Annotated in this window: 57 protein-coding genes (1 of these 57 cut by a window edge); 15 read left to right on the top strand and 42 right to left on the bottom strand. The window is 61.3% G+C overall.

Features of this window, described 5'->3' with window-relative positions; genetic code table 11:
• The 11 genes from ybgC to QWB57_RS05520 form a co-directional block, all read right to left on the bottom strand.
• A protein-coding gene (gene ybgC / locus QWB57_RS05570) for a tol-pal system-associated acyl-CoA thioesterase (protein WP_223626245.1) crosses the window boundary here: on the bottom strand, positions 1-360 show its 5' portion. It extends 57 nt beyond the left edge of the window; 360 of the gene's 417 nt are visible here — the first part of the coding sequence; it begins with the start codon at positions 358-360; its stop codon lies beyond the left edge, outside the window.
• Positions 353-1,378, bottom strand: coding sequence for a Holliday junction branch migration DNA helicase RuvB (gene ruvB / locus QWB57_RS05565; RefSeq protein WP_288968673.1), 1,026 nt, complete (start codon positions 1,376-1,378; stop codon positions 353-355). Before ruvB ends, ybgC begins: the two co-directional genes overlap by 8 nt.
• 13 nt (positions 1,379-1,391) lie before the next feature.
• A complete protein-coding gene (locus QWB57_RS05560) occupies positions 1,392-3,305 on the bottom strand; it encodes a potassium transporter Kup (protein ID WP_288968672.1) in 1,914 nt (637 codons plus the stop codon).
• A 21-nt stretch (positions 3,306-3,326) separates the two neighbouring features.
• Complete coding sequence (gene ruvA, locus QWB57_RS05555) at positions 3,327-3,911, bottom strand: Holliday junction branch migration protein RuvA (protein WP_288968670.1); 585 nt, start codon at positions 3,909-3,911, stop codon at positions 3,327-3,329.
• Complete coding sequence (gene ruvC / locus QWB57_RS05550) at positions 3,908-4,444, bottom strand: crossover junction endodeoxyribonuclease RuvC (RefSeq protein WP_223626237.1); 537 nt, start codon at positions 4,442-4,444, stop codon at positions 3,908-3,910. The genes ruvA and ruvC overlap by 4 nt, the downstream gene beginning before the upstream one ends.
• 24 nt (positions 4,445-4,468) lie before the next feature.
• Positions 4,469-5,194, bottom strand: a complete 726-nt coding sequence (locus QWB57_RS05545; RefSeq protein ID WP_223626235.1) for a YebC/PmpR family DNA-binding transcriptional regulator — start codon at positions 5,192-5,194, stop codon at positions 4,469-4,471.
• Between the two features lie 34 nt (positions 5,195-5,228).
• Positions 5,229-5,876, bottom strand: coding sequence for an alpha/beta fold hydrolase (locus tag QWB57_RS05540; RefSeq protein WP_223626233.1), 648 nt, complete (start codon positions 5,874-5,876; stop codon positions 5,229-5,231).
• 2 nt (positions 5,877-5,878) lie between these two features.
• Positions 5,879-6,400 (bottom strand): GNAT family N-acetyltransferase, encoded by a 522-nt coding sequence (locus QWB57_RS05535; protein WP_223626231.1) that lies wholly within the window; start codon positions 6,398-6,400, stop codon positions 5,879-5,881.
• Between the two features lie 121 nt (positions 6,401-6,521).
• A complete protein-coding gene (gene aspS / locus QWB57_RS05530; RefSeq protein ID WP_288968667.1) occupies positions 6,522-8,288 on the bottom strand; it encodes an aspartate--tRNA ligase in 1,767 nt (588 codons plus the stop codon).
• A 58-nt stretch (positions 8,289-8,346) separates the two neighbouring features.
• Entirely contained in the window at positions 8,347-8,670 is a 324-nt protein-coding gene (locus QWB57_RS05525) for a zinc ribbon domain-containing protein (protein WP_223626227.1), read from the bottom strand.
• 65 nt (positions 8,671-8,735) lie between these two features.
• Positions 8,736-10,592: an ATP-binding cassette domain-containing protein gene (locus QWB57_RS05520; RefSeq protein ID WP_223626225.1), complete on the bottom strand. Its 1,857-nt coding sequence runs from the start codon at positions 10,590-10,592 to the stop codon at positions 8,736-8,738.
• 150 nt (positions 10,593-10,742) lie between these two features.
• On the opposite strand from QWB57_RS05520, the gene QWB57_RS05515 reads away from it, so the two are divergent.
• On the top strand, positions 10,743-13,136 hold the full coding sequence (locus QWB57_RS05515; RefSeq protein ID WP_288968664.1) for a TonB-dependent receptor: 2,394 nt from the start codon (positions 10,743-10,745) through the stop codon (positions 13,134-13,136).
• 111 nt (positions 13,137-13,247) lie between these two features.
• Entirely contained in the window at positions 13,248-14,927 is a 1,680-nt protein-coding gene (gene ybaL, locus QWB57_RS05510) for a YbaL family putative K(+) efflux transporter (RefSeq protein WP_223626221.1), read from the top strand.
• Here the strand turns inward: ybaL and QWB57_RS05505 are convergent.
• Together QWB57_RS05505 and QWB57_RS05500 are read right to left on the bottom strand one after the other, a co-directional pair.
• Positions 14,924-16,042 carry a glycosyltransferase family 4 protein gene (locus QWB57_RS05505; RefSeq protein WP_288968663.1) on the bottom strand — a complete coding sequence of 373 codons (1,119 nt, stop codon included), beginning with the start codon at positions 16,040-16,042 and terminating at the stop codon, positions 14,924-14,926. The two genes, ybaL and QWB57_RS05505, sit on opposite strands and share 4 nt — an antisense overlap.
• Positions 16,039-16,788 carry a polysaccharide deacetylase family protein gene (locus QWB57_RS05500; protein ID WP_288968662.1) on the bottom strand — a complete coding sequence of 250 codons (750 nt, stop codon included), beginning with the start codon at positions 16,786-16,788 and terminating at the stop codon, positions 16,039-16,041. Before QWB57_RS05500 ends, QWB57_RS05505 begins: the two co-directional genes overlap by 4 nt.
• Positions 16,789-16,960: 172 nt before the next feature.
• Between QWB57_RS05500 and QWB57_RS05495 the strand changes: the two genes are divergently transcribed.
• A complete protein-coding gene (locus QWB57_RS05495) occupies positions 16,961-18,610 on the top strand; it encodes an alpha/beta hydrolase-fold protein (protein ID WP_288968661.1) in 1,650 nt (549 codons plus the stop codon).
• Here the strand turns inward: QWB57_RS05495 and QWB57_RS05490 are convergent, their stop codons facing one another.
• Entirely contained in the window at positions 18,611-19,480 is an 870-nt protein-coding gene (locus tag QWB57_RS05490) for a helical backbone metal receptor (protein ID WP_288968659.1), read from the bottom strand.
• Positions 19,481-19,608: 128 nt separating this feature from the next.
• Here QWB57_RS05490 and QWB57_RS05485 point away from each other — a divergent pair, with 128 nt between their 5' ends.
• Positions 19,609-20,205, top strand: a complete 597-nt coding sequence (locus tag QWB57_RS05485) for a hypothetical protein (RefSeq protein ID WP_223626211.1) — start codon at positions 19,609-19,611, stop codon at positions 20,203-20,205.
• 42 nt (positions 20,206-20,247) lie between these two features.
• Here the strand turns inward: QWB57_RS05485 and clpB are convergent, their stop codons facing one another.
• Entirely contained in the window at positions 20,248-22,830 is a 2,583-nt protein-coding gene (clpB, locus tag QWB57_RS05480) for an ATP-dependent chaperone ClpB (RefSeq protein ID WP_223626208.1), read from the bottom strand.
• A gap of 131 nt (positions 22,831-22,961) precedes the next feature.
• Between clpB and QWB57_RS05475 the strand changes: the two genes are divergently transcribed.
• Positions 22,962-24,272, top strand: coding sequence for a M20/M25/M40 family metallo-hydrolase (locus tag QWB57_RS05475; RefSeq protein ID WP_288968658.1), 1,311 nt, complete (start codon positions 22,962-22,964; stop codon positions 24,270-24,272).
• 6 nt (positions 24,273-24,278) lie between these two features.
• Here the strand turns inward: QWB57_RS05475 and pgeF are convergent, their stop codons facing one another.
• The gene (gene pgeF / locus QWB57_RS05470; protein WP_288968657.1) at positions 24,279-25,013 is read right to left on the bottom strand and encodes a peptidoglycan editing factor PgeF; all 735 of its coding nucleotides are present in this window, start codon (positions 25,011-25,013) and stop codon (positions 24,279-24,281) included.
• Positions 25,010-25,990, bottom strand: coding sequence for a 23S rRNA pseudouridine(1911/1915/1917) synthase RluD (rluD, locus tag QWB57_RS05465; RefSeq protein WP_223626201.1), 981 nt, complete (start codon positions 25,988-25,990; stop codon positions 25,010-25,012). Before rluD ends, pgeF begins: the two co-directional genes overlap by 4 nt.
• Positions 25,991-26,093: 103 nt before the next feature.
• Between rluD and QWB57_RS05460 the strand changes: the two genes are divergently transcribed.
• Complete coding sequence (locus tag QWB57_RS05460) at positions 26,094-26,936, top strand: outer membrane protein assembly factor BamD (protein ID WP_223626199.1); 843 nt, start codon at positions 26,094-26,096, stop codon at positions 26,934-26,936.
• Between the two features lie 61 nt (positions 26,937-26,997).
• Here QWB57_RS05460 and QWB57_RS05455 read toward each other — a convergent pair whose 3' ends face one another.
• The 3 genes from QWB57_RS05455 to QWB57_RS05445 are packed head-to-tail and all read right to left on the bottom strand — an operon-like array spanning position 26,998 to position 29,224.
• Positions 26,998-28,638, bottom strand: a complete 1,641-nt coding sequence (locus QWB57_RS05455) for an NAD+ synthase (RefSeq protein ID WP_288968653.1) — start codon at positions 28,636-28,638, stop codon at positions 26,998-27,000.
• Positions 28,635-28,949 carry a CcdB family protein gene (locus QWB57_RS05450; RefSeq protein WP_223626195.1) on the bottom strand — a complete coding sequence of 105 codons (315 nt, stop codon included), beginning with the start codon at positions 28,947-28,949 and terminating at the stop codon, positions 28,635-28,637. The genes QWB57_RS05455 and QWB57_RS05450 overlap by 4 nt, the downstream gene beginning before the upstream one ends.
• Complete coding sequence (locus QWB57_RS05445) at positions 28,946-29,224, bottom strand: type II toxin-antitoxin system CcdA family antitoxin (protein ID WP_223626193.1); 279 nt, start codon at positions 29,222-29,224, stop codon at positions 28,946-28,948. The genes QWB57_RS05450 and QWB57_RS05445 overlap by 4 nt, the downstream gene beginning before the upstream one ends.
• 172 nt (positions 29,225-29,396) lie before the next feature.
• On the opposite strand from QWB57_RS05445, the gene ppa reads away from it, so the two are divergent.
• Positions 29,397-29,945 (top strand): inorganic diphosphatase, encoded by a 549-nt coding sequence (ppa, locus tag QWB57_RS05440; RefSeq protein ID WP_223627700.1) that lies wholly within the window; start codon positions 29,397-29,399, stop codon positions 29,943-29,945.
• 75 nt (positions 29,946-30,020) lie between these two features.
• On the opposite strand, the gene QWB57_RS05435 is transcribed toward ppa, so the two are convergent.
• The 13 genes from QWB57_RS05435 to QWB57_RS05375 form a co-directional block, all read right to left on the bottom strand.
• Positions 30,021-30,566, bottom strand: coding sequence for a DUF4136 domain-containing protein (locus QWB57_RS05435; protein WP_288968652.1), 546 nt, complete (start codon positions 30,564-30,566; stop codon positions 30,021-30,023).
• Positions 30,567-30,745: 179 nt separating this feature from the next.
• Positions 30,746-31,171 (bottom strand): F0F1 ATP synthase subunit epsilon, encoded by a 426-nt coding sequence (locus QWB57_RS05430; protein ID WP_223626189.1) that lies wholly within the window; start codon positions 31,169-31,171, stop codon positions 30,746-30,748.
• A 9-nt stretch (positions 31,172-31,180) separates the two neighbouring features.
• Complete coding sequence (atpD, locus tag QWB57_RS05425; RefSeq protein ID WP_223626187.1) at positions 31,181-32,587, bottom strand: F0F1 ATP synthase subunit beta; 1,407 nt, start codon at positions 32,585-32,587, stop codon at positions 31,181-31,183.
• A gap of 92 nt (positions 32,588-32,679) precedes the next feature.
• Positions 32,680-33,543, bottom strand: a complete 864-nt coding sequence (atpG, locus tag QWB57_RS05420; protein ID WP_223626185.1) for a F0F1 ATP synthase subunit gamma — start codon at positions 33,541-33,543, stop codon at positions 32,680-32,682.
• A gap of 72 nt (positions 33,544-33,615) precedes the next feature.
• On the bottom strand, positions 33,616-35,166 hold the full coding sequence (gene atpA / locus QWB57_RS05415) for a F0F1 ATP synthase subunit alpha (RefSeq protein WP_223626183.1): 1,551 nt from the start codon (positions 35,164-35,166) through the stop codon (positions 33,616-33,618).
• Between the two features lie 64 nt (positions 35,167-35,230).
• On the bottom strand, positions 35,231-35,758 hold the full coding sequence (locus tag QWB57_RS05410) for a F0F1 ATP synthase subunit delta (protein ID WP_223626181.1): 528 nt from the start codon (positions 35,756-35,758) through the stop codon (positions 35,231-35,233).
• A 10-nt stretch (positions 35,759-35,768) separates the two neighbouring features.
• Complete coding sequence (locus QWB57_RS05405; protein WP_223626179.1) at positions 35,769-36,239, bottom strand: F0F1 ATP synthase subunit B; 471 nt, start codon at positions 36,237-36,239, stop codon at positions 35,769-35,771.
• 129 nt (positions 36,240-36,368) lie between these two features.
• Positions 36,369-36,647: a F0F1 ATP synthase subunit C gene (gene atpE / locus QWB57_RS05400; RefSeq protein WP_223626177.1), complete on the bottom strand. Its 279-nt coding sequence runs from the start codon at positions 36,645-36,647 to the stop codon at positions 36,369-36,371.
• A 98-nt stretch (positions 36,648-36,745) separates the two neighbouring features.
• The gene (atpB, locus tag QWB57_RS05395; protein ID WP_223627698.1) at positions 36,746-37,585 is read right to left on the bottom strand and encodes a F0F1 ATP synthase subunit A; all 840 of its coding nucleotides are present in this window, start codon (positions 37,583-37,585) and stop codon (positions 36,746-36,748) included.
• 11 nt (positions 37,586-37,596) lie between these two features.
• Positions 37,597-37,992 carry a hypothetical protein gene (locus tag QWB57_RS05390; RefSeq protein WP_223626175.1) on the bottom strand — a complete coding sequence of 132 codons (396 nt, stop codon included), beginning with the start codon at positions 37,990-37,992 and terminating at the stop codon, positions 37,597-37,599.
• Positions 37,993-38,239: 247 nt separating this feature from the next.
• The gene (gene lpdA, locus QWB57_RS05385) at positions 38,240-40,018 is read right to left on the bottom strand and encodes a dihydrolipoyl dehydrogenase (protein WP_223626172.1); all 1,779 of its coding nucleotides are present in this window, start codon (positions 40,016-40,018) and stop codon (positions 38,240-38,242) included.
• 11 nt (positions 40,019-40,029) lie between these two features.
• Positions 40,030-41,484 (bottom strand): dihydrolipoyllysine-residue acetyltransferase, encoded by a 1,455-nt coding sequence (gene aceF / locus QWB57_RS05380; RefSeq protein ID WP_223626170.1) that lies wholly within the window; start codon positions 41,482-41,484, stop codon positions 40,030-40,032.
• Positions 41,485-41,590: 106 nt separating this feature from the next.
• Entirely contained in the window at positions 41,591-42,484 is an 894-nt protein-coding gene (locus QWB57_RS05375; RefSeq protein WP_223626168.1) for a DMT family transporter, read from the bottom strand.
• Between the two features lie 49 nt (positions 42,485-42,533).
• On the opposite strand from QWB57_RS05375, the gene QWB57_RS05370 reads away from it, so the two are divergent.
• Positions 42,534-43,016 carry a YajQ family cyclic di-GMP-binding protein gene (locus QWB57_RS05370; protein WP_223626166.1) on the top strand — a complete coding sequence of 161 codons (483 nt, stop codon included), beginning with the start codon at positions 42,534-42,536 and terminating at the stop codon, positions 43,014-43,016.
• 2 nt (positions 43,017-43,018) lie between these two features.
• Positions 43,019-43,576 carry a DUF1415 domain-containing protein gene (locus QWB57_RS05365; protein ID WP_223626164.1) on the top strand — a complete coding sequence of 186 codons (558 nt, stop codon included), beginning with the start codon at positions 43,019-43,021 and terminating at the stop codon, positions 43,574-43,576.
• Here QWB57_RS05365 and QWB57_RS05360 read toward each other — a convergent pair.
• The 4 genes from QWB57_RS05360 to QWB57_RS05345 all read right to left on the bottom strand — a co-directional run bounded on the left by QWB57_RS05360 (position 43,565) and on the right by QWB57_RS05345 (position 46,398).
• Entirely contained in the window at positions 43,565-44,263 is a 699-nt protein-coding gene (locus tag QWB57_RS05360; protein WP_288968648.1) for a 16S rRNA pseudouridine(516) synthase, read from the bottom strand. The genes QWB57_RS05365 and QWB57_RS05360 overlap by 12 nt on opposite strands.
• Positions 44,260-45,312: a class I SAM-dependent methyltransferase gene (locus QWB57_RS05355; RefSeq protein WP_223626160.1), complete on the bottom strand. Its 1,053-nt coding sequence runs from the start codon at positions 45,310-45,312 to the stop codon at positions 44,260-44,262. Before QWB57_RS05355 ends, QWB57_RS05360 begins: the two co-directional genes overlap by 4 nt.
• Before the next feature lie 79 nt (positions 45,313-45,391).
• Positions 45,392-45,835 (bottom strand): hypothetical protein, encoded by a 444-nt coding sequence (locus QWB57_RS05350; RefSeq protein ID WP_288968645.1) that lies wholly within the window; start codon positions 45,833-45,835, stop codon positions 45,392-45,394.
• Positions 45,832-46,398: a sigma-70 family RNA polymerase sigma factor gene (locus QWB57_RS05345; protein ID WP_288968643.1), complete on the bottom strand. Its 567-nt coding sequence runs from the start codon at positions 46,396-46,398 to the stop codon at positions 45,832-45,834. Before QWB57_RS05345 ends, QWB57_RS05350 begins: the two co-directional genes overlap by 4 nt.
• Before the next feature lie 143 nt (positions 46,399-46,541).
• On the opposite strand from QWB57_RS05345, the gene QWB57_RS05340 reads away from it, so the two are divergent.
• The 3 genes from QWB57_RS05340 to QWB57_RS05330 all read left to right on the top strand — a co-directional run bounded on the left by QWB57_RS05340 (position 46,542) and on the right by QWB57_RS05330 (position 47,810).
• A complete protein-coding gene (locus tag QWB57_RS05340) occupies positions 46,542-46,868 on the top strand; it encodes a hypothetical protein (RefSeq protein ID WP_288968641.1) in 327 nt (108 codons plus the stop codon).
• 45 nt (positions 46,869-46,913) lie between these two features.
• Positions 46,914-47,186, top strand: coding sequence for a DUF3297 family protein (locus QWB57_RS05335; RefSeq protein WP_223626154.1), 273 nt, complete (start codon positions 46,914-46,916; stop codon positions 47,184-47,186).
• Between the two features lie 72 nt (positions 47,187-47,258).
• Positions 47,259-47,810, top strand: a complete 552-nt coding sequence (locus tag QWB57_RS05330; RefSeq protein WP_223626152.1) for a DUF3016 domain-containing protein — start codon at positions 47,259-47,261, stop codon at positions 47,808-47,810.
• A 58-nt stretch (positions 47,811-47,868) separates the two neighbouring features.
• Here the strand turns inward: QWB57_RS05330 and QWB57_RS05325 are convergent, their stop codons facing one another.
• Entirely contained in the window at positions 47,869-48,264 is a 396-nt protein-coding gene (locus QWB57_RS05325) for a VOC family protein (RefSeq protein WP_223626150.1), read from the bottom strand.
• Positions 48,265-48,470: 206 nt separating this feature from the next.
• Here QWB57_RS05325 and QWB57_RS05320 point away from each other — a divergent pair, with 206 nt between their 5' ends.
• Together QWB57_RS05320 and QWB57_RS05315 are read left to right on the top strand one after the other, a co-directional pair.
• Positions 48,471-49,718, top strand: a complete 1,248-nt coding sequence (locus tag QWB57_RS05320; protein ID WP_223626148.1) for a histidine kinase — start codon at positions 48,471-48,473, stop codon at positions 49,716-49,718.
• Complete coding sequence (locus QWB57_RS05315; protein WP_288968640.1) at positions 49,711-50,484, top strand: LytTR family DNA-binding domain-containing protein; 774 nt, start codon at positions 49,711-49,713, stop codon at positions 50,482-50,484. The genes QWB57_RS05320 and QWB57_RS05315 overlap by 8 nt, the downstream gene beginning before the upstream one ends.
• A 41-nt stretch (positions 50,485-50,525) precedes the next feature.
• Here QWB57_RS05315 and QWB57_RS05310 read toward each other — a convergent pair whose 3' ends face one another.
• Both QWB57_RS05310 and QWB57_RS05305 read right to left on the bottom strand, forming a co-directional pair.
• The gene (locus QWB57_RS05310; RefSeq protein ID WP_288968639.1) at positions 50,526-50,867 is read right to left on the bottom strand and encodes a PDZ domain-containing protein; all 342 of its coding nucleotides are present in this window, start codon (positions 50,865-50,867) and stop codon (positions 50,526-50,528) included.
• Between the two features lie 70 nt (positions 50,868-50,937).
• Entirely contained in the window at positions 50,938-51,129 is a 192-nt protein-coding gene (locus QWB57_RS05305) for a hypothetical protein (protein WP_223626142.1), read from the bottom strand.
• 149 nt (positions 51,130-51,278) lie between these two features.
• Here QWB57_RS05305 and QWB57_RS05300 point away from each other — a divergent pair, with 149 nt between their 5' ends.
• Positions 51,279-52,484, top strand: a complete 1,206-nt coding sequence (locus tag QWB57_RS05300) for a serine hydrolase domain-containing protein (RefSeq protein WP_288968637.1) — start codon at positions 51,279-51,281, stop codon at positions 52,482-52,484.
• Positions 52,485-52,528: 44 nt separating this feature from the next.
• Here QWB57_RS05300 and QWB57_RS05295 read toward each other — a convergent pair whose 3' ends face one another.
• Together QWB57_RS05295 and QWB57_RS05290 are read right to left on the bottom strand one after the other, a co-directional pair.
• Positions 52,529-54,316, bottom strand: a complete 1,788-nt coding sequence (locus QWB57_RS05295; protein ID WP_288968635.1) for a putative ABC exporter domain-containing protein — start codon at positions 54,314-54,316, stop codon at positions 52,529-52,531.
• The gene (locus tag QWB57_RS05290; RefSeq protein ID WP_223626136.1) at positions 54,313-55,173 is read right to left on the bottom strand and encodes an ABC transporter ATP-binding protein; all 861 of its coding nucleotides are present in this window, start codon (positions 55,171-55,173) and stop codon (positions 54,313-54,315) included. Before QWB57_RS05290 ends, QWB57_RS05295 begins: the two co-directional genes overlap by 4 nt.
• Between the last annotated feature and the right edge of the window lie 85 nt (positions 55,174-55,258).

Raw genomic sequence — 55,258 nt, 5'->3', positions numbered from 1 at the left:
GGGTCGAAAGGTGGATGCGCACAAACTTGCGATTTTCACGGTCGCTTCGACCAACAGCGCGCCATTGCGTTCAATCCGCTGCGCCAGCACAAAACTGGCACCGCGACATTCAAGCAGAGCCACGCTGACCGAAAGCTGATCGTCCAGCCGCGCCGGCGCACGAAAATCGGTTTGCAGCGCACGCACCACGAACACCAGATCGGCATCGCGCTTCAAGACGTCCTGATGCACGCCCACGCTGCGCAGCCATTCACTGCGGGCACGCTCCATGAACGCCAGATATTGCGCGTGATAGACCACCCCACCGGCATCGGTGTCTTCCCAATACACCCGTATTGGCCACACAAACGGCTCAGCCATCGAACAACTCCGCCGCATCGGCTTTCGGCTTGAAGCCCAAATGCCGGTACGCCTTCGGCGTGGCCATGCGCCCGCGCGCGGTGCGAATCAGGAAACCCTGCTGGATCAGGTAGGGCTCGATCACATCCTCCAGCGTGCCGCGTTCTTCCGACAGCGCCGCCGCCAGCGACTCCACCCCCACCGGGCCGCCATCGAAGGCGTCGATGATGATGCCCAGCATGCGCCGGTCGAGCTCATCAAAGCCTTCCGGATCGACTTTCAGCATGTCCATGGCAGCACGCGCACTGGCTGCATCAATCATGCCGTTGCCCTTCACCTGCGCGAAATCGCGCACCCGTCGCAGCAGACGGTTGGCAATCCGCGGGGTCCCGCGTGCGCGCCGCGCCACTTCGGCGGCACCGCCGGCATCGCAGGCAATGCCCAGAATCTGCGCCGAGCGCCGCACGATGCGGGTCAATTCTTCCGGCGAATAAAATTCCAGCCGCTGCACGATGCCAAACCGATCGCGCAGCGGTGCAGTGAGCAGACCCGCGCGGGTGGTGGCACCAATCAGGGTGAACGGCGGCAAGTCCAATTTGATCGAACGTGCCGCCGGGCCTTCGCCGATCATGATGTCGATCTGGTAGTCCTCCATCGCCGGGTAGAGGATCTCCTCGACCACCGGTGACAGCCGATGGATTTCGTCAATAAACAGCACGTCATGCGCCTGCAAATTGGTCAGCAGCGCCGCCAAGTCGCCGGCTTTTTCGATCACCGGCCCGGAGGTCACCCGCAAGTTCACACCCAGTTCGTTGGCGATGACATGGCTCAGCGTGGTCTTGCCGAGCCCCGGTGGCCCGAAGATCAGCACGTGATCCAGTGCCTCACCGCGCCCCTTGGTGGCTTCGATGTAGATCTGCATCTGCTCGCGCACCGGCTGCTGGCCAAGATATTCATCCAGCCGCCTGGGACGGATGGACGCCTCCAGCATTTCGTCTTCGCGGGTGGCGGCGGGGGTGATGATGCGGGAGTCGGTCATCCCGGGATTATCGCTAAATCTCTACTTGCGCGCCCAATTCCACCAGGCGATTGCCGGGGATTCGGAAAAAATTGGTAGCCGGTGCGGCATTGCGATGCAGGAAAGCAAACAGCTTGTCACGCCAGATCGGCATGCCGCGATGGCGGCCCGCCACGATACTTTCACGACTGACGAAATAGGTGGTATCCATCGGGTTGAAGGTCAGCTCGCATTGGTCGCAACTGCGCATCAAGGCTACGGGCACGTCCGGGGTTTCCATAAAGCCATAGCGAATGATGACGCGATAGAAATCATCACCGGAAATCGAGTCGATCTTCATCCGCCGATCTTTCGGTGCATACGGCACATTCAGTGTCTCCACTGTCAAGAATGCATTGTGCTCATGCAGGACTTTGTTGTGCTTGAGGTTATGCAACAAGGCATGTGGCACAACCCCGGAATCTGCGGTCAAAAACACCGCCGTCCCTGGCACGCGCACCGGCGGTGCCAGCATCAAGCCGGGCAGGAATACATCCAACTGGATACCGTCTTTGCGGACTTCCTCGCGCAGCAATTCACGCCCGCGCCGCCAAGTCCGCATCATGGTGAAGACCAGCAGCCCCAGTGCAATCGGGAACCATGCACCGTGGAAAAATTTGGCCCCATTGGCAATCAGGAAACCAATATCCACCAGAATTATGAAGAAGCAGCATGGCAGCACCCACCAACGTGCGCGAGCCCACTGCGCACGCGCCAACAACGCCAGCAGCAAGGTGTCGATCAGCATCGTGCCCGACACCGACACGCCATAGGCGGAGGCCAAGTTGGTGGAGCTTTGGAATGCCAGCACCAGCGCAATCACCGTCACCATCATCAACCAGTTGATGCCGGGCACATAGATTTGACCGATGGTGTCGCGCGAGGTGTGCTTGATCAACATGCGCGGGATATAGCCCAACTGCATCGCCTGCCGCGACATCGAAAACGCACCGGTAATCACCGATTGCGAGGCAATGATTGCCGCCATCGTGGCCAACAGGATCATTGGGTACAACGCCCACTCCGGCACCGCTTCAAAAAACGGGTTGGCCACCGATTCCGGGTGCTTCAACACATTCGCACCCTGCCCCATATAGTTCAGAACCAGGCAGGGCAATACAAAGAAATACCATGCGTTGCGAATGGGCGGTGCACCGAAGTGCCCCATGTCGGCATACAACGCCTCGCCACCGGTCACCGCCAGCACCACCGCGCCGAAAATGAAAATGCCATGCCAGTGATGCTCGGCAAAGAACTGCACCGCCCACCATGGATTCAAGGCTTTAAGAACTTCAGGTGCTGCCAACAGATTCCATACGCCAATCGCCGCAAGAGAGATGAACCACAACACCATCACTGGGCCGAATACCTTGCCGACACGTGCCGTGCCAAAGCGTTGCGCTGCGAACACCCCAACCAGCACCACCACGGTAATGGGCACGATGAAATTTTCCAGCCCAGGCGCGGCCACTTCCAAGCCTTCAACTGCCCCCAATACCGTGATGGCCGGGGTAATCACGCCATCACCGAAAAACAGGGACGCCCCGAAAATCCCGAGAATGCCCACCACATAAGCCGAGCGCGAGCCATTGCGCAACGTGCGCTGCGTCAAGGCCATCAGCGCCATGATGCCGCCTTCGCCATCATTGTCGGCACGCATGATGATCGTCACGTACTTGAGCGTCACCATGGTCATGATGGCCCAGAAAATCAACGAAAGCAGGCCAATCACGGTGTCGTGGTTGTTGACCAACCCATAGTGCGGAGTAAACGCTTCTTTCAACGTGTACAGCGGACTGGTACCGATATCGCCGAACACCACGCCGATGGCACCGACGATCAGCGCAAGCCCGGCGGAGTGCCCCTCTGTATGGCTGTGCTGTTCGGGACTGGATTGTGCGGAAGTCATAGTGATACCTACAGCCGTCTGTCAACGCAGCGCAGACTGCAATGCTTTACGGATGATGGCGGGGGCATCGTCGCCCGCGCCTGCAGATTTTTTCGCCATGCGCTCGGCATCGGCAGGTTTGTAGCCCAACGCCTGTAGCGCGATGATGGATTCGGCCACCGGGTCACCCGGCAATGCGGTGCTGCCTGAGCCAGCGCTGCCCAAGTCGGTGGCACGGTCGCGCAGTTCCACCAGCATGCGCTCTGCGGTTTTTTTGCCGATGCCGGGAATGCGGGTGAGTGCGGCGACATCGCCGTTTTGGATCAGCCGTACAAACTCATCCACCGATGCGCCCGACAGCACCGCCAGCGCAATTTTGGCGCCGATGCCGGAGACTTTCTGCACATCGCGAAACAAGCGGCGCTCGGTTTCGCGCAAAAACCCGTACAGCGACACGCTGTCTTCCTTTTGCGCGTAGTGGGTGAACAAAAACACCTCGCGCCCCAACTCCGGCAAGTCGTAGAACGTGCTCATCGGCGCCTCCAACTCATAGCCAACGCCGTGCACGTCCACCACCAGCCACGGCGGCGCCTTGTGGATCAGGATGCCTTTCAATCGTCCAATCATCGCCGACCCCTGCCCTTGCGTGCCCATGCCGTGCGTGCGACCACGCCCAAGCGCTGTGCACTGGCGCGCACATGCGCATGCGTAATCGCCACTGCCAGCGCGTCGGCCGCATCGGCCTGCAACTTGCCGGACAAGCCCAGCATCACCGCCACCATATGTTGCACCTGTTGCTTGTCGGCCGCGCCACTGCCCACCAGCCCCAGTTTGATCTCTTTTGCGGCGTATTCGCTCACTGGCAAATCACGCGCCACGCAAGCGGCCACCGCCGCACCGCGCGCCTGCCCCAGTTTGAGTGCACTCATGGCATTGTTGGACAGGAACACCTGCTCCACGGCCACTTCATCGGGCGTGTATTCCTCGATCAAGGCCCACAAGCCATCCAGTAATAATCGCAGGCGCAGCGGAAACGTTTCCGCATCCAGCAATACCAGCGGCTGATGATGCACATGGCTCACCTTGCCAGTGGCATCAACATCAATGATGCCCACGCCAGTGCGCTGCGAACCGGGGTCGATCCCAAGGATGCGAGTCACGACGCAGGTTGACCGATTGCCGTGTTACGCAGCGCCGCCGAAATCGGCGTTGGCATAGACGTTTTGCACGTCATCCATATCTTCCAGCCACCGCAGCAGCTTCTGCACTTGCTCGGCCACTTCGCCTTCCACCGGACTGTCGTTGTCGGCACGCATGGTGATTTCAGCGTAGCCCGGCGCAAGCCCGGCGGCCTCCATCGCCGCCTTGACCGATGCAAATGCATCGGGCGAGGTCAATACGTCGATGGCGCCATCTTCCGGGTACACCACGATATCGTCGGCACCGGCTTCAATCGCCGCCTCGGTGATAGCGTCCTCATTGGCACCGGCGTCATAGCTGAGCACGCCCAGCTTCTTGAACATGAAGGCTACCGAGCCTTCGTTGCCCATATTGCCGCCAAACTTGCCAAATGCATGTCGTACATCGGCCACCGTGCGCACACGATTGTCGGTCAGGCAGTCCACAATCACCGCCACCCCGCCCGCGCCATAGCCTTCGTAGCGGATTTCCTCGTAGGACACGCCTTCCAGCTCGCCGGTGGCTTTCTTGATGGCGCGCTCGATCACGTCCTTGGTCATGTTGACGTCAAGGCCCTTGTCGATCGCCGCACGCAAGCGCGGGTTGCCATGCGGGTCGCCCCCGCCGCTGCGCGCAGCGACTGAAATTTCACGGATGATCTTGGTGAAAATCTTGCCGCGCTTCGCATCCACTGCGTTCTTGCGGGCTTCGATGGAGGGGCCACGTCCCATAGATGTACTTCCGGCCGAAAGGCGAAGCCGCGAATTATACGTCTGCTGCTCGACTGGTGTGCTCGGAAGTGGGCGCAAACTGGCCGTGATGTAAAAAATGGCCGGTTTGCCTTGCCGCGCTGTGCGATAACACCAGCCCGGAATGGCTGCAAGGCAGCGCGACATGGTCAGCCAACCACGGGAGCCGGGTTTCCTCCAAAGCCACGGTGCCATCCGAACGCTCCTTGAAGTGCGCAAACAGGCAACCCATCCCACGCGGTGCGATGCCTGCCACCACACCTACCTCGGCAGTACCGCGCCACTCCGCCACACCCGTTTGCAACAGACCGGCACTTCGGCCCAGCAGCGGGCGCGCCCACGGCAACGCCGCCACGCATCGCGCCGTTTCGCTGCCACGCAGAGGCGATCCAAGGCACACCACACGCTGCACGCGGGGATGTTCTGCTTGCTGCAATGCAGTGAGTGCAATCAGCCCGCCCAGGCTATGCCCTACCAAGGCATCGGGTGGCTGCGCCAAGAGCCGCTTCCGCAAGCGTGGCAACGCAAACTCCGGCCCTTCCCATACGCTTGAATAGTCAAAAAGTTCGGTGGCAAACCCCTGCTTGCGCAAGCGCAAGGCCAGCGGCAGCAACCACCACGAAGCGTTGAGCAGGCCATGCACCAACAGCACACGGGGCTGCATGATCAGCGGGCCAAGCGCCGATACATGAACTCGCGGTCGCGCTGCTCACCCACGATAAAGTGGTATTCGCCGGCAAATTCGAATCCATAGCGGGCGTAGAAACGCTGCGCGCCGTAGTTTTCCGACCACACCGATAACCATAAGATCCGTGGGCCATCGGCCAGCAGCCACGCCAGCATCGCGTCCATCAGTGCGCGCCCGGCACCACTGTTTTGCGCATCGCCGCGCAGGTACAGGCGCTTGATTTCGCCATCCTCAGCGCGCACGTCGGCGTGCGGCAACCCGCAGGGGCCGGCCTGCGCGTAGCCAATGGCCTGACCGTCGCGTTCGGCCAGCCACAGCGCATACGGGGAATCGGCGGACAATAGCGCGGCGTAGGCGGCCTCGCTGTGGCTTGCGTCGAGAAACGCCTGCAAATCTTCCGGCGTGTACAGATGGCCGAAGGTTTCGATGAAGGTAAACGTGCCCAGCGCGGCCAAGGTGGCGGCGTCGGCGGGGGTGGCTCGGCGAATCAAAGCCTGCACGATGGCACTCCTGGCGCGGGCGACATGGCATCACTGCTCCCCGGCGCGGGCGAACATCCTGTTCGACGCGCCGCCGTGCGCCATCCATGGCGCACTTTACGCAGTGACGCCATATCACCCATCACACTGATTCGCGCGTCCGAACCGCCACATGCACCTCGGCCAACTGCGCATCGGCGATGGGTGACGGCGCATCGGTCATCAGACACTGGGCGCCGGTGGTTTTGGGGAAGGCGATCACGTCACGAATGGAGTCGCTGCCGGCCATCAGCGCGGCGATGCGGTCGATGCCAAACGCAATGCCGCCATGTGGCGGTGCGCCGTATTTCAGTGCATCCAGCAGGAAGCCGAACTTGCCGCGCTGTTCTTCTTCGCCAATGCCCAGCAATTCAAACACCGCGCTTTGCAGCTTTGAATTGTGGATGCGGATCGAGCCACCGCCAATCTCGTTGCCGTTCAGCACCATGTCGTAACCACGGCTCACCGCGGTCTTGGCGTGGGCACGCAGATCGTCGATGGAATCCACCGCCGGCGCGGTGAACGGGTGATGCAGGGCGACGTAGCGCTGCGCCTCGTCATCCCATTCGAACATCGGGAAGTCGGTCACCCACAGCGGTGCCCAGCCCTCGCTGATCAAGTTGAAGTCCTTGCCGGCTTTCAGGCGCACCGCGCCCATGAAATCGGACACTTTGCCGTAGGCGCCGGCACCGAAAAACACGATGTCGCCGTTGCCTGCGCCCACGTGCGCCAGCAGCGCCTCGAACACGCCTTCGGCAAAGAATTTGGCCACCGGCGAATTGACCCCGCCAGCCTCGTCGATCTTGGCGTAGGCCAAGCCCTTCGCGCCGAATTTGGTGGCGTGCGCGGCGTATTCGTCAATCTGCTTGCGTGACAATGCCGCGCCGCCGGGAATGCGCAACGCGGCCACGCGGCCATCGGCATCATTGGCGGCAGCGGTGAACACCGCAAACTCGCATTGCTTGACCAGATCGGCCACGTCGACCAATTCCAGATCGATGCGCAGATCGGGCTTGTCGGAACCGTAGCGGCGCATCGCCTCGGCGTACGTCATGCGCGGGAACTGCGCGGCCAATTCCACCCCGACCACGTCGCGGAACACATGCCGCACCATGTCTTCGGTCAGGTCTTGCACATCGCGCTCGGACACCCACGCAAATTCCATGTCGAGCTGGGTGAATTCCAACTGGCGGTCGGCGCGCAACGCTTCGTCGCGGAAGCAGCGGGCGATTTGGTAATAGCGATCGAAACCGGCCATCATCAAAATCTGCTTGAACAACTGCGGGCTTTGCGGCAGCGCGTAGAACTCGCCGGGGTGCATGCGCGCCGGCACCAAAAAATCACGCGCACCTTCCGGCGTGGCCTTGGTCAGGATGGGAGTTTCGATGTCCTGGAAACCACGCGCATCCAGGTAATGCCGCAGCGCCGACACCAGCTTGGTGCGTGTCCGCAGCTTGCGCTGCATCTCGGGGCTGCGCAGGTCGAGGTAGCGGTACTTCAGGCGGATGTCCTCGCCCGGGTTCTCGTGGTGGTGGAACGGCAGCGGCTCGGCCTTGTTCAACAGCTCGATCGTCTCGGCCACCACTTCCACCTGGCCGGTCCTGATCTTGTCGTTCACCGACTGCCGGCGACGCACCGTGCCGGTGATGCGCAGGCAGTCTTCGTAGCCCACTGCCACCGCTGCGGCCAACATGCCAGCGTTACCCTCGCTGTCTGCCGGTTCGGCGACGATTTGCACGATACCTTCATGGTCGCGCAGGTCGATAAACACGATCTGGCCCATATTGCGGGCGACATCGGCCCAGCCGCACAGGGTGACGGTTTGGCCGATCAACGTTTGGTCGATCAGGCCGCAGAAATGGGTACGCATGGAGACTCCGGGGAGGTTCGGGCCGGCGGGCACCGGCAAGCCAATCATTTTAACGGGTTCAGTCGGCCGACTTGGTGGCGGATTTGGCGGCTTCCGGCTTGGGGCTCTCTGACTTGGCACTGGCATTGGCTGCTGGCTCGGCTTTGGCTTCGGCAGGCTTGGCCGCATCGCCGGCCAGATTGCTTTTCTTTTCGCCGTCTTTCTTGAAATCGGTTTCGTACCAGCCACCACCGGCCAGCCGGAATTGTGGCGCGGTCAATTGCCGGTGGATGCCGCCGTCTTTGCCGCACTGCGGGCAGACACTGGGGTCGACGTCGGAGAGTTTCTGCAATTTATCGAAGTGATGCCCGCAGAATTCGCAGGCGAAGGCGTAGATGGGCATGGCGCTACCAAGAACAGGGTGAGTAAGAACACATGCGGCACGCAGCCGCGATTTCAAGGCGAAGCTTATTCGTACAACCCCAGCAACTCGGCCTCGGCCTGCTCCAGCTCGCTGCGCAGTTGCAACTGCGTGCGCCCCAAATCAGCCACTTTGCCAGCATCGACATACACCGCCGGGTCGGCCAGCTGGGCATCGCACTCGGCCAGTTTGCCTTCCAGGCGCGCCACGCGCTCTTCGGCTTTTTGCAGCTTGTGCGGGTTGATTCTGGCTTTCGGCGCGGCAGGTGCCGGTGCGGGTACGACCCGCTTGGGCTCTTGCTTGGGTACCGGTGTTTTGGGGTTGTCACTGCCCGGGCGAGTACGCAGCCACGCGGCGTATTCGTCCAGATCACCATCGAACGGCTCGACCTTGCCGCCAGCCACGCGCCAATAGCTGTCGCAGACCAGACCGATCAAATGGCGGTCATGGCTGACCATCACGATGGCGCCATCGAAATCACTCAGCGCTTCGGCCAGCGCTTCGCGCATGTCTAGGTCAAGGTGGTTGGTGGGCTCATCAAGCAGCAATACGTTGGGCCGGCGATAGGCGATCAGTGCCAGCGCCAATCGCGCTTTTTCGCCACCGCTGAAGGTGTCGATGACTTCAAACGCACGGTCGCCGGGGAAATTCCATTTGCCGAGGAAATCACGCAGTACCTGATTGGCCGAATCCGGATCGAGCTTGCGCAAGTGATCCAGCGGCGAGGTGCCGGCCACCAGTGACTCCACCGTGTGCTGGGCGAAGTAGCCGATGCGCAAATCCGGATGCGCCTTACGCTCGCCGGTCATCGGCGCCAGCTCGCCCACCAGGGTTTTCACCAAGGTCGATTTGCCCGCGCCATTGGGGCCCAGCAGGCCGATGCGGTCGCCGGCTTCCAGGCCGAAGCTGGCGTTATGCAGGATTTTGGCGTCGACGCCATAGCCACAATCGCAATCGTGCAGCGATAGCAGCGAGTTGGGCAGCCGCAGCGGTTCGGGGAAATCGATATGCAGCGCGCGCTCGGCGCGTACCGCTTCGGTGCCGGCCAGTTTGGCCAGCCGCTTCATCCGCGACTGCGCCTGCTTGGCCTTGCTGGCCTTGGCCTTGAAACGGTCGATGAAGGATTGCAGGTGGGCGCGCTCGGCCTGCTCCTTCAGATGGGTGATCTGCTGCAGCCGCAAATGTTCGGCGCGCTGGCGCTCGAAATCGGTGTAATTGCCCGAATACAGCTTCGCGGTGCCGTCGTGCAGATGCAAGATGTGGGTGGTGACGTTGTCGAGAAATTCGCGGTCGTGCGAAATCACCAGTAAGGTGCCGTCATAGCGCTTGAGCCATTCTTCCAGCCAGACCACCGCATCCAGATCCAAATGGTTGGTCGGTTCATCGAGCAACAGCAAATCGGATGGCGTCATCAGCGCACGCGCCACGTTCAGGCGCACGCGCCAGCCACCGGAGAAATCCGAGACCGCCTTTTCATGCACCTCGGCCGGAAACCCCAGCCCATGCAGCAGCCGGCCGGCACGCGCCGTGCCATCGTAGCCGTTCACTTCTTCCAGCAACTGATGCGCCACGGCCACCGCTTCCCAATCCTCATTGGCAAACGCATTGGCCTCCATCTGGATGGCCGCGTGCACGGCGCTATCGCCCGACAGCACGAAATCGATCGCCGGGTCCGGCAGATGCGGAGTTTCCTGCGCCACCGACGCAATCCGCGCCTTACCGGGCAGGTCCAGATCGCCCTTGTCGGGCTCGTGTTCGCCCATCAGGGCACCAAACAGCGACGACTTGCCAGCGCCATTGCGCCCGATCACACCCACCCGCCAGCCGGCGTGCAGGGTCAGGTCAACATTGGACAGCAGCAGGCGTTCGCCGCGACGCAGGGCGAAATTTCGGAAAGAAATCATGAGCTCGCCATTGTAACGCCTAAGCCAGCACCCGGCCTTCCCGACACACGCATTGCAACCGATGGCATAGCCCTATGCCATTGAAGCGTTTGCGATCGTGTTAATTCAGTGTTAAACAGACCCAAGTCTTACCCTCCATTGGAGTTGAACATGCCCCGCATGACCCCCCTTGCTCTGGCGCTGTCTTCATTACTGATCGCCGGCCCGGTATTGGCGCAGCAGGCCTCTGCGCCGGCCAGTAAAGATGCCCGTACCCTCGACACGCTGATCGTCACCGGCACCCATGTGGCTGACCGCACAGTGGCAGAATCGCAATCGCCCATCGACATCATCACCCCGGAAACACTGGAGGCCACCGGCACCACCGAGCTGGCCACCGCCTTGGCACGCGCACTGCCCTCACTGAATTTCCCGCGCCCCGGCATGGCCGACGGCACCAGCGGTGTGCGTCCGGCGCAACTGCGCGGATTGTCACCGGATCAGGCGCTGGTGCTCGTCAATGGCAAGCGCCGCCATATTTCGGCGCTGGTGAATGTGAATGGCACGATCGGTCGTGGCTCGTCTGCAGTTGATCTGAACGCGATCCCCGTCGCCGCTATCGAACGCGTGGAAGTCCTGCGTGATGGTGCATCTGCACAATATGGATCTGATGCCATCGGCGGCGTCATCAATATCGTGCTCAAGGGCGCCGGCACTGGAGGCAGTATTGCACTGGGAGGCGGCCAGTATTCCAAGGGCGATGGCCAGCAGTGGCAACTGTCTGGTGATGCAGGCCTGACCCTGGGCGGCGGCGGCGGCACCATCCATTTGGCGGCACAAACCGGCCACCAAGACATGACCAATCGCTCCGGTACCTATCAAGGCACAGCGCCCAACACCGGCAATTTCCCGGGCGTGGGCGAAACAGCATTCAAGCTGGGCGACCCGGATGTGGATCAGACAGCACTGGCATTGAATGCCAATCTGGCCATTGGCGATCACGCCAGCCTGTATGTCACCGCCATGGCCAGTAACCGCGACATCACATCGTTCGCGTTCTATCGCTCCAAAAACCACAGCGGGCAAGGCGCACTGCTGGCGCAGGTTTACCCGAACGGCTATGTACCTGAAATCAATCAAGATGCGCACGACCGTAGCGTGGTGCTGGGCGCCAAGGGCACTGCCGACAATGGCCTGAACTGGGACTTCAGCTACAACTTCGGCGACAGTCTGCTGGGCTTTCGCACCCAGAACACCATCAACTATGCCTTGGGTGTGAGCAGCCCACTCAGCTTCTATGACGGCTCGCTGCAATACACCCAGCAAGTGTTGAACGCCGACTTCTCCAAGCCCATCGGGATTGGATTGGCGTATCCAGCCACCCTCTCCTTCGGTGCGGAATATCGCACCGAAGACTGGGCGCAGCGTGCGGGTGAGGCCAATTCGTATTTCGGTTCCGGTGCACAGGGCTTTGGCGGATTCACACCACGCAACGCCGGCAGTTACAACCGGCACAACTATGCGCTGTACGCGGGCCTGGAAGCTGATGTGTCCGACAAATTCTCGGGCGGTATCGCCGGGCGGTACGAAGACTATTCCGACTTCGGCAGTCAATTCTCCGGCAAGTTGTCACTGCGCTACGCCTTTACCGACAAGGTGGCCTTGCGTGGCACCGCCGCCACCGGCTTTCGTGCGCCTTCGTTGGCACAGCAGCACTATCAGGCGGTGACCACCAACATCAATAATGGTGTGGCCTTTGAAACCGGAACCTTCCCGGCCTCCGGCGCAGCCGCACAAGCGCTTGGTGCAGAGCAGCTCAAGCCGGAGACCTCACGGTCTTACAGCTTGGGTCTGGTGTTGCAACCGTTGGAGCGCGTGTATCTGACGATCGATGCCTACCAGATCAACGTCGATGACCGCATCGTGCTCTCATCCAATCTGAATATCGCCAACAATGCGGCGGCACAGGCACTGTTGGCCAGTCTCGGCATCACCAATGTCACCAGTGCGCGTTATTTCAACAATGCGATTGATACCCGTACGCAGGGCATCGACGTGGTGGGCACTTGGAATGTGCCGCTGGCGGCCAGTAGCCTTAACCTGACCGGCAGCTACAACTACAACAAATCCAAAGTCACACGCATTGCCCCCAACCCTGCCGCGTTGACAGCATTGGGGGCCAATTTGGAACGGATGGGGCGCGATGAACGTGGCCGCATCGAAGAAGGCGCACCACGCGACAAGTTCGCAGTGAACGCAAACTGGGCCCTGCAACATTGGGAGATCAATGCCGGAGCCACTCGCTATGGCCAGTTCACCGCGCGGAACGCCAGCAACCCGCTACAAGACCAGACCTTCGGGGCCAAATGGACGCTTGATCTATCCGTCAACTTCCGTCCTGACCAACACTGGACGATTACAGCGGGTGCTGACAATGCGTTGAACCAATACCCCGAACAAAATACCTACGCCAACTCCACATTCGGCCTGATACCTTACAGCCTGTACTCGCCGTATGGCTTCAATGGTGCGTATTACTACGGCAAGGTCAGCTACAAGTGGTGAGCTGAACACCTTATTCATTTCCACCTTCGCGCCCCGGTCATCCGGGGCGTTTTTTGTTCGAAGTGTTACCCGCACATGCGATGATCGTGGCATCGACCTTGCGGAGTACACATGCCACATCACACCCCCCTGATCGCGATTTTGGTGTATGGCTTCGTGCTGGCCTTTATTCTGGGCGCACTCGCCAATCGGCTGCGGCTGTCACCGCTGGTTGGCTACCTGGTTGCGGGCATCATCGTTGGGCCGTTCACGCCGGGCTTCGTGGGTGATGCGGAGTTGGCACCCCAGCTGGCCGAGATTGGTGTGATCCTGCTGATGTTCGGCGTCGGCCTGCACTTCTCGCTACGCGATCTGATGTCGGTGAGAAACATCGCGATCCCCGGCGCGGTGGCGCAAATCTCCGTCGCCACCCTATTGGGCTTGGGTTTGGCCGAATTGATGGGCTGGTCGCATCTTGAAGGGTTGGTGTTCGGGTTTTCGCTGGCCACCGCCAGCACCGTGGTGCTGCTGCGGGCGATGGAAGAGCGTCGCTTGCTGGATACACGGCGCGGCAAAATCGCGGTGGGTTGGCTGATCGTAGAAGATCTGGCCTGCGTCATCGCACTGGTGTTGATTCCGGCACTGGCCGGCGCGCTGGGTGGCAGCGAAGCGGTAGGCATCGGCGGCATTCTCAAAGCGCTGGCCATCACCTTTGGCAAGGTCGCCGCCTTCGTCGCCTTCATGCTGATCGTCGGCCGCAAGGCAATCCCGTGGATACTCGAACGCATTGCAGGCACCGGCTCGCGTGAATTGTTCACATTGGCAGTGCTGTCCATCGCGATGGGCGTGGCGTTTGGCTCGGCAGCGATGTTCGGTGTGAGCTTCGCACTGGGCGCATTCTTCGCCGGCATGCTGCTCAACGAATCCGAGTTCAGCCATCAGGCCGCACAAGATTCACTGCCGATGCGCGATGCGTTCGCAGTGCTGTTTTTTGTGTCGGTGGGCATGCTGTTCAATCCCAATATTCTGGTCGAGCATCCGTGGCAAGTGCTGGCTACCACGCTCATCATCGTGTTTGGAAAATCGGCCGCCGCCTACCTGATCGTGCGGGCATTCGGGCATCCCAATTCCACGGCGCTGACCATTTCCACCAGTCTGGCCCAAATTGGCGAATTCGCTTTCATCATCGCCGGGCTTGGCTTGTCACTTAAAATCCTGCCGAAGGAAGGCCATGATCTGGTGCTGGCCGGCGCACTGATTTCGATCATGCTCAACCCGATCCTGTTCATGGGGCTGGATCGCTGGCAGGCACGAGAGGACGCACGCAACGCCGCCAATGCCGAACCAGAACCCGAGGTGGTACCGGTGGATATTTGCAACCACGCCATCGTGGTGGGTTACGGCCGCGTGGGCAGCCAGCTTGCCCATCTGCTGCGTGAACGTGGCGTGCCCTTGGTCATCATCGAAGATGATTCCGATTTGGTGGCACAAGCACGCGCCAATGGCCTACCCACCGTGCGCGGCAATGCTGCAAACCAACGCGTCTTGCAGGAAGCTGCACCGGTACGCGCAAAGCTTGCCGTATTCGCGATTCCGCAAGCCCTGGAAGCTGGCGAAACCATCCAGCGCTTGAAAGCGCTTAATCCCGCCATCAGCGTCCTGGCGCGTGCGCACAGCGAAACCCAGGTCAGGTATTTACTCGAACACGGTGCCGATGCGGCCGTTTTGGCAGAACGCGAATTGGCCTACTCGCTGGCGGATATGGTGATGGCCTCACCGCCATGGCGTGTCCCCAGCAAGGCGGCTGTTTAACGCACTCGCCCGGGGATCGGGCGCGCCCGGTCGGCAGTTGACGTAGTGAGCTGCGCGATGAATTTGTTGACCACAAGATCGGTACTGAACCGCGCAGCACTGGCGGGGGCCGCCGCCGCCATCGCCTGCCGGCGAGGGCTGTCATCGATCAGGCGACCAATCAAGTCAGCCAAATCATGGGGGGCATCGCCACGCCACAGCAAACCAGTCTCGCCGGCGATCATCGCTTCAGGCAGACCACCGCGATCACGCGCAATGACCGGCACACCGCAGGCTTGCGCCTCGGCCACCACCCGCCCAAAGGTTTCCTCTTCCTCGGAAGGGCACACCAGCAAATCCAGCGCCGGGTACACCGCCGCGGTGTCATCGCACCAGGGAATGAAGTGATGGCGCGCCGCCTGCCCGACCGCATCCACAACAGCGCGCGTGGCCGCAAGTTCGGCACCTTCGCCCAGCCACAACATCGCCGTACCAGCACGCTCTTGCATCACCTCGATCATCGCTTGTCGCAATGGGGCAACTCCTTTGCCGGTGGTATGCCTGCCAACAAACCCCGCCAGCACCACATCGTCCGCAATGCACAACTCGCGGCGCAATGTTGCGCGAGCTGCAGCCGATGGATGAAAGCGACACATATCAATCGGGTTATGCACGATGTGCAGACAGCGCGCAGGCACGCCATCGTTGATCAACCGTTGGCGCGCAAATTCGGACACTACGAAATAGCGTTTGGCCAAGCGTGGCATCCAATAACGGGTGACCCGGCTGCGGATATACGTCAGATGACGAAACGCAGCCAGCGGCGTCCCGGTGAACAGCGAAGCGAACAGCAACGGCCAATGATGCTTGCCATGTGCTGCCACCAACCAGTCGGCATGCAGCGTGCGTACCGCCTGCAGCACCTTGCGAAATGCACGCGGGTCTTCACCGCCGCGAAAGCGGGTTTCCCTCAGCTGGATGCCGGGCACTTGCCGCATCGCGACCGCCATTTCACTGTCCGCACGCACCACCGCAATCACCCCATGACCCGCACTGGCGCACCCACGCGCAAGCTCCAGAAAAGCCTGCTCGGTGCCCCACAACTTGCGGCTGGCATCCACGAACACGAAATTCATCTGCGCAACTCGGCATAGGGTGTGGCCGCATACAGCACGAACTTGGAAATCCCGCGCCCACCATTGATGGAGATGCGCGGCAACTGCAGTGGGTCGTCACTTGGCCGTGCAATACCTTTGCGGGTGGTGGTGGCAGTGACATAACCGGCCTGCCGCGCCGCCTCGACAACCGCTGCATTGTGGTCGCCATATGGGTAGCAAAAGTGCTCAACCGGTGCCCCTGTCAACGCTTGCAAGCGTTGCCGGCTCTCACTCAATTCTGCGGCCAGGGCGGCCGGATCCAACCGATCCAGATGCGGGTGGGTCCGGGTATGCGAGCCGATCTCCAAACCTTGCTGGTGCCATGTGCGTAACTCGCCCTCACTCATCATCGCTCGCGGCACACCTAACACGGCATCCCATGCATTGTTGCCACCGATGGTGTCGGTGACCACATAGCACGTCGCGCCAAAACCATGGCGTTTCAGAATCGGGGCAGCGTTTCGCACATTGTCCTGATAGCCATCATCCAGCGTGATGGCAACCAGCTTCCCGGCGTTGCCCGCGCGTAAAGCGCGATAACCCTCGCTCATGGACACGCCACGCATGCCCAATCGGGCCAACCAGCGACACTGGCGCTCAAACATATCCGGGCTGACATGCAGCTTGGGCAGTGGGGTCCCCGCCGGTGCGCGGTCGATGCTGTGATAGGTAAAGATGCGCAACCCGTTACCGTACATCGCCTTGGCCGCCATAAAGGTATTCAACGTCTGGGTATCACCAATTCACGCCATATTAACGTATGCAGCATGCAATGACCTGCATCGCACTGTCGTTGCCCGGTGCCTGGAACATCCATCTCAGGCAGGCTCGTCCAACTTTCAACTGACTGCAGGACAGCGCACACTGCGTCCTTCATCGCCGCCACTGGAGCGCCCCATGCGCCATGCGCTATTCCTGCATCGTTCATCCTTGGCTGCCCTGCTATTGGCCCTGTGTGCGTGCGCGCAGGCCGACACCTCCGCGCCACTGCGCGTGCAACTGCCCGCCGCCGCCGCGGCCAGTGCCGCTGGTCGCTTGCTGCTGTTTGCGGAACCTGCCGCGCAGGCACTGGCCAAGGCGAAGGATGGCAACGTGTTGGAGGTCAATGCCAGCCCGTTTGGCGGTGCCGACGACGCCAGCATGGCCGCGATGGATATTGCACGCTTGGCCCCCGGGCAATCGCTTGCGGTAGATACCGACACGCTCGCGTGGCCAACGTCGTTTTCGAAATTGGCCGATGGCGAGTATTACGTGCAAGCGGTGCTGGATGTGGCCGGCGATGACAATTACGGCGGACGCGGTGCCGATGACATCTTGAGCGCGCCAGTCAAAGTGACGCTGGGCAAGGCCGCCACACCCACCACCTTGGTACTGGATCAACGGCTGCCGGCAGCGGGGGACCCGTGGCAATTGCCTCCTCGCTTTTCCGAGGCCATTCGCAAGGCGGCACCCGCGGCAAAAGCGGCCACCCGTGAAATTGATTTCATCAGCCCCGCGCTCAGTGCATTCTGGGGGCGCCCCATCCATATGCACGGTTGGGTGGTCCTGCCCCCCGGCTACGACGGTGCCGCACCGGCGCGCTACCCGGTGCTGTATTTCACCCACGGCTTTGGCGGCAACCAACGCGGCTTGATTGGCACCGCCGTCAATGCCTATACCGGCATGCAGTCGGGTGAATTGCCACCGATGATCTGGGTCTTGCTGGACGAATCCAGCGCCACCGGTACCCACGAGTTTGCCGATTCGGTCAATAACGGCCCGTGGGGGCAAGCATTGACGGAAGAATTGATCCCCCATCTGGAAAGCACCTATCGGATGGATGGCAAAGCCTCCGGCCGCTTCCTCAACGGCCATTCCTCCGGTGGCTGGGCCACACTGTGGCTGCAAGTGCGCTATCCGAAACTGTTTGGCGGTACATGGTCCACCTCGCCCGACTCCAGCGTATTCGATGACTTCTGCGGTATCGACTTGTACGCCGCCAATGCCAATGTCTATCGCAAACCGGATGGCAGCCCGTACCCCATCATGCGTGACAAAGGCAAGGTACAAGCCAGCTTCGAACAATTCGCCCGGATGGAAGAAACGACCGGCCCGATAGGCGGGCAACTGGCGTCGTTTGAGTGGGTCTTCTCGCCACGCGGCACCGATGGTCGTCCAACCCCGATGTTCGATCGTGGCACCGGCAAGGTGGATCCGCAGGTCGTGGCGTACTGGGGCGCGCATTACGACATCGGCCGCATCCTGCGCACGCAATGGCCGCAACTCGAACCCGACCTCGACGGCAAACTGCACCTCTATGTAGGCACCGCCGATACGTTCTATCTGGACGGCGCTGCCTACAAGCTCAAGGCGGTACTGGACGGCTTGGGCGCCAAGTCGGATTTCCGTTTTGTGCCCGGCCGCACCCACTTTGACCTGTATGTGGAGGGCAGCGACCGCCAAGCACTGATGAAAGATATCGCGTGGCAGATGTATGCCATCGCTCGGCCCGGCGCCAAACGGCCCGCAAGGAAACCGACGGGCAAACTGACAGCCCATGCCGAGTAGTCAAATCGCAGAATGCGTGCCCTGTTCCTGCAACTCTGCAATGCAGGCACGCAACCGGCGATAGCCCTCCACCAGACGCGGCCCGGGGCGGCCCAGATAGGCTTCGGAAATGGCATGGATGCGTCCATGCCGCAGCGCAGGCAGGGCCGCCCAGCCGTCGCGCCGAATGACAATCTCGGCGCGATAGTTCTCCTCTTTCACCCCGCACCAGCTCATCACCACCACGTCGGGGGCGGCAGCCAGCACGCGCGGATGGTCCAGCGGCAAACTCTTCGCGTCTTCATCGGCCCATGGGTTGCAGCCACCGGCGCGCTCGATCAGATCCGTGACCCACGAGAACCTGGCGGGCGCAATCACCGGTTTTGGCCACCACTCCACCAACACCTTGGGCCGATCACCTGCCACTGCCACAGCCGGCATCAAAGCCTCCATCTGCGCCACCAGTGCCGCGCCACGTGCGGGCACGCCCAGCGCATCGGCAATGGCTTGAATATCGGCATACACATCTTGCAGTGATTGCGGATCACACACCAGCACCGCAAGACCCGCATCGCGCAATGCGTGTACTACCTTCTCATGCCCCGGCACCGTCAGCGACGTCAGTACCAACTCGGGCTTGAGCGCCAGCACCGCGTCGATATTCAAGTCCAGATCGCGCCCCGTCTTAGGCAGCGCGGCCACCACATCGGGGGGATAGTCCGAATCACTGTCCACCCCGACCAGCATCTGCGCGCAGCCCAACGCGCAGACAATTTCGGTATTCGAGCAGGTATGCGAAAACACCCGCATCACGGTCACGATCGAACTGGCGCAGACAACCGCACCAGCCCTGGCCCGCACGTCACCGCCACACTCCAGTGCGACCCGCATCGGAATGCCCGGCTTGGCCGTGTTCGCTCCCGTACTTGAATACCATCCGAACTCCCCGCGCATTGCCGCACAATTGCGGCCGCTATCATACGCACGCTAGCAAACTCACCACGATCACGGAGATTCGCATGTTGAAATTCTGGCTTGCCGCCACACTGGTGCTCTCGATGTTGTTCAGTCGCAGCGCTTTCGCACAGCAAGCAGGCCAGCTTGTGGTTGACGTGTCACCATTCACCAGCGAACAGACGCTGCCAAAGAAAGTCGACAAGCAGCTGCGTAGTGGCGGCATCGAATGGGGCGTGAAGGATGGTCTGTTGGTATTCACCATGGTGGCCAAGCAGTTCATCGACTATCCAATCAATCACATGACCCGCTACGGCCAATCCGAGACGATCGAACTTCCCGCCGGTGACTATCGAATTACCGGCATCGGGCTGGAAATGACGACCGCCTTCAGCGTGCAAAAGATCCTCGACAAGGGTGCGTATGTGAACGAAGACGTGGTGGCATTCCGCATCGAGCCAGGCCAAACCACCACGCTGCATATCAAGCCGGTCATCTACAAGGACGCGACGTTTGCGGTGAACTTCTGGATGCCCACCCTGATGGCAAGCCTGTCGACCAACGGCGACAGCGCATCGCCAGAGATCGCCCTCAACCAGCGGCTGCCAACGTCCATCCGTTGGCCAGACTACAAAGGCCCGCTCAAATTTGTTGCCAGGTAAAACGGGCATCGCCCCGGCCGGTATCCGCGCCGGGGCATGGCATCACTTGACGAACACCAGCCTGCCACCCTCAGCGTCCACCTTGACCACGTCGCCATTGCCGAACTGGCCGGACAGGATTTGCTGCGCCAGCGGGTTTTCCAGTTGTTGCTGGATGGCGCGCTTGAGCGGACGGGCGCCGTAGACCGGATCAAAGCCGACATTCCCGAGCAGGTCGAACGCCGCATCGGATAGTTCGATGCGAATGCCGCGTTCGCCCAGACGCTTTTCCAGACTGCGCAATTGGATGCGCGCAATCTGTTTGATCTGCGCCTTGTCCAGCGGGTGGAACACCACGATGTCATCCAGCCGGTTGATGAACTCGGGACGAAAATGCGCTTGCACCACCCCCATCACCGCGGCCTTCATCTGGAGGTAAGCCTCGGCTGAATCGTCGCCGGCCAGCTCCTGAATCTGATGGCTGCCAAGGTTGCTGGTCATCACGATGACCGCGTTGCGGAAATCCACGGTGCGGCCTTGACCATCGGTGAGGCGGCCATCGTCGAGCACTTGCAGCAGGATGTTGAACACATCCGGATGCGCTTTCTCCACTTCGTCCAGCAAGATCACGCTATACGGGCGGCGGCGCACGGCCTCGGTCAGATAGCCGCCTTCTTCATAACCCACATAGCCGGGCGGCGCGCCGATCAGCCGGCTGACGCTGTGCTTTTCCATGAACTCGCTCATGTCGATGCGCACCATCGCATCGCTGGAGTCGAACAGGAAGTCGGCCAACGCCTTGCACAGCTCGGTCTTGCCCACGCCGGTCGGGCCGAGGAACAGGAATGAGCCGCTGGGGCGATCAGGATCAGACAGCCCTGCGCGCGAACGGCGCACCGCATCCGACACCGCTTTGATCGCTTCCTCCTGCCCGACCACGCGGGTGTGCAGCTGCGCTTCCATCTGCAGGAGTTTTTCGCGCTCGCCTTCCAGCATCTTGGACACTGGAATGCCGGTCCAGCGCGCCACCACTTGCGCAATTTCCTCGGCGGTCACTTTGTCTTGCAGCAGGGTGAAGCCACGGGTCTCGGCTTCCTGCGCGGCGGCAAGCTGCTTTTCCAATTGCGGAATCTGCCCATACTGAATTTCGCTCATGCGCGCGTAATCCTGCCGGCGCTGTGCGGCTTCCAGTTCCAGCCGTGCGGCTTCGATCTGTTCCTTGACCTTGGTGGCCCCTTGCAAGGTGGCCTTCTCGGCCTTCCAGATTTCCTCCAGGTCGTTGAACTCGCGCTCCAGCGTATTGATCTCGGCTTCCAGATCGGCCAAGCGCTGTTTGGATTCGGCGTCTTTCTCTTTTTTCAGTGCCTCACGCTGGATTTTCAGCTGAATCAGGCGACGTTCCTTGCGGTCCATTTCTTCCGGCTTGGAGTCGATCTCCATGCGGATGCGCGAGGCCGCTTCGTCCATCAAGTCGATGGCCTTGTCCGGCAATTGGCGATCCGCGATGTAGCGGTTGGAGAGCGTGGCGGCGGCAACGATCGCAGGATCGGTGATTTCCACCCCGTGATGCACCGCGTAGCGTTCTTTCAGGCCGCGCAAAATGGCAATGGTGTCCTCCACCGTGGGCTCCCCGACGAACACCTTCTGGAAGCGGCGCTCCAGCGCAGCATCCTTCTCCACGTACTTGCGGTATTCGTCCAGGGTGGTGGCGCCGATGCAGTGCAGCTCGCCGCGCGCCAGCGCCGGTTTCAGCATGTTGCCGGCATCCATACTGCCTTCGGCCTTGCCCGCGCCGACCATCGTGTGCAGCTCGTCGATAAACAGAATGATCTGGCCTTCGTTCTTCGACAGATCGTTGAGCACCGCCTTCAGGCGTTCCTCGAACTCACCACGGAACTTCGCGCCCGCAATCAACGCGCCCATATCCAGCGACAACAAGCGCTTGCCGCGCAGGCCTTCGGGCACCTCGTTGTTGACGATACGCTGGGCAAGCCCTTCCACAATCGCGGTCTTGCCCACGCCAGGTTCGCCGATCAGCACCGGATTGTTCTTGGTGCGCCGCTGCAAGACTTGAATGGTGCGGCGGATTTCTTCGTCGCGGCCCACTACTGGATCCAACTTGCCGGACTCGGCGCGGGCAGTCAGGTCGATGGTGTATTTCTCCAGCGCCTGACGCGCCTCTTCGGCGTTTTCGTCGGTCACTTTCTCGCCCCCACGCAATTTCTCGATCGCCGCCTCAAGTTTCTGCTTGTTCGCACCCGCAGCCTTCAACACTTTGCCGGTATCGCCGCTATCGTCAATTGCAGCCAGCAAGAACAATTCGCTGGCGATAAAGGCATCGCCGCGTTGCTGCGCCAGTTTGTCCGTCACATTGAGCAGGCGCGACAAATCGTTGCCCACACTGACCGTGCCGGCCTGCCCGGAGACTTTCGGCAACTTGTCCAGCGCCTCGGCCAGGCGCAGCCGCAGATCGGCCGCATTCACACCGGCCTGCGCCAGCAATGGGCGGGTGCCGCCACCTTGTTGATCCAGCAAGGCCAGCAACAGGTGAGCAGGCTCAATCAGATTGTGATCGCGACCCACGGCCAGCGACTGCGCGTCGCTCAAAGCCTGCTGGAAGCGCGATGTAAGTTTGTCCATGCGCATGGGTAATTCCTAAATGAGAAGGCCACAAGAGGCCACTGTCCTGCACATGCGGGCGGGCTGCCGTGATTCAAGTCAAATCCCGAACAAGGGTTGGCTGCGGTATGGTTTGGCATCAACTTCGAGCCTCCCCCATGCCCCATCTTGCCCCCATTGCCAGCGCGCTGCTGCTGAGTGTTGCCCTTGCCACACCCGCCGGTGCCGCGCTTGCGCCCACCGAGCTGCGCATCAGCCGCGCCGCCGACGCCAGCCAAGCCCGCAGCACCGCCCTGCTCAAGCGATTGGTGGCGCAAAACAGTGGCACCTTCAACACCGCGGGAGTGACAGCGGTGGCAAACATGCTGCGCCCGGAATTCGAAGCACTTGGCTTCCAGGTGAACTTCAAACCCATGCCGGACAGCGGGCGCGCCGGACATTTGATTGCGATCCACCACGGCAACGGCAAGGGCAAGCGGGTGCTGCTGATTGGACATCTGGATACGGTGTTTGAGCCGGACAATCCGTTTACCGGCTTTCGCATCGAAGGCAAGCGCGCCTTCGGCCCCGGCGTAGGCGACGACAAGGGCGGCGTGGTGGTCATCCTGTCCGCACTGCGTGCTTTGCGCGATGCCGGCACACTGCAAGATGCCGATATCGAGGTGGTGCTGACCGGTGATGAGGAAGAAGTGGGGATGCCGGTCGCCCTTGCCCGCGCCGATTTGATCGCCGCCGGCAAACGCGCCGATGCGGCGCTGGATTTCGAAAATATCTCGCACCAGAACGGCCGCGAAATGGGTGCGGTGGCACGGCGCTCGTCCAACGAATGGACACTCACCGTGCATGGCGAATCCGGCCACAGCTCCGGTATTTTTTCCAAAGCCATGGGCGATGGTGCAGCGTTTGAGCTGGCACGGATTCTGGCCGCATTTCGCACTGAACTTCCAGAACCCAATTTGACCTTCAATGTGGGGTTGCTGGGCAGCGGCGAGCAGGCCACGTTCGATGCCAACAAGACCCGGCTCAGTGCCAGCGGCAAGGACAATATCGTGCCCGGCATTGCGCTTGCGCGTGGCGACTTCCGCACGCTCAGCCCCGAGCAAACCGCACGCGTCAGCGAAAAAATGCGCACGATTGTCAGCCGTCACCTGCCATTGACCAGCGCGAATATCACGATTGAAGAACACTACCCACCGATGGCCCCCACCGCTGGCAACCGTGCGTTGCTGGCAAAACTCAACAGCATCAATCGGGATCTGGGTTTGCCCGAACTCGGCGAGATTGACCCGCTAAGCCGCGGCGCGGGGGATATCGCGTTTGTGGCCCGCGATGTGGATGGCCTGGTGGGGATGGGCGCGTCCGGTGGCGACAGCCACGGTCCTGGCGAATATATCGAGCTGGACTCCCTTCCGCGCCAAGCCAAGCGCGCTGCACTGCTGATTTATCGGCTCTCGCAAACACCGCGCTGAGTCAGTTCAGGCCTGCATCCACACCAGCGTAGCGATGCGACCGCCGCGCTGATCACGGCGGTGCGAGAAAAACCGTGCCGGATCCGAAATCGTGCACTGCTCGCCCCCAAATACCGCCGTCACCCCCACCGCCTGCAAACGCTGGCGCGCCAAGGCGTACAGGTCCACCTTCCAATGCCCCGGACGGGTGGCCACAAACGCCGCTGCCGCCGCGGGATCGCGCTGCACAAATGCAGCAAAGACGTCTTCACCGATTTCGTACGCTTGCGGGCCGGCAGCGGGACCCAACCACGCCATCAATTGCTGCGCCGGGGTGCGCATCGCGCCCACCGTAGCCTCCAGCACCCCCGCGCACAACCCGCGCCAACCGGCATGCGCCGCGCCAATGTCATCACCGGCTCTCGATGCAAGCACCACTGGCAAGCAGTCGGCGGTAAGAATGGCCAGCACCCTGCCGGGCGTTGCTGTCACCGCGGCGTCAGCTTCGGGCTCATCGAAGCCCGGCTCCACTGCAACAGCAACACCATGCACCTGGCGCAGCCAACGCGGCGACGACGGCAAGTGCAAGGCGGCTTGCAACTGGCGGCGGTTTTCAATCACCGCATCCACGTCATCACCGCAGCGCGAGCCCAGATTGAAATGGTCGAAGGGTGCCGTGGATACGCCCAAGCCATGCCGCAAGCTGGTCAACGCATGCACGCCGGGCGGTGCCGGCCAATCGGCATGCAAAAACGCGCTCATCGGCGCGCCCGCTCGATAGCGGCGTGGCTGGCGGCATCCGCACGCAGCTGGTGCATGAGCTGCTGCATATCCGCTGGCAACGGCGCTTCGCAACGCACTGGCGCACCGCTGACCGGGTGCATGAACTCCAGTACTTCGGCATGCAAGGCTTGGCGCTTGAAGCCGCGCAGGCAAGCGATCAATTCCTCCGACGCGCCCTTGGGCAGCCGCAAGGAGCCGCCATACAGCGGGTCGCCGATGATGGGATACTTCAGATGCGCCAAATGCACGCGGATCTGGTGGGTACGCCCCGTTTCCAAGCGGCATTCCAGCGCGGTATGGCTGCGAAAACGCTCACGCAAACGGTAATGGGTAATGGCGTCTTTGCCATCCTCGCGCACCGCCATACGCAGGCGGTCGCGCGGGTGACGGTCGATGGCGGCGTTGGCGGTGCCGCCGGCCACCAGCGCCCCCAATACCACCGCGAGGTATTGCCGATGCACGTCGCGCGCCGATAGCTGCGCGACCAATGCAGTCTGGGCCACCAGGGTGCGTGCCACCACCATCACCCCGCTGGTGTCTTTGTCCAACCGATGCACGATACCGGCGCGCGGCAACTTGTCCAGCGCCGGGTCGCGATGCAGCAAAGCGTTGACCAAGGTACCGGCCGGGTTGCCGGCACCCGGGTGCACCACCAAGCCGGCTGGCTTGTCGAGGACAAACACGTGTTCGTCTTCATACAAGATCGACAGAGGGATGTCTTCGGCCACGGCGTGGGTTTGCACTTCCTCCACCACATTCAGGGTGATGGTCTCGCCACCCCGCACGGGGTCGCGCGGGCGCGCCGGCGCGCCATCCACAGTGAGGTCGCCAGACTTGATCCAGGCGGATAATCGCGAGCGGGAATATTCCGGAAATAGTTCCGCGACGACGGCGTCCAACCGACGGCCGGCAACGGAATCGGGGACTTGGGCAATACGCAAGGCGTGTTCATTCATGGGAATCGGCGGGCGCCTCACGAAAAGGCGCGCATTCTGGCGTGGTTAAAGCTTGGGACTGGTATTATCCAGCCTTCATGCCCCCGGCGCCCGTTCGATGCCCATGATTTCGCGTTCCCCCTTGATTCGCACCACCCTCGTGCTTGCATTGGTCGTTGCCGCCACCGGTTGTTCGGGGGTCAAAGGCCTGTTCAAGAAGGACAAAGACAAGAACGAAGGCGTCCCGGTTGCCACCTTGTTCGACAAGGCTCATGACCAAATGGAGCATGGCAACTGGAGCAATGCTAACGAGACGTGGGGTCGCTTGATTGCCCAATATCCTTACGGTGCCTATACCGAACAGGCGATGATGGAGCAGGCTTACGCGCAGTTCAAAGCAGGCAAGCACGAGGATGCGATCTCCTCGATTGACCGCTTCATCCGCACCTACCCGACGCACAAGAACATCGCCTATTTCTACTATCTGCGTGGTCTGTCCAACATGGCGCGCAATACGGTGTTCATGGCGCGCACGTTCAAGCTGGATACCAGCACCCGCGACTTGGAAGCCCCCCAGCAGGCCTACAACGACTTCAACACCGTCTCTACTCGTTATCCCAACAGCCGCTACGCCGGCGATGCTCGCCAACGCATGGTGTATTTGCGCAACGAGTTCGCCCGCTTTGAGCTGAACACCGGTTTGTATTACCTGCGCCGCAGTGCTTGGGTGTCGGCTGCTGATCGCGCCACCTATCTGCTGGAAACCTATCCGCAGAGCGAATACCAATACGATGCCGTGGCCTTGCTGGCCGAAGCCTATACACGCATGGGCAATACGGCCTTGGCCGCCGATGCCAAGCGCGTGCTGGAGCAAAATGCACCGCAGCACCCGTGGCTGCATGGCAAATGGCCCAATGACCGTGGAATCATCAGCCGCTTGAATCCGTTTACCGGCGACGCGCGTTGAGTTGAAAAGGGGCCGCAGCGGCCCCTTTTTCTTGAGCCATTTTTTGTGCTACCCGCTTGACTCAATCACGCCAGCCATTGCTGATTGGGTAGCGCCGCTCGCGCCCAAACGCGCGCCGGCTGACTTTCGGGCCTGGCGCGGCTTGATGGCGCTTCCATTCACCAATCCGCACCAGCCGCAGCACTTTATCCACGATGGTTGCAGCAAAGCCCGCCGCAACGATCTCGGCATGGCCCTGTTCTTGATCCACATGCCGCAACAAGATTGCATCCAGCACGTCATATGGCGGCAGCGAGTCTTGGTCCAACTGGTTTTCACGCAACTCCGCCGAGGGTGGGCGGTCGATCACGGCCTGCGGAATCACCCGGTCGCCCACCGTGTTGCGCCAACGCGCCAAGGCAAAGACTTCAGTCTTGTACAGATCCTTGATCGGCGCATAGCCGCCGCACATATCGCCATAAATCGTGGCGTAACCCACCGCGTACTCACTCTTGTTGCCGGTGGTCAGCAGCAGGCCGCCCAGCTTGTTGGACAGCGCCATCAGCAAGGTGCCACGCGTACGCGATTGCAGGTTTTCTTCGGTGGCATCAGCAGGCTTGCCGGCAAACACCTCGGCCAGCGCATTCAAATAGCCTTGGAATGGGGTTTCGATGGGCAGCGCCAGCAACTTCACGCCCATCGCATCACATTGTTCCTGCGCCAGATCATTGGACAGCCCCGCCGTAAAGCGTGAGGGCATGCGCACGGCTGTCACGTTCTCCGCGCCCAGTGCATCCACCGCAATGGCCAACACGACCGAAGAATCAATGCCACCGGACAGCCCCACCCACGCCTGCTTGAAGCCGTTCTTTGCGCAGTAATCGCGGGTGCCACGCACCACCGCCCGCCACGCCAGCGCGTCGCGGCTTTCATCGCCGTCCACCGTCCATTGCAGGGGCGCAAAACGCTTTGCTTCGGCATCAAACTCCACCACCAGCCACTGCTCTTCAAATGCCACCGCCGCCGGATGCACGCTGCCGTCGCCATCGCACACCACCGATGCGCCATCGAAGACCAAGGCATCCTGCCCACCCACCACATTGAGGTAGGCAATCCCGGCACCAGTCTCGCGCGCGCGCTGCACCAGCAACGCATCGCGCTGGGCATGCTTGTCGTGCTCATACGGCGAGGCATTGGGCACCAGCACCAGTTGCGCGCCCTTGGCGACGGTACTGGCGATGGGTTCGGCAAACCACAGGTCTTCGCAAATCACCACGCCGACATCAATGCCGTTGATTTGGAATACGCAATCCTCGCGGTCCGGATCGACATCGAAATAACGGCGCTCATCAAACACCGCATAGTTGGGCAACTCGCGCTTGCGGTAGGTCTGCTCGATGACGCCATCGCGCAGCACGCTGGCGGCGTTATACACCACCGCACCCGCAGGCTGCGGCCAACCCACCACTGCGGTGATCCCCTGCACGCTGGCAGCAATGCGCTGGATGGCCTGCTCGCATTCGCGCAGAAAACTTGGGCGATACAACAAATCCTCGGGCGGATAACCCGACAGCGCCAACTCCGGAAACAGCACCACATCCGCGCCGTACTCGTCGCGTGCAGTGGTGATCCCATCGAGAATGCGTGCGGCATTGCCGGCCACATCGCCCACCGGAAAATCAAATTGCGCCATTGCGATGCGCAGCGTATTGGCCACGGTCATATCCCCGAGATCAGCATGTCGAGAGCCGCAAGGATGGTCAGGCGTTCGGCCGACAAATCCGCCTCATGCCTGCCAAGCATCTGCATCGGCACATTGGTGATCTGCGCTGCATCCATCACCAGCCGCTTGCCTGCAACCATCAGCACCGGCATCAGCCTTGCCACCAAAGGCCCCGCCAGTTGCGGTGCAATCAAGGGTACAACCACGCGCGACTGGGTGGCATCGATCAAATCACTTTGCACGATCAGCCAGTATGGAATGGTGCGCTTGGATGCGGCATCCGCATTCACATACGCGCAAAATTGATTCATGCAGCAGACGACGCCTTGAGTGCAGCCTTGAACGCACGCACATGATCACCGGCAAGCCCATCCCGCTCGATACGTGCGTTGTAGGCGGCGATCGCCTCGCGATTTTCTTCCAGCCACTTGGCACGTTTGCGTGCACGCACTTCGGCATCCAGCGCACGTTCCAGCGTGGCAGACAAGTTGATCTCCAGCGCCTTGGCGTCTTCCAGCAAGCCCTGATTGATACTGACATTGGTGGCACGCTTGCCGTAACCGGCGTAACGCTCTCGAATGCGCATGACATGACTCCCTTGTATGCGCATTAATCATGCGCACTTCAACTGTGCCCGTCAAGCCAGCCGGTTCGCCCAGCGTCATCTTTCGCCGCCGCGCTCCGCTAAAATGTACTCACTCCCCCTCAATCATCGCCGCGCCCAACCGGGCGCGGCACGCACGCTGGAGCACGACGCAATGGGTCTGGATCTTGTCCCCACCGGCAACAACCCGCCGGATGAAATCAATGTAGTCATCGAAATCCCGAAGGATGCCGAGCCGGTCAAGTACGAGGTGGATAAAGCCTCGGGCGCGATCTTCGTGGATCGCATCCTGTCCACGCCGATGCGCTACCCGTGCAATTACGGCTATGTGCCGTACACCGTGTGTGGCGATGGCGATCCGGCCGATGTGCTGGTGATCCTGCCGCTGCCGCTGGTGCCCGGCTCGGTGATTCGTTGCCGCCCGGTGGGTGTGCTGAAAATGAGCGATGAGGCCGGCAGCGACGAAAAAATCCTCGCCGTACCGGTGGACAAAGTGTTCAACGGCTACAGCCACATCGACGATATCGCCAAAGTCAGCAAGCACTGGCTACAGCGCATCGGCCACTTCTTCGAGCACTACAAGGATCTGGAAGACGGCAAGTGGGTGAAACTGGATGGTTGGGACGGCGTTGCCGAGGCGCGTAAGATCATTATCGAGGCGATCGAGCGCTACAACGCGAGCGACGACAAGCCGAAATTTTAATATGGCATTGCTGTTGCAACAAAAACCGCCGGCAGCAAGCCGGTGGTTTTTTGTTTTGCCAGGCATGCGCCACGCTTACATCCCACTCGCTTTATGCGGATACTTGGCAAAGATGCCAGTGATGGCCGCATCGATTTCACTCAATTTCTGTTCTGGCTTTTGTTTGGATCGTACCGGATTGCTGGCCGAGCCCGTCCACACCATGCGATTGCGTTTACCGTCCACCAAATCCACGGTCAACGTGCCTTCCTTGTAGCGCGACACTTGGGTTTCGTCATACCAAATCGGTACCGCGACATAGGCTTTGTGACGATAGCTGTAGAACCACTCGGTGTCGCTGCGCGGCACCGTCCATACGGCGGTTTTGTCTTCCACCACGCCTTGGAAATTCACCAGCAGGTCGGCCCCGCTCGTGGCAAAGCGATAACCGCGTGCTTCCATTTCTTTTTGTACATCGGCGCGGATACGCTCGGAAATCCAGCTGGAATAGCCAGACTGCTCCATCGCAATTGGCTGATAGAAACCCCATGTCTGGTACTGGCCGAAATTGGCAGTGGGGTCATGGTCGGTACGCACGGCAGGACCACTGGCACAGGCTGTCAAACCCAACAGGGATGTCATCAATATCGTTGCAGCGAGCAGACGCAAGGGGCGCAACATGGTGACTCTCCTCATCAGGCGATGGTTGGAATCATCGCACCACCAAACATACCCTGGCTGAACAAACCACGATGTGGCGCATAAAAAACGCCGGCGAGTGCCGGCGCTTTGCAAAACCCGTCCACCGCCGTGACCGGTGATCAGTGCTTGAGATTCTTGCGCAGACGCTCCAGCGCCTGCAACTGCGCGGTGACTTCGGCCAGACGTTGCTGCGCTTCGGCAATTTCCATCGCTTCACCACGCCGGGCAAGGATGCGTTCGGCTTCTTCCTTGGCTGTGCGCACCGCGGCTTCGTCGATTTCATCGGCGCGCACCGCAGTATCGGCCAGTACCGTCACCACCGTCGGCTGCACTTCCAGAATGCCGCCGGAAATGGCGAAGTCCAATTTCTCGCCGCCGGCCAAGGTCACCACAACCTTGCCCGGCTTCAGGCGGGTGATCAGCGGCGCATGCTTGGGCGCGATGCCCAGCTCGCCGAGTTCACCGGTCGCCACAACCAGCTCGGCCTCGCCGTGGAAAATCTCGGCTTCGGCACTGACGATGTCGCAACGGAAGGTGGATGCCATGATGATTCCTTACGCCGCCAGCTTCTTGGCTTTTTCGACAGCCTCGTCGATCGAACCCACCATGTAGAACGCCTGTTCCGGCAGGTGGTCGTAGTCGCCGTCCACAATGCCCTTGAAGCCGCGGATGGTCTCCTTCAGCGGCACGTACTTGCCCTTCGAGCCGGTGAACACTTCGGCCACGGTGAACGGCTGGCTGAAGAAGCGCTCGATCTTGCGTGCACGCGCCACCGCTTGCTTGTCTTCTTCCGACAGCTCGTCCATGCCGAGGATCGCGATGATGTCCTTCAGTTCCTTGTACTTCTGCAAGGTGGACTGCACGCGGCGGGCGGTGTCGTAGTGCTCGTTGCCGATCACGTTCGGGTCCAGCTGGCGCGAGGTCGAGTCCAGCGGATCGACCGCCGGGTAGATGCCCAGCGAGGCGATGTTGCGCGACAGCACGACGGTGGCGTCGAGGTGGGCGAAGGTGGTCGCCGGCGACGGGTCGGTCAGGTCGTCCGCGGGCACGTACACGGCCTGGATCGAGGTGATCGAACCGGTCTTGGTCGAGGTGATGCGCTCCTGCAGCACGCCCATTTCCTCGGCCAGCGTGGGCTGGTAGCCCACCGCCGACGGCATGCGGCCCAGCAGCGCCGACACTTCGGTACCGGCCAGGGTGTAGCGGTAGATGTTGTCCACGAACAGCAGCACGTCGCGGCCTTCGTCGCGGAAGTATTCGGCCATGGTCAGGCCGGTCAGCGCGACGCGCAGGCGGTTGCCCGGCGGCTCGTTCATCTGGCCGTACACCATCGCCACCTTGGACTTGGCGTGCTCCTGCACGTTGACGACGCCCGATTCCTGCATTTCGTGATAGAAGTCGTTGCCTTCGCGGGTACGTTCACCCACACCGGCAAACACCGACAGACCGCTATGCTCGGTCGCGATATTGTTGATCAACTCCATCATGTTCACGGTCTTGCCCACGCCGGCGCCGCCGAACAGGCCAACCTTGCCGCCCTTGGCGAACGGGCACATCAGGTCGATCACCTTGATGCCGGTTTCCAGCAGCTCGGTGGTCGATGCCTGGTCTTCATACGAAGGCGCTGCGCGATGGATTTCCCATGTGGTGTCTGCGGCGACCGGGCCGGCCTCGTCAATCGGGTTGCCCAGCACGTCCATGATGCGGCCCAGCGTGCCGATACCCACCGGCACCGAAATCGCACGGCCGGTGTTGTCGGCCAGCAGGTTGCGCTTCAAGCCATCGGTGGAGCCCAGCGCAATGCAGCGCACCACGCCATCGCCCAGCTGTTGCTGCACTTCCAGCGTGATGCTGGTGTTTTGCACCTTCAGCGCGTCATACACCTTCGGCACGCTCTCGCGCGGGAACTCGACGTCAACGACCGCGCCGATGATCTGTACGACTTTGCCCTGGTTGCTCATGGTTATTTCCTCTGAATCTCGATATCTATTGTAGGAGCGCGCCGTGCGCGCGATTCGCAGGTCGCGGCCAGGGGCCGCTCCTACAGAAGCTGTTACACCGCCGCAGCGCCGCCGACGATTTCCGAAATTTCTTGCGTGATCGCCGCTTGACGGGCCTTGTTATAGACCAGATTCAAGGTATCGATCATCTTGGTTGCGTTATCGCTTGCAGCCTTCATCGCCACCATGCGCGCAGCATGTTCAGAGGCGACGTTTTCCATCACCGCCTGATACACCAAGGATTCAACGTAGCGGGTCAGCACATGATCCAGCACGGTTTCCGCATCGGGCTCGTACAGGTAATCCCAATCGTGCTTGGCCACTTGCGTCTCGGCAGCCGGCAACGGCAACAATTGGTCGAAGGTGGCCTTTTGGGTCATGGTGTTGATGAAGTCGTTGTACGACAAGAACACCTTATCCACCGTACCGGCGGTGTAGGCATCCAGCATCACCTTGATCACACCCACCAGCTGCTCGACCTTCGGGGTATCGCCTAGATGGGTCACCGACGCCAGCATGTCCACTTTGATCCGCCGGAAGAACACCGACGCCTTCTGGCCGATGGTCACCACATCGATGTCCACGCCCTTTTCTTGCCACTGGCGGAACTCCACTAACAACTTGCGGAACATGTTGTTGTTGAGACCGCCGGCCAGGCCGCGATCCGACGACACGATGATGTAACCGACGCGCTTGATCTGGCCACGCTCGATCAAGTACGGGTGCCGGTATTCGGAATTGGCCTGCGCCAAATGCCCGATCAACTGCTTCATCGCCCGCGCATACGGACGCGACTGCTTCATCCGCTCTTGTGCCTTGCGGATTTTGGAAGCCGAGACCATTTCCAGCGCGCGCGTCACCTTGCGGGTGTTTTGCACGCTCTTGATCTTGGTTTTGATTTCTCTGCCGCCGGCCATGCTCAATCTCGCTTCGTGTAGGAGCGGCCTGTGGCCGCGATCTGAGTCGCGCCCTTGGGGCGCTCCTACCAGTTACCAGGTACCCGTTGCCACGAACTCTTCGATGCCCTTCTTGTAAGCGGCTTCGATGTCGTCGTTCCAGTCGCCACTGGTGGCCACGTTCTGCATCAATTCAGACGCAGTGTTGGCGAAGTGTGCGTGCAGGGCATCTTCAAACGCGCCGATCTTGGCCACCGGCACATCATCCATATAGCCCTTGTCCACCGCATAGATCGACAGTGCCTGTTCGGCCACCGACATCGGCGCGTACTGCTTCTGCTTCATCAGCTCGGTCACGCGCTGGCCACGCTCCAACTGCTTGCGGGTGGCATCGTCGAGGTCGGAGGCGAACTGCGCGAACGCGGCCAGCTCACGGTATTGCGCCAGCGCGATACGAATGCCGCCGGACAGCTTCTTCATGATCTTGGTCTGCGCTGCACCACCCACGCGCGACACCGAGATACCGGCGTTGACGGCCGGGCGGATACCAGCGTTGAACAGATCGGTTTCCAGAAAGATCTGGCCGTCGGTGATCGAGATCACGTTGGTCGGCACGAATGCGGACACGTCGCCGGCCTGGGTTTCGATGATCGGCAGCGCGGTCAACGAACCGGTCTTGCCCTTGACTTCGCCGTTGGTGAACTTCTCGACGTAGTCTTCGGACACGCGCGCGGCGCGTTCCAGCAGACGGCTATGCAGGTAGAACACATCGCCCGGATACGCTTCGCGGCCCGGTGGGCGACGCAGCAGCAGCGAGATTTGACGGTAGGCCACGGCTTGCTTGGACAGATCGTCGTAGATGATCAGCGCGTCTTCGCCACGGTCACGGAAGTACTCACCCATGGTGCAGCCAGAGTAGGCGCTGATGTACTGCATTGCCGCCGATTCCGACGCCGAGGCCGCCACCACCGTGGTGTAGGCCATTGCACCGTACTGCTCCAACTTGCGTACGATGTTGGCAATCGTCGAATTCTTCTGACCAATCGCCACGTAAATGCACTTGATGCCAGAATTTTTCTGGTTGATGATCGCGTCGATCGCCATCGCGGTCTTGCCGGTCTGACGGTCACCGATGATCAGCTCGCGCTGGCCACGGCCGATCGGGATCATGCTGTCCACCGACTTGTAGCCGGTCTGCACCGGCTGGCTGACCGATTTGCGCCAGATCACGCCGGGTGCGATGCATTCCACCGGGGCCGAGGTCTTGGCATCAATCGGGCCCTTGCCATCGATGGCTTCACCCAACGCATTGACCACGCGACCCAGCAGCTCCGGGCCGGTCGGCACCGAGAGGATCTGGCCGGTAGTTTTGGCTACATCGCCTTCACGCAGGTGTTCGTAATCACCCAATACCACCGCGCCCACCGAGTCGCGCTCCAGGTTCAGCGCCAGCGCGAAAGTGCTGTTGGGTAGCTCGATCATTTCGCCCTGCATCACATCGGCCAAGCCGTGGATGCGCACGATGCCGTCGGACACCGAGGTCACGGTGCCTTCGTTACGCGCTTCGGCGGCGAGCTTGACCTTCTCGATGCGGGTCTTGATCAGTTCGCTGATTTCGGACGGGTTGAGCGTGGTGGTGGCCATCTTGGTTTCCTTGGTGTTCGCGTCGCCGCGAACCACATTCAATAAAAAAATTTGCTAACGAAATTTAGTGCGCCAGCGCCGCTTGCAGGCGGCCCAGCTTGCCCTTCAGCGAACCATCGATGACGATGTCGCCAGCGTCGATCACCGCACCACCAATCAAGCTGGCATCCACGGCAGTTTCGACTTCAACTTCGCGCCCGAAACGGCGCTTGAGTGCGCTCTTGATCGTCTCCAGCTCGGCCGCCGGCAGTACGACCGCCGAGGTGACCAATGCCTTCACGGTACGTTCCGCCTCGAACCGCAGCTCATCAAACAAGCCTGCAATTTCAGGCAGCAGCGGCAGTCGACGATTGTCGAACAGCAGGGCGAGGAAATCGCCAAACACCTCACTTGCACCCTCCGGTGCCAGCAAAGTCACAGTGTCCGCGCGCGTCAGCTTGGGATTACCCAGTAAACCTGCGATCTGCGGGTCGGCGGCAACACGCGCGGCAAACGCCAACGCGCTTGACCATGCAGGCAGTGCGCCCGCCTCGCGCGCAATGGCAAACGCGGCGCGAGCGTAGGGACGGGCAAGGGTCAGGGCCTGGCTCATGGGTCGGCCCTTACAGCTGCGCAGCCAGATCGTCGATCAGCGCCTTGTGGGCGTTGGCGTCGATTTCGCGCATCAGCAGTTTTTCGGCACCAGACACGGCCAGTGCAGACACTTGCTTGCGCAGGTCTTCCTTGGCGCGGTTGGCGGCAGCCTCGATCTCGGCCTCGGCCAGTGCTTTCTGGCGGCTGCCTTCGGCAATCGCGTCGGCCTTGGCGGCGTCGATCAACTGGTTTGCACGCTGATGGGCCTGCTCGATGATCTCGTTGGCCTTGCCACGCGCAGCCTTGAGTTCTTCGGCAACCTTGTCTTGCGCTTGCGCCAGATTTTTCTGCGCATTGTCGGCAGCCGCCAACCCTTCGGCGATTTTCTGCTGACGCTCTTCGATCGCCTGCATCAGCGGCGGCCAAATGAACTTGACGGTGAACCAGATGAGAAACGCAAAGCTGATCATCTGGCCCAGCAGGGTGATATTCGGATTCATGTCATGACCTGCGGATTGAACAAGCCCATTCGCGTGGACTTTTCAAAGGCTGCGCCACGGCGACATGCCGCGGCGCCTTGTTGCCACTGCCGGCAGCCTTTGGCCGCCAACAGTGTTGGTGCAGCGCGATCAGGCGCCAGCAGCGGCCTTGACGGCGGCCAGCAGCGGGTTGGCGAACGCGAACATCATGGCCACGCCCACGCCGATCAGGAACGCAGCGTCGATCAGGCCGGCCAGCAGGAACATGCGGCCCTGCAGCATCGGCACCAATTCTGGCTGACGCGCAGCGGCTTCAAGGAACTTGCTGCCCATGATGCCAATGCCAAGGGCGGCGCCGAGCGCACCCAGGCCGACGATGATGCCGATAGCAACGGCGGTGAAGGCCTGAACGTTGGCGAGTGCTTCCATGGTGAATCTCCGGTTTCTTGCTTGTGGTGAAAAGAAAGGATGACGCGATGAAATGTGTGTAGCGAAAACGGTGGTGCGTTAATCAGCGAGGCGGTCAATCAATGATGCTCATGCGCCATCGCCAGATAGACAACGGTGAGTACCATGAAGATGAAGGCCTGCAACAGGATGATCAGGATGTGGAAGATCGCCCACACCGAGTTGAAAATGACGCCCGGGATAAAGGTGACCCACGAGGCAAACAGGCCTGCAATCAGCATGAACACCAGCTCGCCAGCGTACATATTGCCGAACAGTCGCATCCCCAAGCTGACCGGCTTGGACAGGTATTCGACCAGGTTCAGGAACAAGTTGGGGATGGCCAGCACGATTTTGGCGACCGTGCCCTCGGCGTGGAATGGGGCGGTAAACAGCTCTTTGGTGAAGCCCCAACCGCCCTTGGCCTTGATCGAGTAATAAATGATCAGCAAGAACACGGTGATCGACATCGCAAACGTGGTGTTGACGTCAGCAGTGGGCACCCAACGCAGATAGGTGTGATGCATCACTTCCGTGCCCGCCACGGCCTGCACGGCGGCACTGGGGATATCCAGCGGCAACAAGTCCATGGTGTTCATGAACACCACCCACACGAAGATGGTCAGCGCCAGCGGCGCGATGAAGCGGCGGTCGCCATGGAAGGTGTCCTTGACTTGCGAATCGACAAACTCGACCACCAGCTCGACAAAGGCCTGCCCCTTGCCGGGCACGCCCGAGGTCGCCTTGCGGGCGTAGTACCACAGCCACAGGCAGGACAGCAGACCCAGCGCCAGCGCTACGATCCACGAGTCCATATGCACCGTGCCGAACGCAAACTGCTTGGTGTTGTGGGTCAAATGGTGAACGATATAGCCGGTCAGGCCATCGCCACCTTCGCCACCTTCGGGTGCCAACCCCATTGCTTCCAAGATCACGCGTTCATCCTCGTCGTACTGCGCTGTGCCACGAATCTCATCGAAACCACCATGGCCGCCGCAGCGATTGCTGCCCCGGCCAGCGCCGGCACCGCCGGCAACCGCCACACCGCCATCGTCAGATACAAACCCACGATGACCACCAACCACTTTGCGAGCATCCCCAGCAACAAGCGCCCCAGCGCTGTCCCAGCACCTGCCACGCCACCTGCAAATGCCCCCCAGGCAGCCACCAGGCTACCCAGTGTCAGCGCCCCGCCACCGGCCAGTGCCGCCAAAGCAGCACTGGGGCTATTGATCAAGCAGACCACGGAGGCCGCCAGCACGGCAATGGCTTGAACCGCCACCACCCGCAGCGCCATCCGCCAGCCCGCGCCGGTGGAGTTCTGCACGCGAACATTCCAAGCAAAAACAAAAGTTTAGCGCTATTCACAGGAGCATTACAAAAAACCACCCCGCGAAGCCCCCGAATTATAGCAGCCGCGCTTTGCCCACGGCAACCGCCATAAGCTGCCAAAATTTGTTGGAACTCCATCCGTGACCGTCGGTCTTACCCCTCGCGCCCGCTCCTTCCTCGTCCGATTCCCAGCGGGTGCCCCCGAAGCCCCGGCCCATCCCCGGCCGGGGCTTCGCTTTGCATCAACCGCGTTTCTTCGGGATATACAAGTCGGTGATGCTGCCGTCATAGACCTCGGCCGCCATTCCCACCGATTCACCCAGCGTGGGGTGCGGATGGATGGTGTGGCCGATATCGTGGCCTTCGCAGCCCATTTCGATCGCCAACGCGACTTCGGAAATCAGCTCACCGGCATGCACGCCGACAATGCCGCCACCAATCACGCGATGGCTGTCCTCATCGAAAATCAGTTTGGTGAAACCTTCGGTACGCGACAGCCCAATCGCGCGACCCGAGGCCGCCCACGGGAACTTGCCTACGCCCACCTTCAAGCCCTTGGTCTTGGCCTCGGTTTCCGTCACACCCACCCATGCAATTTCCGGGTCGGTGTAGGCCACGCTGGGGATGACCCGCGCCACCCATTCTTTCTTCTCGCCGGCGGCCACTTCTGCCGCCAATTTGCCCTCGTGGGTGGCTTTGTGCGCCAGCATCGGCTGGCCAACCAAATCACCAATGGCGAAGATATGCGGCACATTGGTGCGCATCTGCGCATCCACGGGAATGAGCCCGCGCTCGCCCACCGCGACACCGGCCTTGTCGGCGTCGAGTTTGCCGCCGTTGGCGCTGCGCCCCACCGATACCAGTACGCGATCGAACAGCTTGCCGGCGGGAATGGACTCACCTTCGAAATTGCAACTGATGCCGTTTTTCTGCGCCTTGGCATCCACCACTTTGGTCTTCAGATGCACCGCCACGCCCTGCTTTTTCAAGCGCTCGGCCAGCGGTTTGACCAAGTCGGCATCCGCGCCCGGCATCAACTGCGACATGAATTCGACCACGGTGACGTCGCTGCCCAGCGCACGATAGACCGTGGCCATTTCCAAACCAATAATGCCGCCGCCCACCACCAGCAGCTTCTTGGGCACCTCGGCCAGATTCAGTGCGTCGGTGGAATCCATGATGCGCGGGTCGTCCCACGGGAACGCCGGCAGTTTCACCGGCTGGCTGCCGGCGGCAATGATGCATTGCTCGAAACGCAGCAATTGGGTTGCACCATCGGCAGTGGTGACTTCCAGCTCATTGGCCGACACGAACCTGGCCGTGCCCTGCACCATCCGCACTTTGCGCTGCTTGGCCATGCCGGCCAGGCCCTTGGTCAGCTGGCCCACCACGCTGTCCTTGTAGCTGCGTAGCTTGTCGATGTTGAGCTTGGGCTTGCCAAAGTCCACGCCGTAATCGCTGGCATGACTGGCCTGCTCGATCACATCGGCGGCATGCAGCAAGGCTTTCGAGGGAATGCACCCCACGTTGAGGCAGACGCCACCCAAGTTGGCATAGCGTTCGATGAGCACGGTATCCAGCCCCAGATCGGCGCTACGGAACGCGGCGGTATAGCCGCCCGGGCCGGCGCCAATCACCACCATCGCGCATTCGATATCGGCTTTGCGGCCGGAGGCGGTGGCGGCTTGCGGAGCGGACGTTGCCTGCGCAGCAGCCGGTACTGACGCCGCTGCCTTGGCCGATACCGGCGCGGACGCTGCTGCCTGCGGTGCAACTTCGCTCGCCGCACGCTCAATCACCGCAATCACCGCACCTTCCGACACGCTATCGCCCAGCTTCACCTTCAGCGCCTTGATCACGCCATCGGCTACCGCCGGCACTTCCATGGTGGCCTTGTCCGATTCCAACGTCACCAAGCCCTGGTCTTTCTTCACCGTATCGCCGACTGCGACCAACAACTCGATCACCGGTACGCCACCGTGACTGCCGATATCGGGCACTTTGCTTTCAATGTCTGCCATGCACCTTCTCCTTACAGCATGGCCCGACGCAAGTCGGCCAGCAGTTGTCCCAGGTAGCTGGTGAAGCGTGCGGCGGCAGCGCCGTCGATCACGCGATGGTCGTAGCTCAGCGACAACGGCAGCATAAGCTTGGGCTGGAACGCCTTGCCATCCCACACCGGCTTAATTTCAGACTTCGATACCCCCAAGATGGCCACTTCCGGCGCATTGATGATCGGAGTGAACTTGGTGCCACCGATGCCGCCCAGTGAGCTGATCGTGAAACAGCCCCCCTGCATTTGCTCGGGCTTGAGCTTGCCATCGCGTGCCAGCGCCGCCAGCTCGCCCATTTCCCTGGCGATCTGCGCCACGCCTTTTTGATCGGCATCGCGCAGCACCGGCACCACCAAGCCATTCGGCGTGTCCGCCGCAAACCCGATGTGGAAATACTGTTTGAGCACGAGATTGTCGCCATCCAGCGAGGCATTGAAGGTGGGGTATTTCTGCAACACCGCCACGCACGCCTTAATCAGGAAAGCCAGCATGGTCAGCTTGCTGCCCTTGCCTGCCGCAATCGCTTTTGCATTTTCGTTGTTGAAGCTCACGCGCAGCTCTTCCAGTGCGGTGATATCGGCCTCGTCGAACTGGGTGACGTGCGGGATCATTGCCCAATTGCGCGCAAGATTGGCGCCGGAAATTTTCTGGATCCGTGACAGCGGCTTGCTTTCAATTGCGCCAAATTTGGCGAAATCAACCTTTGGCCACGGCAGCAAGCTGAGCCCACCACCCGCTGCCACCGGCACTGCCGGGGCAAGGTCCTGCAGCGCACCGGACATCACCGCTTTCACATGGTGCTGGACATCTTCTCGGCTGATGCGGCCATTTCGGCCACGCCCACTGACCTGCAATAAATCCACACCCAGCTCGCGCGCATACAAGCGCACGGCTGGGCTGGCATACGGCACCTTGGCCGGCAACACGGCGTCGGCCTCAAAGCGCATCGGCGGAATGCCCGGCTGGCCGGGTTCAGCGACGGGCGCACGTGCGGGCACTGGCGCGCCACTTTCCACAACCGCCACCGGCGCCGGTGCGGCAGCCACCGCGGGCTTCGATGGCGCTGGGACGGGCGCTGCAACTGCAGCGGGGGCCGCTGCCGGCGCTGCGGCATCTGCGGCATCTGCAGCCACCTCGATGATCGCCACCAAGCCACCCTCGGACACATTATCGCCCAGCTTGACCTTGAGCTCCTTGATCACGCCAGCAAAGGGGGATGGCACCTCCATGGTCGCCTTGTCCGATTCCAACGTCACCAAGCCCTGATCTTTGCCGACGGTATCGCCGGGCTTGACCAGCAATTCGATGACGGGGACATCGCCGTGTCCGCCGATATCGGGGACGCGGGCTTCCTTCAATTCGGCCATGGCCGGCTCCGGTGTTCTAGGGTGAAGCCGCCACGTTGCCACATCCAGATGACAGGAACAAATCATCGTGTTGCGATTGTTTTATTTTACCCGGATATTTTGTGTGTCGAGGAAATTTTTTGCCAACCCGGCATCCATCTTGAAGTATAAGCTTGTTTTTACCCTGTATTAATCAGGGGTGCTCGGCTTCCAGATGCGGCTTGCCCTTTTCGCGATGCAGCAAATACAGGCCGCTGCCAATGATGATGGCGGCCCCCAGCCACGTCACGCCATCCGGCAATACACCCCACAGCGCCAGATCCAGCGCCACGCCCCAGACCAGTGCGGAATATTCCAGCGGCGCAATCAGCGAGGCCTCACCATGGCGGAAGGCCTCGGTAATGGCGTATTGGCCCAGCGTGCCCACCACGCCAATGCCGGCCACGATCCATGTATGCTCGGCCTGCAATGGCTGCCAGCCGGGCCACGCCAAACTGCCCGCCCCCAGCGCCATCAAGGCCAAGAGCCAGACCACCATAGCCTGATTGGAATCCGTGCGCGCCAGCACCCGCACGGTGATCGCCGACACCGCATACCCCACCGCCGCCAACAACACCGCCAACCCGGCCAAGGACATCATCCCGGCGCCGGTCGGCCGCAGCACCACCAACACGCCCAGCAGGCCCACGGCAATCGCCGCCCAGCGGCGCGGGCCGACTTTTTCACCCAAAAACGGCACTGACAGCGCGGCGATCAGCAGCGGCGCGACAAAAAAGATGGAATACGCCGTGGACAGCGGCAGCCGCTTCAGCGCATACACAAAGCTGGCCATCATGCCCACGCCCAGCACCCCGCGCAGCAGATGCAAGGGCCAACGCACCCGCAGCAGCGGCCGCCATCCCTGCGTGAACAACGCCCACACCAGCACCAACGGCAGCGAGGCCACCCCGCGCAATGTCGCCACTTGGAACGGCAGGTAATGCGCCGACAGCAATTTCAAGCCGGCATCCATCAACGCAAACAGGCCCACCGCCGCCAGCATCAGCCAAACGGCGCGGGAATGGGGTGCATGGTTGGGCTCGGTCATGCCGTCAGCATGCGGTACCCTTCCGGTTTCGTCACCCCTGTCCAATGCCATGCCTTCCTTTGACATCATTTCTGAAGTAGATACCCACGAGCTCACCAATGCGGTGGATCAAGCCAGCCGCGAGCTGACCACGCGCTTTGACTTCAAAGGCGTGGATGCCAAATTCCTGCGCGAGGACAACGTCATCACCCAGTCCGCGCCCAGTGATTTCCAATTGCAGCAGATGACCGACATCCTGCGTGCACGCTTGATTGCGCGAAAAATCGACGTGCGTTGCCTGGAGTTTGGCGACATTGACACCAACCTTGCCGGCGCACGCCAGAAGATCACCGTGAAGCAAGGCATCGAACGCGAATTGGCGAAGAAAATCCAGGCCGCGCTCAAGGACGCCAAACTGAAAGTCGATTCGCAAATCAATGGCGACAAGCTACGCGTGACCGGCAAGAAGCGCGACGACTTGCAGGCGGCGATGGCGCTGCTGCGAGGGCAGGAATTTGAGCTGCCGTTGCAGTTCGACAACTTCCGCGATTGAGCATGCACATCGCCGCCACACCGACAGACGCACAGGTCGAAGCAGACATCCGCCGCTGGCTGGAGCGGGCGGTGATCGGGCTGAATCTATGCCCATTTGCCAAAGCGGTGTACGCCAAAGAGCAGGTGCGCATCGTGATCAGCGATGCCAGCACGGCATCCGCCTTGCTGGAGCAATTGGGCGAAGAACTCGTCCTGCTGCGCGACACCCCAGCCACGCAAACCGACACTACGCTATTGGTGCATCCGCAGGTGCTGGGCGATTTTCTGGATTACAACGATTTTCTCGACACTGCCGATGCCTTGGTCGAAGCCTTGCAGCTTGAAGGCGTGCTGCAAGTGGCAAGTTTTCATCCCGACTATCAGTTCGCCGGCACCGCGCCCGACGATGCCGAAAACCTGACCAATCGTGCGCCCTACCCGTGTTTGCATCTGCTGCGCGAAGACAGCGTGGCACGTGCGGTAGCGGCCTACCCGGAACCGGATAGCATTATCGAGCGCAATATCAAGACGATGCAGGCATTGGGTGCGGAAGGGTTTGCCGCCTTGCTAAACAAATAGCGCGGCGCGCTCCGCATCGCCCAACATCCGCCACTCGCCCTGCGCTAACGCGCCTAGCGTCAATCCACCCACTCGTTCGCGATGCAACGCCACCACGTGATTGCCCACCGCCGCGAACATCCGCCGCACCTGATGGTAGCGGCCTTCGTGCAAGGCCAGCCGGGCAGTGCGGGCATCCAGCACGTCAAGCGCCGCCGGCAGCAGCGGTGTTCTTTCGCCTTCGAGCAGCAACGTGCCGCTGGCGAACAACGCGGCTTCATCGCCGCGCAAGTCTTGCGCCAGCGTGGCCAGATAGACCTTCGACAATTTGGATTTGGGCGCAATGATCCGGTGCAGCAGCTGCCCGTCATCGGTCAACAACAACAGACCCGAGGTGTCGCGATCCAGCCGTCCCACCGTGGACAGCGCCGGGCTACGCTGGCGGTAGCGTGGTGGAAACAAATCGAACACCACCCGCCCCGCATCCTTGGTCGAACAGGTGACGCCGGTGGGTTTATTGAGCATCAACAACATGCCGCACGGCGGATCCAGCACTTCGCCGTCAATGCGAATGCTGGCGTGATCGACCGGATCATCGGTGTACAGCACGTCGCCATCGGCGTCGGTGATGCGGCCTTCGCGAAACAGCCACTGCACGTCCTTGCGGCTGCCATAACCGAGGTTGGCAAGGTGCTTGACCAGCTTCATGCCTTCACCGCTTCGATGATCTTGAACCCGCCGTCTTGCGCCACGCTGCGCACCTGCGCAAAGCCGCTGCCCAGCGCATCCTCGTAGGGAAGATGGCGGTTGGCGACCAGCCACAAGCGGCCACCGGATTTGAGCGCTGCGCTGGCCGCAGCGATGAATGCACGGCCGATGTCGGGACGATCACCGCGCCCCAAGGCATGAAAAGGTGGATTGCAGACGATGGCATCGAAACGCTCGCTCACGCCGCGTTCGACATCCTGCCAATGGCAATGCACCGGCACGCGGGCATCGGCCAGGTTGCGCTGCGCCAAGGCCAGCGCACGGGCATCGGCTTCATACACATCCAACGCGGTGATGTGCGGGCAGCGCGCCAACACCTGCATCGACAGATACCCCCAGCCCGCCCCCAAATCGGCCACCCGGCCGCGCAGCGTGGCCGGCAGCACGTTGGCCAGCATGCGCGACGCGGCATCCACGCGATCCCAAGCGAACACCCCCGGCCGCGTGTGGAACGCGCCTGCCGGCAGCTCTGCGCACGGCTGGCGACGCGGTGCATCGGCCTGCGCCCATTGCGCGATGTGCGCGGCCTCCCAAGCGGCCTGCGGGCGCGTCCAGAACACCCGGCAGTGATACTTGCTGAGTGTGCTGACATTGCCTGCCAAGTGCTTGAGATCGGCCTCGCGTGACTTCGCGCCCTCGTCATTACTGACTGCGGCCACCACCACGCCATCGGCGGCAACCGCCCGGCACGCCTTCGCCAACAACGCGCGCGCTTCCTCGCGCTGACGCGGCGGCAATACCAACACCAGCGGGTAGTGGTGTGCAGGCAATGCCTCTTCATCGAGCAGTGTGATGCCGATGCGCTCCAGCCGTGCGGCTTCCGGTTTGAACGACTGGGTGGCCACCAGTGCCGCGTGGGGCAACCCATGCAGCGCCGCACCTTCACGGCCACGCAGGAACAACACCGGCGCGGCTTGCGGCCAGTGCAGCAGGCCTTCTGCAAACGGGTACAGAAGAGCGTCCAGGACGGAATCGTGCGGAGATGACATGCCCGAAGTTTACGGCAGGTGCGCGCGTACCGCGTCTTCTGCTGCCTTCCACGCACACGGAAGGAACCCCTCTGCGCAATCAGCCCACCGGCAACCCGCGCCGCCGCAGCCCACCCAGCGCCCAATTGCACAACAGGCATAGCGCCGCCGCCGCGCACCAGCCCAGTGCGTCACCACCACCGGGTAATGCAACGCTCAGGCCGGCTACCCAGCCACGGCCATACCAAGCCACCACCGCCGCTGCCGACAGCGCAAACACCAGCACCAGTCCACGCAGCAAGCGTTGTTCCAGCACGCTGGAGGCTTGCTGCTGGGCGTGTGCCAGCCCCGCCATCTGCACCGCAAAATCGACAGGCAAGTCCACTGGCGGTGCATGGCGCAAGGCACTGGCGATGCGCAGGTCGCCGGCATCGGCGGCGGGATCGCCCCGGCGTGCGGCTTCCTGTGCTTGCCAGCGCTGTGCATCGATACCGTCCACGTTGCGGCCGTGCGAGTGGGCTGGCGTGTGGTCGTGGATGTTCATGCGGCAACTCCCATGGGTTCAACCAGTAATTTGCGCAATTGATTGCGGCTGCGAAACAGATGGCTCTTGATTGTCCCTTCGGCCAGGCTTGTGATCAGGGCAATCTCGCTGATCGGCAGTTCTTCCAGGTGATACAGGGTCAAGAGTGTGCGCTGCAGCGGCGGCAGGCGCTCGATCGCGGCATGCAGTTCGCGCTCGGCTTCGGCACCGGCGAAGGTGGCGACAAGATCGAATCCATCGCCGATGTTGTCGAGCAAAGACAGCCCATCGTCATCGCCGACCGGTTCGGCCAGCAGGATCCGCTTGCGCTCCAGATGGCGCTTGGCCACCGCATAGGCCACCTGCCCGATCCACGATTTCAGTGGGCTATCGAAGCGGTACTGGTGCAAGTAGCGATGCACGCGCAGGAAAGCGTCCTGGCACAGCTCGCGGGTGTCTTCCGGGTGCTGCACCATGCGTTGGATCACGTGCCAACACAGCCCTTGGTAGTCGCGCACCAATTGCTCGAACGCACCGGGGCGGCGGGCGAGGACGGCTTCGACGAGGGCACGATCGTCTTCCATCCCACACTGGATACGCCGAAGGCGGGTTTGGTTGCAATTGGTTTCAAAAAAATTTTCGCACATCACTGCAACCGACTGCGGCCCAGCCGTATCTCTTGCAGCGAACGGCCACTGCGGCCGCCGCCCCCTCACAGGAGACCGCCATGGATTTCGTATTACTCATTCCAATCACCTTGTTCCTCTGCATCACCTATGCGATCAAAGCCGTTGTGGATGCCCGCGTGCGCAAGCAACTGGTCGCCAGCAACGGGGATCCGGCGTTGGTGCGCGGCATTCTGGAAGGCGATGAAACCGCTCGTCGCTTGGCATCGCTGCGCTGGGGCATCACCTTGGTGGCGCTGGCACTGGGGTTTGGTATCGTGGACCTGCGCGGCTGGCAGGAAATCACCCCCGGCGTGATCGCGGTGCTGGTGGGCGCGCTGGGGCTGGGCAATCTGGTCTTCTTCGCGGTGTCGCGCAAGCTGCGCTGAGCGGCACCTTGTATGCTGTCGGCCCCGAACGCCGGCAGCATGGCCATGTCCAATACCAATACCCCGCCCGATCGCCTGTCCAATGACGCGCGCAGCAAATTTCACGATGCCGCGTTGCTGGAGCGCGGCGTGGGCATCCGTTTCAACGGCAGCGAACGCACCAATGTCGAGGAGTACTGCATCAGCGAAGGCTGGATTCGCGTGCAGGCGGGGCGCTCACTGGATCGCCGTGGCATGCCGATGACCTTGAAGCTGCGTGGCACGGTGGAAGCCTGGTTCCAGGACAGTGAAACGCAAGACGCAACGCCGGCTGACTGACCTTTGCGGGGGTCCTCGCCACTGCCCGTGCAACGCGGCACACTGGCCTTATCCCCCCAACGGAGAGTGCACATGAATACCAAATTGCTCGCACTTGGATTGACGTTGGCGATGGCCGGAAGCGCCGTTGCTGGCAACACCCTGCTGTCCAAGGATGCGCCGCGTGCCCTGCCCGACAACGGCCCGGTCAGCGTGGCGTGGGCCGACCCGGCCACCTTCACCGAGCTCAAAGCCAGCGGCAACCGCTTTGAATCGGCGCAGGGTGACTGGCTGATTCAGCTCGCCAAATACATGCGCAAGCAAGCCGACAAGCAACTGGCACCCGGCAACAAACTGGAATTGACCATCGTCGATATCCAGCGCGCCGGCCGCTATGAACCTTGGCATGGGCTGGATCGCCAGAATATCCGCATGATCCGCGACATCTACCCGCCGCGGATGACGGTGAAATACCGCGAAACCGATGCCAGCGGCGCGGTAGTGGCGGAAGGCGAGCGCAAACTCACCGACATGGCGTTCATGGTCAATTCCGGCATGATCAACGACAGCGACCCGCTGCGCTACGAGAAACGCATGATCGACAGCTGGCTGCGCCGCGACTTCAACCGCACCGCCGCACGTTGAGTTGACCCGATAGTGCTTGCACAAAGCCACCTGCGGGTGGCTTTGTTGTTTGCGCCAGTCACTCTTCCGCGTTCATCTGGAACACGCCCCACTGGTGACCATCCAGATCAATAAAGGCGCGCTGGTACATGAAGCCGTAGTCCTCTGGATCGTGCCCCTCTTCCGCACCCGCAGCCACGGCCTTGCGGATCAGATCATCCACGTCCGCACGGCTATCCAGGGAGAGCGAGAACAGCGCCTCCGTGGCTTGGCGGGCATCCGTGATCGGCACTTTGGTCAGCGTGGAAAAGAAGGCTTCACTTGCCAGCATGACGGTTGTAGTGTCGTTGATGATCAGTGCCGCGCCATTGTCACTGGCGAATTTCGGATTGAATGCAAAGCCGAGTGCGGCAAAGAAGTGGACACTCCGTTGCACATCTTTCACCGGCAGGGTGACATAGAGATTTCGGGACATGGTTCGCCTCATGCGTTGTGGTGGTTTCACTGCCAAGCTTGCATCATCGGAACAATGCGGGGCAGCAGCAGCGCAAACTCTGACACACATTCAAGCCGATCCAGGTCCCATCCATCGGCAGCTGGCGGCGTTTCATCGCAGCCACACTTCACAAGCGAACGCTCGTCCCTATCCTCACCCGCAACCTGACAACCCTGCCAACACTCATGTTCAAACGTCTGTTTTTCATTCTGCGGCTTGCCACCACCTGGGGCATGGCGGTGATGTTGGTGGTGGCGCTGTACTCCAGCTTGCCACTGATTGGCGACTTCTCCGCACCGATACTGCTGTTTGCATTCGGCACGTTGGGGCTGGTGATTGCCGGTGCGTTTTCGCACCTGCACCGGGTGCGCATGATTGCCGGACGCATCGACAACGAGACCTTGGACAACCGCCAGAAACGCTTGATCGAAATTCCACTGGAAGCCGGCGAAGCATTTGACCTGGTGGATGCCGCGATCCGCGAGCTACCCGGGGTGGACGCTGTGCGCAGCGCGCGGGACAGTTTGCAGGTGAAAGCCAAGGTGGCGCGGCCGCATTTGTATGGCGAGCCGCCACTGCGGCGTTGGAACCCGTTGCTGTGGTTCGCTCCCTCGCACAACCTGTTGCAGGCCACTGTCACCCCCGCCGGTGACAGCGGCCGGGTGACGCTCATTTGCGAACCCGAAAGTCCGGCGTGGAGCGATTGGTTTTTGGTCGATGACGGTATCAATTTCGAAAATGCCGAAGCCATTGCACGTGCGATCACCCGCCGTATTGGCGAGCGCCGGCGCAGTGAACAAGCCAGCGTGGCGCAAACGGCCACTGAAAAGGAATTGACCGAGGCCAAGCTGCATTTGCTGCATGCACAGGTGGAGCCGCATTTCCTGTACAACACGCTGGCCAGCGCGCAACTGCTGACGCGCAGCGACCCCGCTCGCGCCGAGGCGATGCTGGGGCATTTGATCCAGTACTTGCGGCGCTCGCTGCCCAGTGCCGAGGACGAGATGTCCAGCGTGGGTGCGGAATTGGAACGGGCGCTGGCTTATCTTGAAATCCTGAAGATCCGCATGGGTGACCGCCTTGCCGTACAGGTTGCAGTCCCCGAAGCACTGCGCGCCACACCGCTGCCGGCGATGATGTTGCAGACCCTGGTTGAAAACGCGATCAAGCACGGACTGGAACCCCGCACCGGTGGCGGCACGATTTGGATTCGCGCCCACCGCGATGACGGCCTAGTGGCGGTGACGGTGGCCGACGATGGCGAAGGCTTCAACAGCAAGACCAGCGGGACCGGCATCGGCCTGAAAAACGTGCGGGAACGCCTGCGCTTGCGCTATGCCGGCGCGGCCAATCTGTCGGTGATCGCCAACTTCCCCAGCGGCGTGGCTGCAACCCTCACGGTGCCCGCCAGCGGAGTCACGCCCAATGTCTGATGCCCCCACCTGCATCGTCGCCGAAGACGAAACCCTGTTGCGGCAAGCGCTGGTGACTGAATTGGCACGCGCATGGCCGGCGCTGCGCATCGTTGCAGAATGCGAAGACGGTGCCAGCGCGGTGGAGGCCTTGGCCGAACATCAACCCAGTGTCGCCTTCCTCGATATCCGCATGCCCGGCCTGACCGGGCTTGAGGTCGCCGCCGCCGCCGCCGATGCCAGCCCGCGCACGCAGATTGTGTTTGTCACCGCCTACAACCAATACGCCATCGATGCCTTCGAACGTGGCGCGATGGATTACCTGCTCAAACCCGTAAAACCCGAACGGCTGGATGCCACCGTGGCCCGCTTGCAAGCCCGCGACGCCGTGCCGGATGCGGCCCAGATGGCCGCCCTGCTGGAAAAACTGGGCGCGCTGCCACAACCCGCCAGCGCGGTGCAGCCGCTGACCTGGCTCACCGCCAGCGCCGGCCGTGAAACCCGCTTGATCCTAATCGATGACGTGCTGTATTTCCGCGCCGACCAGAAATACACCACGGTGATGACCGCCGAAGGCGAGGCGCTGCTGCGCAGCTCGTTGCGCGAGTTGCTGCCACGGCTGGATAGCAACACCTTCAAGCAGATCCACCGCGCCACGATTGTCAATCTGAAAGCCATTGCCGGCATTACCCGCGACGATAGCGGGCGCGGCACGGTACGGCTGAAGCAGCGTCCGGAAACGCTGCTCGTCAGTCAGCCGTTCATGACCTTGTTCAAACATATGTGAGCGCGTGCCGTGCTTGAGGACGGCTGCAGGGCAGCGGCTTGTTAGTCTTCCAGCATCAATGTCATTGGCTTGCCACCACGCATCACTTTGAATGTGACGGGTGCATCTTGCTTTAACCCCTTCCAATAGGCCTGCACCACCCTTGCCTTCTGCCCCTTCACCAGCTGGGTGTTGATCTGCACGATCTCATCACCCTTCTGCAACTTGCAGTCAAATCCAGGCTTCACCGATGTCATGGATTGCACCATCAGCCTGTCCAAGGTGGGGTTGAGGAAAAATCCACTGGTGACAGGATTGATATCCAGCTTGCAGTTTCCCGCTTGGCTGGCGAGTGGCAGGATAAGCAGGGTCAAGAGGCATGCCGCAAGAGCCGGGGTCTTCATGGACGAGCTTCCATAGGGGTAGGTCAAGAGTGAACCGCGAGTGCGAAAAGAATAGATCAAACGCGTCGGCTCAACGGCAGCGGAACAACATCGGCTGCGTGCTGACATAGCTGCGCACGCGGGCATAACCACTGCTACGGCCATACCCGATACCGAATTCGCGCTCACGTGCATGCGGCTCGAAACCACGATCTTCCAGATGACGCGGCACTTGGCGGCGGTCGGGGCGGTTGGGATTGCGTGGAGCTTTGAAGGTGAACATGAATCTCTCCTGTCTTGGTGTGTTGGTATAGTAGTACACCTATCACCCAGCGCACATGGGCAGGAAGTCATGCCCCTTGATCTGGATAGCCACGGTTCAGCTACCCTGCACTGATTGCGCCCGCTGGCGCACTGTCTGGAATTACTGCGATGTCCTTGCTCATACGATTTGCCACCCTTGCCCTGCTGCTGGCTGTCGGCTGCGCACATGCGGGTGACCCGGTGGCACGGGTGCGTGTCAGCTTCGATCGTCATGGCGAAACCAGCGTGCATACAGAAGGTCTGGCTGACATCGGTGCCCAGCGCGCTTTGAGCGCCGATGACCCGGCGCGGATTGCCTCGATCAGCAAGCTGGTCACCACGATCGGTGCGATGCGTCTGGTGGAAGCGGGCCAATTGAATCTGGACGCAGATGTTTCTGGCTTGCTCGGTTTTTCGCTGCGCAACCCGGCATTCCCACAGGTGCCCATCACCTTGCGCATGTTGCTTTCGCACACCTCCAGCCTGACCGACCGCGCCGGCTACTGGAATGTGCCGCTGGGTGACGACATCCGCATTCTCACCATCCAGCCCGAGGCATGGGACAGCCAGCACCCACCCGGCACATTCTTTCGATACACCAACCTCAACTTCCCACTGGTGGCACAAACCATGGAGCGCGCCAGTGGCGAGCGCTTCGACCGCTTGATGCGCCGACTGGTGTTGTTCCCGATGCAGCTGGACGCATGTTTCAATTGGTCAGGTTGCAGCCAAGCTGCGCTCGCCCGTGCGGTGGTTTTGTACGATGAAAAAAGCGCGCCACAGAAAGACGATTTGCATGGCAAGGCTCCTGCCTGTGCTGTGATTGCCGCGCGCGACGGCAGTTGCGATTTATCGCGTTGGCGGCCAGGCGAGAACGGCACCTTGTTCTCGCCGCAAGGCGGCTTGCGTATTTCCGCTCGCGATCTGGCCCGTATTGGTCGCATGTTGCTCAACGATGGCGAGCTGGATGGTGTGCGTATTTTGCAGCCGACGTCGGTCGCCTTGCTGGCGACGCCGGTATGGCAATACAACGGCAACAATGGCGTGATTGGTGAAGAGGACGAGCCCAATCGCGGCGGATTCTTCTGCGCCTACGGGCTGGCCGTGCAGTATTTGGCACGGGGTGATGGCAAGCAGTGCCGCGATGATTTGTTTGGCGATGGCCGCCCGCGCATCGGCCACAGCGGCAATGCCTACGGCCTGCTCTCAGGGCTGTGGATCGACCGTGCCGCCGGCACCGGCGTGGCGTATTTTTCGACCGGCGCGGCCAATGATTCCAGCGGCACCCATTCCAACTTCAGCGCCACCGAAGAACAAGGTGCCGCCGGCTGGTAACTGATCCCGCGCCCGGCACAGCACGCCGCAGCGCTACCGCACGATTAGCGCAGCTCCTGCGACACATCGAAGTCATCAATGCGGCGGCCCAACACGCCCAGCACCGCGTGCAGTTCCAACAGCAAGACCGCACAGGCGGCCACTGCCGCCAGTAGCGTGGCCAGCAGCAGCCCAAGTAGCCAGTTCACCAGCAAAAACATCACCCCGGCCAGCAGCGTTGCCGGCAGCAGGGCAAGCAACAACGTCAGCCAATAGACGGCCATGAAAATCATGCGCTGGCCCATCACCTCCACCCCACGGCCACCGCCTTTTGCCGGTGCGATCCATGCCGGAAAATACAATGTGCCAGCAAACGGCAGGCACAACATCAACGCACTCAGTGGCGGCACCAGCAGCGCAACCCCCACTGCCGTCATCGTGATCACCATCGGCGTAAACACGCCCCGCCCGCCGGCCATCACGAAGCACAGTGCGGTGATCCACAGCAATAACCAGAGCAGGAAGCTCATCAACGCAACCGGGGTTGCCAATTCTCCCAAGGCAATCTGCCGCCCGCCCAATGGGGTGGACTTGAGGATGTCCAGATACCCCAGCAAGCGCTGCACGCTGCGTTGCATGAACATCGGCCCGAACAACAACCCCCAGCCACCGAGCATCAAAAATCCTGCCCCGATCGCCAACAACGCCGGCTTCGCCCATGGCTGCGCTGCGACCCACTGCACCCCGATGAAGGCCAGCACACAGGCCAGCAACCAACTGCGCAAGCGATACATCGGCCCCAACGCCAGCAACCCTTTCCACAGGAAGGCAAGCGCAGGAACACCATTGGCGGCCAGTACAAAGGGCGCACTGCGCGGCTTGCTGGGCGCGCGCTCACGCAGACGCCCTTCGCGGCGGGCGGACTGCCGCAGTGCCTGCCGGCGCGCATGCGCAATCGTGGCTTCCTCGAAGCTCACCTGCACCCGCACCGCCCACCAGTAATGCAGCCCCAACAGGCCCAGCGCCGGGAGCAAGGCATGCAGAAAACTGGCGGTATCGGCAGCGAATAACGGCGCCACCGCCCACTGCAATGGCAGTAACAACCAGACCAGCGGGGTACTGGTCACGATGTGTACAAACCACGCATGCAACACCGCAGCATCCTTCCACGTATCCATCGGTGGCAGCGCCAACTCGGCGTGTACCGGCCACAAGCACACGGCCGCCAGCACCACGCCCACCAACAGCACCAGCGCACGTCGCGGCCAAATGCCCAGACCGCGTTGTGCCAGCCGCTCGCGCGTAAACGCAGCCGCCAGCAAATGCAGCCGCCCCATCGACAGCAACAGCCACAAGCCGGTGGCGTATTGCAGTGGATGCCCGCCGAACGCCGCGCCACGTCGCAACAGGAGACCCAACAAGAATGAGGAAAAAAAGATCGCCAATTGCGAGCGCAGCAAGCTGTATTGAATCAATGCCGTGCGGGTTAGCGGTGCGGGAAACAAAAAGGCGATTTCGGTTTCGGAAAACCCAAGCTCCACCCCCTCGCCGGCAAACAGCCAATCCAGCCACACGATCAACAGCAACACCAAAGCCGCCAACACCGGCAAATCGCTCAATAACGCAGACGGCATCGCCTGCAGCGAAGTGGTCCGGGCGGTATCGCTACGCAGCAAGTGCCGAAACACGAAGGCATACATGTACGCCGCACCGGCCAGCGCACCCAGCAGATATTTGGGTTGCCGCAGGCGCAGCAAGCGACGCCGCAGGTTGTTGTACAGCGAAGTGATTTGCAGATAGAAAAACGCCCCGGCGACCGCGGTAAAGCGGTTGGACGCTGCCAGCGTACTCATGCGCGCGCATCCTCTGACGGCGACTCGGACTCGCCGGTGGCGCGGAAAAACACATCCTCCAGACGGGTTTCGCCATCCGCCATGTAGCGGGCACGCACCTCCGCCACCGACCCATCGGCCAGCTTGTGCCCGTCTTTCAAAATCAGCAAATGGGTGCACACCTCTTCCACCAGGTCCAGCAAATGCGAGCTGAGGATGATCGCCACGCCTTCACTCGACAGTCGTCGCATGCTGTTTTTCATGCGCCGAATGCCGTATGGATCCAGTCCGGTCAGTGGCTCATCCAGAATCACCGCCCGTGGCGCGTGCAGCAAGCCACAGGCAATCGCCAGTTTCTGCTTCATCCCGCGTGACAATTCGGACGGCAACAGGCGACGCTTGTCGTCCATTTCCAATTCAGACAATAGCGGTTGCGCCCGTTGCTGCCAATCGGCCACGCCATACAGACGTGCGACAAAATTCAGGTGCTGCTCTACCGTGAGGTGCTCGAACAAGCGTGGTTCATCGGGAATGAAAGCCAACTGGCGTTTGGCTGCCACCGGGTCGGCAGCAATGTCCACCCCGCCGATGCGCGCATGCCCGGTGGTGGCAGGGATAATCCCGGCCAAACACCGCAGCGTGGTGGTTTTGCCAGCGCCATTGGGGCCCACCAAACCCATGATTTGGCCGGCGGCCACCTGGAAGGACACCGCCTCCACTGCGGTGAAGTCGCCGTAACACTTGCCCAAGCCCTGAACTTCAATCATGTGTGCCGCGCTGCCGGTGGGATGGCGGCGAGTGTAGCGCGCACCAAATGGTGTCAGGTTCACTTCTGACGCGGCCTGGGGTGAGGGCAGGGCATCGCCCGGCCAGATCATGCCTGCAACCGGACAAGTCGAAGGTATGTGAACCTGACCCCGTTACCGTTAACCCCGTTACCCCGGTTCGTTACAATTGCCACAT

Origin of the sequence: uncultured Thermomonas sp., from assembly GCF_937872235.1 — a bacterium.
Classification (GTDB): Bacteria; Pseudomonadota; Gammaproteobacteria; order Xanthomonadales; family Xanthomonadaceae; genus Thermomonas; species Thermomonas beijingensis.
This window is presented reverse-complemented; position numbering and strand designations above follow the sequence as displayed.

What these genes read in the sequence shown, in the direction of transcription:
- QWB57_RS05490 (WP_288968659.1), bottom strand. Translation starts at nt 19,480, where the DNA reads ATGCGGGTCGCACTGGAGTGTGGCGGTGACGTGCGGGCCAGGGCTGGT.
- lpdA (WP_223626172.1), bottom strand. Translation starts at nt 40,018, where the DNA reads ATGGCAGACATTGAAAGCAAAGTGCCCGATATCGGCAGTCACGGTGGC.
- QWB57_RS05375 (WP_223626168.1), bottom strand. Translation starts at nt 42,484, where the DNA reads ATGACCGAGCCCAACCATGCACCCCATTCCCGCGCCGTTTGGCTGATG.
- QWB57_RS05515 (WP_288968664.1), top strand. Translation starts at nt 10,743, where the DNA reads ATGCCCCGCATGACCCCCCTTGCTCTGGCGCTGTCTTCATTACTGATC.
- QWB57_RS05365 (WP_223626164.1), top strand. Translation starts at nt 43,019, where the DNA reads ATGCACATCGCCGCCACACCGACAGACGCACAGGTCGAAGCAGACATC.
- QWB57_RS05305 (WP_223626142.1), bottom strand. Translation starts at nt 51,129, where the DNA reads ATGTTCACCTTCAAAGCTCCACGCAATCCCAACCGCCCCGACCGCCGC.
- QWB57_RS05485 (WP_223626211.1), top strand. Translation starts at nt 19,609, where the DNA reads ATGTTGAAATTCTGGCTTGCCGCCACACTGGTGCTCTCGATGTTGTTC.
- QWB57_RS05475 (WP_288968658.1), top strand. Translation starts at nt 22,962, where the DNA reads ATGCCCCATCTTGCCCCCATTGCCAGCGCGCTGCTGCTGAGTGTTGCC.
- QWB57_RS05290 (WP_223626136.1), bottom strand. Translation starts at nt 55,173, where the DNA reads ATGATCTGGCCGGGCGATGCCCTGCCCTCACCCCAGGCCGCGTCAGAA.
- QWB57_RS05315 (WP_288968640.1), top strand. Translation starts at nt 49,711, where the DNA reads ATGTCTGATGCCCCCACCTGCATCGTCGCCGAAGACGAAACCCTGTTG.
- atpG (WP_223626185.1), bottom strand. Translation starts at nt 33,543, where the DNA reads ATGGCCGGCGGCAGAGAAATCAAAACCAAGATCAAGAGCGTGCAAAAC.
- QWB57_RS05350 (WP_288968645.1), bottom strand. Translation starts at nt 45,835, where the DNA reads ATGAACATCCACGACCACACGCCAGCCCACTCGCACGGCCGCAACGTG.
- atpB (WP_223627698.1), bottom strand. Translation starts at nt 37,585, where the DNA reads ATGGGGTTGGCACCCGAAGGTGGCGAAGGTGGCGATGGCCTGACCGGC.
- QWB57_RS05320 (WP_223626148.1), top strand. Translation starts at nt 48,471, where the DNA reads ATGTTCAAACGTCTGTTTTTCATTCTGCGGCTTGCCACCACCTGGGGC.
- QWB57_RS05540 (WP_223626233.1), bottom strand. Translation starts at nt 5,876, where the DNA reads ATGCAGCCCCGTGTGCTGTTGGTGCATGGCCTGCTCAACGCTTCGTGG.
- rluD (WP_223626201.1), bottom strand. Translation starts at nt 25,990, where the DNA reads ATGAATGAACACGCCTTGCGTATTGCCCAAGTCCCCGATTCCGTTGCC.
- ruvA (WP_288968670.1), bottom strand. Translation starts at nt 3,911, where the DNA reads ATGATTGGACGATTGAAAGGCATCCTGATCCACAAGGCGCCGCCGTGG.
- QWB57_RS05430 (WP_223626189.1), bottom strand. Translation starts at nt 31,171, where the DNA reads ATGGCATCCACCTTCCGTTGCGACATCGTCAGTGCCGAAGCCGAGATT.
- QWB57_RS05295 (WP_288968635.1), bottom strand. Translation starts at nt 54,316, where the DNA reads ATGAGTACGCTGGCAGCGTCCAACCGCTTTACCGCGGTCGCCGGGGCG.
- ppa (WP_223627700.1), top strand. Translation starts at nt 29,397, where the DNA reads ATGGGTCTGGATCTTGTCCCCACCGGCAACAACCCGCCGGATGAAATC.
- aceF (WP_223626170.1), bottom strand. Translation starts at nt 41,484, where the DNA reads ATGATTTGTTCCTGTCATCTGGATGTGGCAACGTGGCGGCTTCACCCT.
- atpD (WP_223626187.1), bottom strand. Translation starts at nt 32,587, where the DNA reads ATGAGCAACCAGGGCAAAGTCGTACAGATCATCGGCGCGGTCGTTGAC.
- atpA (WP_223626183.1), bottom strand. Translation starts at nt 35,166, where the DNA reads ATGGCCACCACCACGCTCAACCCGTCCGAAATCAGCGAACTGATCAAG.
- QWB57_RS05520 (WP_223626225.1), bottom strand. Translation starts at nt 10,592, where the DNA reads ATGATTTCTTTCCGAAATTTCGCCCTGCGTCGCGGCGAACGCCTGCTG.
- QWB57_RS05345 (WP_288968643.1), bottom strand. Translation starts at nt 46,398, where the DNA reads ATGGAAGACGATCGTGCCCTCGTCGAAGCCGTCCTCGCCCGCCGCCCC.
- QWB57_RS05370 (WP_223626166.1), top strand. Translation starts at nt 42,534, where the DNA reads ATGCCTTCCTTTGACATCATTTCTGAAGTAGATACCCACGAGCTCACC.
- QWB57_RS05495 (WP_288968661.1), top strand. Translation starts at nt 16,961, where the DNA reads ATGCGCCATGCGCTATTCCTGCATCGTTCATCCTTGGCTGCCCTGCTA.
- QWB57_RS05525 (WP_223626227.1), bottom strand. Translation starts at nt 8,670, where the DNA reads ATGCCCATCTACGCCTTCGCCTGCGAATTCTGCGGGCATCACTTCGAT.
- pgeF (WP_288968657.1), bottom strand. Translation starts at nt 25,013, where the DNA reads ATGAGCGCGTTTTTGCATGCCGATTGGCCGGCACCGCCCGGCGTGCAT.
- QWB57_RS05460 (WP_223626199.1), top strand. Translation starts at nt 26,094, where the DNA reads ATGATTTCGCGTTCCCCCTTGATTCGCACCACCCTCGTGCTTGCATTG.
- QWB57_RS05310 (WP_288968639.1), bottom strand. Translation starts at nt 50,867, where the DNA reads ATGAAGACCCCGGCTCTTGCGGCATGCCTCTTGACCCTGCTTATCCTG.
- QWB57_RS05355 (WP_223626160.1), bottom strand. Translation starts at nt 45,312, where the DNA reads ATGTCATCTCCGCACGATTCCGTCCTGGACGCTCTTCTGTACCCGTTT.
- QWB57_RS05360 (WP_288968648.1), bottom strand. Translation starts at nt 44,263, where the DNA reads ATGAAGCTGGTCAAGCACCTTGCCAACCTCGGTTATGGCAGCCGCAAG.
- QWB57_RS05560 (WP_288968672.1), bottom strand. Translation starts at nt 3,305, where the DNA reads ATGACTTCCGCACAATCCAGTCCCGAACAGCACAGCCATACAGAGGGG.
- QWB57_RS05410 (WP_223626181.1), bottom strand. Translation starts at nt 35,758, where the DNA reads ATGAGCCAGGCCCTGACCCTTGCCCGTCCCTACGCTCGCGCCGCGTTT.
- QWB57_RS05505 (WP_288968663.1), bottom strand. Translation starts at nt 16,042, where the DNA reads ATGAATTTCGTGTTCGTGGATGCCAGCCGCAAGTTGTGGGGCACCGAG.
- atpE (WP_223626177.1), bottom strand. Translation starts at nt 36,647, where the DNA reads ATGGAAGCACTCGCCAACGTTCAGGCCTTCACCGCCGTTGCTATCGGC.
- QWB57_RS05335 (WP_223626154.1), top strand. Translation starts at nt 46,914, where the DNA reads ATGTCCAATACCAATACCCCGCCCGATCGCCTGTCCAATGACGCGCGC.
- QWB57_RS05300 (WP_288968637.1), top strand. Translation starts at nt 51,279, where the DNA reads ATGTCCTTGCTCATACGATTTGCCACCCTTGCCCTGCTGCTGGCTGTC.
- QWB57_RS05340 (WP_288968641.1), top strand. Translation starts at nt 46,542, where the DNA reads ATGGATTTCGTATTACTCATTCCAATCACCTTGTTCCTCTGCATCACC.
- QWB57_RS05445 (WP_223626193.1), bottom strand. Translation starts at nt 29,224, where the DNA reads ATGCGCATTCGAGAGCGTTACGCCGGTTACGGCAAGCGTGCCACCAAT.
- aspS (WP_288968667.1), bottom strand. Translation starts at nt 8,288, where the DNA reads ATGCGTACCCATTTCTGCGGCCTGATCGACCAAACGTTGATCGGCCAA.
- QWB57_RS05405 (WP_223626179.1), bottom strand. Translation starts at nt 36,239, where the DNA reads ATGAATCCGAATATCACCCTGCTGGGCCAGATGATCAGCTTTGCGTTT.
- QWB57_RS05545 (WP_223626235.1), bottom strand. Translation starts at nt 5,194, where the DNA reads ATGGGACGTGGCCCCTCCATCGAAGCCCGCAAGAACGCAGTGGATGCG.
- QWB57_RS05330 (WP_223626152.1), top strand. Translation starts at nt 47,259, where the DNA reads ATGAATACCAAATTGCTCGCACTTGGATTGACGTTGGCGATGGCCGGA.
- QWB57_RS05435 (WP_288968652.1), bottom strand. Translation starts at nt 30,566, where the DNA reads ATGACATCCCTGTTGGGTTTGACAGCCTGTGCCAGTGGTCCTGCCGTG.
- QWB57_RS05325 (WP_223626150.1), bottom strand. Translation starts at nt 48,264, where the DNA reads ATGTCCCGAAATCTCTATGTCACCCTGCCGGTGAAAGATGTGCAACGG.
- ruvB (WP_288968673.1), bottom strand. Translation starts at nt 1,378, where the DNA reads ATGACCGACTCCCGCATCATCACCCCCGCCGCCACCCGCGAAGACGAA.
- ybaL (WP_223626221.1), top strand. Translation starts at nt 13,248, where the DNA reads ATGCCACATCACACCCCCCTGATCGCGATTTTGGTGTATGGCTTCGTG.
- QWB57_RS05450 (WP_223626195.1), bottom strand. Translation starts at nt 28,949, where the DNA reads ATGAATCAATTTTGCGCGTATGTGAATGCGGATGCCGCATCCAAGCGC.
- QWB57_RS05455 (WP_288968653.1), bottom strand. Translation starts at nt 28,638, where the DNA reads ATGACCGTGGCCAATACGCTGCGCATCGCAATGGCGCAATTTGATTTT.
- clpB (WP_223626208.1), bottom strand. Translation starts at nt 22,830, where the DNA reads ATGCGCATGGACAAACTTACATCGCGCTTCCAGCAGGCTTTGAGCGAC.